The organism is Acinetobacter sp. FY731, from assembly GCF_059515905.1.
Window position 1 is genome coordinate 56,726 of sequence record NZ_JCAKNB010000001.1, and the last position, 57,671, is coordinate 114,396.

A 57,671-nucleotide genomic window follows, 5' to 3' on the forward strand; every position below is an offset into this window, starting at 1 on the left:
CAATACCGATTTAGCCCAACCACCGCCTGCACCAAGTACGTCACCGTAAGAGAAGCCACCACATGCCACTAAACCTTCGAAATCATCTAGGCTTACACGACCTGCAAGTAAATCACTCATGTGTACATCGACAGTATTGAAACCGACTTTGTCAAATGCAGCAGCCATTTCAACATGACCATTTACACCTTGTTCACGTAAAATCACCATGCTTGGACGGCGTTCCGCAATGTACGGTGCTTCAATTGGTTCATTCAAATCAAACGTAGGTTTAGCAATTAAACCTTGGTGTGCTTTGTCTGTAATTAAAGCAAATTCTTGATCTGCAGTTTCTACATTGTCACGTAAACGTTGGATTTGGTGTGACACTTCAGTCCAAGCCACTTGAAGATCGCTACGATCAAGGCTTAAACCATTTACAGTTAAAGTATCTGTATTGTTTACAGTACCAACTACTGCTATTGCATCTTTCAATGTAGATGCTGCAACTTCGGCTTCTAATGCTGCCCAATCAGACTTACTGATTTGAAGCACTGCACCAATTTCTTCTGCAAATAACGATGCAACCGATTGATCTTCTAATGCCACACCTAAGCGTGAAGCAAACATCATTTCCGCAACAGTCGCAACTAAACCACCATCACCAATGTCATGGTAAGCCTGAATTAAGCCACGGTTGTTCCAGTCTTGAACCAATGCAAAGAATGCTTTGAAGTCATCGAAGCTGTCTACATCAGGAGTTACCGAACCAATTGCTTTATAAACTTGCGCTAAGATTGAACCACCTAAACGGAATTGACCTTTAGACAAGTCAATACGAACCAGTACAGATTCTAAGTTTTTAAGTTCAGGTGTTAAGGTTTTACGAACATCTGTTACAGGTGCAAATGCAGTAATTACGCCTGACATTGGAGATGTTACAGCTTTATCTTCACCTTCATCATTCCAAGTGGTACGCATAGATAAAGAATCTTTACCTACAGGAATTGCGATACCCAATGCAGGACACATTTCCATACCAATAGCTTTTACGCCTTCGAATAATGCTTGGTCTTCACCTTGTTGACCTGCCGCAGCCATCCAGTTTGCAGACAATTTAATGTCGCTAATTTGGTCAATTTTTGCAGACATGATGTTCGAGATTGACTCGGCAACAGATAAACGTGCCGATGCGGCAGGATTTAGAAGTGCAACGGGTGGACGTTCGCCCATTGCCATTGCTTCACCTGTATAACCCACTAAGCTTGTTGTAGTTACCGCAGCGTCCGCGACAGGAACTTGCCATTTACCTACAAACTGATCACGTGCAACCATACCCGTAATAGAGCGGTCACCAATGGTGATTAAGAATGATTTAGACGCAACTGTCGGGTTTTTAAGAACACGGTAAATCGCATCTTTAAGATCAGTTACTTTTGAAGCTTCAAAGTCATCGCCTTTACGTTCAATTGTCTCAAAAGTACGGCTCATGCGCGGTGTACCACCAAGCATCACTTGCATTGGCATATCCACAGCTTTGTTTTCAAACAATGGATCTTCAACAGTTAAATGACGAGCTTCAGTTGCTTCACCCAGCACTGCAAACGGGCAACGCTCACGTTCACAAATAGATTCAAACAATTCTAAAGAGCTTGGGCGAATAGCCAATACATAACGCTCTTGCGCTTCGTTTGACCAAATCTCCATTGGAGACATGCCTTTTTCAAGCGATGGAATTTTACGTAAATCAAGTACCGCACCTAATTCGTGATCATTCACCAATTCAGGCATTGCATTTGAAACACCGCCCGCACCTACATCATGTACAGATACGATTGGGTTGTAATCTTCCATGCGCCAGCAAGTATCAATAACTTCTTGGCAACGACGTTCCATTTCTGGGTTTTCACGTTGTACAGAAGCAAAGTCTAGGTTTTCACCCAATTTACCGCTATCTACAGAAGATGCTGCACCACCGCCTAAACCAATCAGCATTGCAGGACCACCAAGAACAATTAATAAATCGCCCGGTTGAATTGCATCTTTTTCTACATGGTCAGGACGGATGTTACCGTAACCACCCGCAATCATAATTGGCTTATGGAAGCCTTTTACATCGCCATTTACATTTTGTTCGAAAGTACGGAAATAACCATTTAACGCAGGACGACCAAATTCGTTGTTAAATGCAGCGCCACCCAAAGGACCATCAATCATGATCTGAAGTGGAGAAGCCATACGAGATGGTTTGCCGTAATTTTCTTCCCAAGGTTGTTCAAAACCAGGAATATTTAAGTTAGAAACCGTAAAGCCTGTTAAACCTGCTTTTGGCTTACCACCACGACCTGTTGCACCTTCATCACGGATTTCACCGCCTGAACCTGTTGCAGCACCAGCAAATGGCGCAATCGCAGTTGGATGGTTATGTGTTTCTACCTTCATTAAGATATGAGCAGCTTGGCTCTTATACTTATAAACATGATGACCCGTTTCAGCATCTTGTTTTGGATAGAAACGCTGAGTATCGAAGCCCACAATTACAGAAGCGTTGTCTTTATATGCCGACAATACATCTGTTGGAGATTCTTTATAAGTATTTTTAATCATCTGGAACAATGACAATGGTTGAACTTCACCATCAATTGTCCACTCAGAACCAAAAATTTTGTGACGGCAGTGCTCAGAGTTCGCTTGCGCAAACATCATTAATTCGATGTCATGCGGGTTACGACCCATTTTGATAAATGCGTCTGTTAAATAATCGATTTCTTCATCTGATAATGCAAAACCAAATTCAGAGTTTGCTTTAACCAGTGCATCTTTACCTTGACCTAAAATATCAATTGAATTTAAAGGCTTTGGTTCAGTTTCTAAAAACAATGCAGCAGCATCTTCAATTTGATTGAAAACACTTTCTGTCATGCGGTCATGCAATGCCAAAATTACTTCTTGAGAAATGTCTTTTAGACCCTTCAAAGTAAACAAAACACCGCGTTCAAGGCGGTGTATAGGGGTATTACAATTGGCAAAGATATCCGTTGCTTTAGATGACCACGGAGAAATTGTACCTACACGTGGTGTGACTAATATTTGAACTTCATCACTTGTAGCTTGGCGTAGTTCAAAAGATTGACCATCGTTTAATAGCTGTAAAGCAGATTGCTGTTGTTGCTCATTCAACGCTTGGTCAAATAGATAAACCCACTGGCTTTCTATAGATTGAACAGAACTAATTGAAGATAGACGTGTTAATAGTTGCGTTTTCTTAAAAGAAGAGTGTGCTGGTGCACCGGCCACGATAAACATGCTGATTTTGGCTCCACGGGCAGGTCTTTTGAACCTTGCCACAATGTGACTTGAAGAGAGCGCATATTCTACTGTGTATTGGATAAATCGGCTAGATGGAAATACAGATTAATCGGCAAAATAACTGTAACAAACTTAAAGAAATTCTTTATTTTCAGATAAAAATTTTGAATGTATAAAAATTTTAACCACATGTTTTAACTATATTGATCATTCTAAAGGAGTTCTGCCCATTAAAAAGAGTTTGAGCAATCTTTATCTACATTTTAATTTTGGGCAGAAACCTAAATTGAATTCAACACATTGCTTATTTAGATAGACTATTCAACAAATAGACCACCGCATCACCCGCAATTTGCAATGATTCTGGATCAACCTGATCAATTGTGTCGCATTTTTTGTGATAACACGGCGCAAACTCAAGTTCATCTCCGTTCATTTGCTCATTAAACATAATGATGGAAGTCACAGGAACTTTACCTAAAAAGGGTGCTGTATCACTTGCTGTTAAAGTTGATACATCTTTTTTCAACGTAATTTTTTTATCTTTAAAAAACTCAGATAACGTATTTTCCAATGCAATATCGCCAGCATGAGTAGGAACTGCTCGCAAACTATCTAAAACTGGCTTGTAATCATTTTCATCCATTTGGCGTTCTTTAAACAATTTTTCCATGTCCGTTACCGATGATTTAGACGCATCAGCAATCATGACATCTGGATTTTTTGTTCCAACCATATCTACATTAATATAGGCCTTAATGCCTTTTAATTGTTCAGCACTTAACTTTTTTACATAGTCTTGTGAACCCGCAATGCCTGTTTCTTCAGAATCCCAAAAAGCAAGAACAATTGTATTTTGAGGTTTTTCTTTCGAAGCCTTTAATTGGTACATTAAATCTAGAAGCAATGCGACACCTGAAGCATTGTCATTAATCCCCGGTCCCATTTTTACAGAATCATAATGTGCGCCTAGCAATACGACTGATTCATTCGTTTGTCCTGGAATTTCTACAAATATATTTTGCCCCACCACTTTTTCACGATTTTCAAACGCTAACATTTGTACCTGTAAACCCGCTTTTTTTGCCTCATCTAAAATGTATTTTGCAGATGCCATTCCACCTTTTGTACCTACAGCACGATTCCCACCATTGGCTTGTGCAATTTTTTGAAAGGCAACTAAGTGAGTCATCATACGTGTACTATCAAGTTTAATACTTGGGTCAGATATAGCTGCTGAAACCTGTGATGCTCCCTCTGATCCACCTACTGTATTACATGCCGTTAAAGAAAAACCTAAAGATACTGCTACGGCTAAAGCCAAAAATTTACTATTTTTCATTTTCAAAATCCTAAAACCCTTTGTTATTTCTTTTAAAACGTAAAACACATGCAAATTTTAAACACTGCACTCATAATTAAATATATCTTTTACGTAAATTCACTGATAGAACCATTTAAATAAAAGACAAGCTACGTCGCACTCGACTAGAGCTTTGTTTCATTTTTTGGCATGATAATAAACAAAGAGATGAGCGAATAACGATAAATGATGCAAATGAGATGGTTAGAACTACTTTCAACAGTTCGTTTAGGCAGTAAAAAGCAAAGTACAGAACAAGCACGAAGCCCTTATCATAAAGACTATGACCGCATTATATTTTCGCAAAGTTTTCGACAGCTCAACCGTAAAACTCAAGTCCACCCCCTAACACAACACGATGGTATTCACACTCGCCTCACCCACTCATTAGAAGTGTCCTGTATTGGGCGTTCATTGGGTATGCTTGCTGCTGAAAAAATCCAAGATGAATTACCGCCTTGGATTACCCCTGCCGATGTAGGCGCAATTATTCAAGCAGCCTGTTTAGCACATGATATTGGCAATCCGCCCTTTGGACATGCTGGTGAATATGCCATTCGTGAATGGTTTGATGATGCCTCGCATACAGACTTCTTAAAAGATTTAAGCCCTGAACAAGAAGCCGATGTACGTCAATTTGAAGGCAATGCACAAGGTTTACGCCTTTTGACCAAAATCGACTATCACCCGAACAATGGTGGCATGCGTTTAACCTATGCCACCTTAGGTGCTTACTTAAAATATCCTTGGTTATCTAAAACCATCAGCTCACAAGGTGATATTCCTGCAAGCCAACGAGCAAAATTTGGTTGTTATCAATCTGAAAAAGAAATTTTGGCACAAATTGCAGAACAGCTCGGTTTAATTCAACTTGGTGATTACCATTACTGCCGTCATCCACTTACCTATCTATTAGAAGCTGCTGATGATATTTGTTATGCCTTAATTGACCTTGAAGATGGCATTATTTTAAATATGCTGACGTACGAAGAAGTCGAACCTATTTTCTTAGATTTGATTGGCGACTATGGAACACCTGAAGAACTGGCACTGACTACAACAACATGGCAACAAAAAATTGCAGCTTTACGTGGTCGAGTAATGAAACGTCTAGTCGATGAAGTGACCACTGCTTTTGCCCAAAAACATGGTGAAATATTAATGGGGCAACTTTCAGGAAGCTTATTACAGTACTGCTCACCTGATATTGAACTCGGTATTAATAAAGCAAAAAATCTTGCAAAAAATAAAATTTTCGAACATCCGCAAAAAGCAGGTTTAGAAATTATTGCCCATCAAAGCTTACAACATATTTTAGATGCTTTTATTCCACTCACCACACCAAATAAAACATTAAGTTTTAAAGAAAATCGATTATTCGCAATTTTAACACGTGCAGGCACACACTTTTCCGATGATCATTATGACAACATCATGCAAGTACTTGATTTAATTTCTAAGTTTTCAGATCATCAAGCTTATAATTTGGCTCAAGAGCTACAAGGAAATAAAGCAGGTTTACTCTAAATCCATAACTCAGCATTTTTTGAACGAATTGTGTGGATAATTGCATAGATTATCCACAAACATTCAATTGGATTTTTTGCCTTTAAAAGCAATCACCACTACTATTAGCGTATTAACAAAGAAGCGAAAACAAACATGATCGGATGTCTTATTGGCGAAGTATTAGCATTGGAAGCACCCACCGTTGTTTTAAATGTAAATGGTGTTGGCTATGAAATAGATACACCACTATCTACATTTTGCCAATTACAGAAAGGTCAAAAAGCAACAATTTGGACTCACTTAGCCGTTCGTGAAGATGCTCAATTATTGTATGGTTTTTTAGATTCACGTGAAAAAACCATTTTCCGTACTTTATTAAAAGTAAATGGCGTTGGGCCAAAAATGGCACTTGCGATTCTTTCGACACTCAGCGTAGAAATGCTTGTTCATACCGTTGAAAATGAAGATGTGAATACACTTGTTAAAGTTCCGGGTGTAGGCAAAAAAACTGCTGAACGCCTCATGATTGAACTACGTGATCGCTTCAAAGCCATGTCTACAAGCTCACAACTAACCAATTCAACAGTAGAACAAATTCAGTTCACAGGAAATTCTGCTGTTGCTGAAGCCGAAGCAGCTTTACAATCATTAGGTTACAAACCACTTGAAGCGCAGAAACTTGTAAATGCAGTAAAAGGTGAATTGACCGAAGCAGGTGAAATTATCCGTGCAGCATTAAAGTCGATGAATAGATAATTAGCCGATTAGAGAAGAATCAGAATATATGCAAGACCGTTTAATTAGTGGTTCTGAAAAACCTGAAGATCATTTTGATCGTGCCATTCGACCAACCTCACTCGATGACTATATTGGTCAGCCTGTGGTTCGCGAACAAATGGAAATCTTCATTGGTGCAGCACGTGGTCGTGGCGAAGCACTCGATCACACGCTTATTTTTGGACCGCCGGGTTTAGGTAAAACTACACTTGCCAACATTATTGCCCGTGAAATGGGTGGTAATTTAAAGTCGACTTCAGGACCAGTTCTTGAGCGTGCAGGTGATTTGGCAGCCATGCTGACCAACTTAGAAGAAGGTGATGTTCTCTTTATTGATGAAATTCACCGTCTTTCGCCTGTAATTGAAGAAATTCTTTACCCTGCAATGGAAGATTACCAACTCGATATTATGATTGGTGAAGGTCCTGCTGCACGTTCAATCAAGTTAGATTTACCACCTTTCACTTTAGTTGCAGCAACAACTCGAGCAGGCTTACTCACCTCTCCGCTTCGTGACCGTTTTGGTATTGTTCAGCGTTTAGAATTCTATTCTGTTGAAGACTTAACGCACATTGTTTCTCGTTCTGCAAACCTAATGGATGTGCCAATGACAGACGATGGTGCAAAAGAAATTGCACGTCGTGCGCGCGGCACACCGCGTATTGCAAACCGTTTATTACGCCGTGTTCGTGATTATGCGCAAGTGAAAGGCACAGGTGAAGTAACACAAGAAATGGCACAACTTGCCTTAGATATGCTGAAAGTAGATAAAGATGGTTTAGATACTTTAGACCGTCGTTATTTAAGTATGTTGTTAGAGCGTTTTGATGGTGGGCCTGCTGGTGTGGAAGCTTTGGCTGCGGCTATGGCGGAAGATTCGGGTACGCTTGAAGATGTAATTGAGCCTTATTTAATTCAGCAAGGTTATGTTATGCGTACCGCACGTGGTCGTATTGCCACAAATATGGCGTATTTACAGTTTGGTTTAACACCGCCAGAGCCGAAAGAGAAATAATAAAAAGCAGCTTAGGCTGCTTTCTTAATAAAAACTTTCTTTAAATCCTGATTAAGCTTGTTCATTAAGCTCATATTTAATTTAAAAAAATCACGCCCTAATGATTCACAGTCTGTCTGTTCATTAAATGCATTTATAAGAGATAAGATCTTTTCTTTTAAATCTTTAAATAACCCACTATATTCATCATCATGCATATCTAGATAAATTATTAATGACTCAATTTTAATTAAAGATTTTAAAATAATTTCAATTTGATCATTTGATTCCTTAAAGATATCTTTAGAAACAACTTCTCCATGTTTTTTAACTCTACTATTTAATAAAACTAGAGTAGCACTCCAAGTATTTATCAAATAATCTAACTCATCTTTGATTTTAATTACTTCATCAATCCATACTTTATTTTGTAAAACAAATAATTCTAATGTTCTAAGTTTTTCCTGACTCTTTATAAGCTCAATATTACTTTTAATCTGACTTTCACTAGTTTTTTTTACAACATAAATAGTTACTACAAATGCCAAGAATGAAATGAACAATGCTCCTATCGAAATCAAATCAGGATTTTGTTCGATTTTAACAATTAATTTTTGATCTGACGGCTGTTGTAAAACCAATGCTTGCGTATTTTGTTCTGCCACTTTTATCTCTAAATTATTTTCCCCATAGCAAAGCTACAAAATCAACCAAACAAAATCAACAACTTAAAATAAAAAAAGTAATCTTAAAAAAATAAAAACAGGTCTTAACCCTTTTTTCAATTAAGCATTTTAAATTGATCACACTTAAAACCATTGCATAATTTTTAATCACATATTATTATATATTTGTGACTTGCATCACATAATAATTATTCTTAATAAAAACAGATCACCAACACTAAACACAATAATAAGTACTAAAAAATCCAAATAAACACAGGATACTAACAATGAAAACTCTAATTATTATACTTTGTACAAGTATTGCCCCTACACTACTTTGGGCAAACACTTCATCATGGAATTGCCAAAATACAATCAATGAAATTAGATGTAAAAACAAAACTTGTCATTCTAGTTCTGTTTTAGATTCTTCATTCAAAGTTTCTATTCAAGGTCATTCAAAAGTAACAGTATGCACTCAAAAGAAATGCTGGAATGGTCAGGCTATTTCGCAAAGTAACGCAAATCAAGAACTCTATACAATTAAACAATTTGGCTGGACAACTCAAAACCAACCAAATGCAAATTACACTTTAGCTGTGAACAACTCAACAAACAGCCTATATCTTCAAGGCAATGAAAAAGTACATCCTCTTCAATGCCAACTTGCATAAACCTAAAACATGATTATTTAAAAATATTCAGGAGAAACAACAACATTAAAGTGCATTTATTACGCTTTTAGCTTCTATCTAAAACATAACTCAAGGTGCGCACAAACCCAAAAACCACAAAAAACCATACAAAACAAATACTTACAAAATATCCTATGAGTTATTTTTATGACTTTATACTAAGCTAAATATACTTACACTCAATGACTTAAGTTTGAAACCTTGTGCCATAGGACAACAAAGTCATTATGATAAAATTCTTGCCCTGAAAAACACGGCTTTTATCAAATATTTTCGTAAAATATTAAGTTAAAATTTGAGTCAAAAGTTTCTAAAACACTTTGAAATAAAGAAATGGGATACCAAAATGGCGAATAAATTCGAATTCAACATTCGTGTATATATTGAAGATACCGATGCTGGTGGTATTGTTTACCATGCAAATCATATTCGCTTTATGGAACGCACTCGTACAGAATGGCTTCGTGCTTCTGGTATAGATCATTATTGGCATCAAAAAGATTACAATTTTGTGGTACATAAAATTAACTTAAAATATTCACGCCCAATTCTTATGGATGATTTAATAACAGTCACTGCGAGTGTTGTTTCTTGTAAAGCTTCATCTTTTGTATTGCAACAGAATATTTATCGTGGTGAAATTATGTTGGCATCTGGTGAGGTCGAATTGGCATGTATTAATGCAGATATGCGACCATCTCGTCTCCCAGAAGAAATTCGTGAACTAATTCTAAAAGAATTGGAACAAGACTAAAAAAAATTAATTGGCTCAATGTAATTATGGCAACACAAATAGAATCTACCCTGCACGTTTCTGATCTTATTCTCCAAGCAAGTCCAGTTGTACAACTAATTATGCTTTTGCTTCTTTTAGCATCATTATTTAGCTGGTACTTAATTGCCAAATTACATATGAGCTATAAAAAAGCTCAAGCAGAAGATGACCATTTCCAAAAAATCTTTTGGTCTGGTGCAGAATTAAACACTCTATATAACAATGCTCAGCTCAACTCAAAACGAGTTGGCTTAGAAGATATTTTCTATCAAGGTTTAGGAGAATTCCTGAAACTTAAAAAGCGTAATGCATCATCAAATCAAACAATTGAAGGTACAGAACGTATTTTACGTGTTGGTTTAAGCCGTGACCAAGGTTATTTAGAACAAGGCTTAGGTGCGCTTGCAAGTATTGGCTCTGTTGCACCGTATGTAGGTTTATTTGGTACCGTTTGGGGCATTATGAATGCCTTTATTGGTCTTGCAGATGTAGACCAAGTTACCTTAGCCACTGTAGCTCCTGGTATTGCAGAAGCCCTCATTGCAACAGCTATTGGTCTTTTTGCCGCAATTCCTGCTGTATTAGCATTTAACCATTTCACAGCTAAAGGCGAATCTATTTATTCAGACCGTGCTTTATTTGCTGAAGAAATGATTGCACTATTACAACGTCAATCTTTAGATTCAAATCAGGATCAAAAATAATGGCGATTCAACGTTCAGGACGCTTCGAGCGTATCAAAAAACCACTAAAAAGTGAGATGAACGTCGTTCCCTATATTGACGTGATGCTTGTACTTTTAGTGATTTTCATGGTGACTGCGCCAATGATCACAAGCGGAATTAAAGTCGATCTACCTCAAGCAAATAGCACCCCAATGGAATCCAAAGATGCGCCCGCTATTGTCAGCTTAGATAAAGATGGACAATATTTCTTACAGTATAAAGATCAAAAAGCCGATCAACCTTTAGAACTTGCAGAACTTACGGCTATTTTAAGTCAAGCTCAACAAACCGCAAAAACTGAAAACAAAGAACTTAATGTAGTCATTGAAGGTGAAAAAACACGTTCATACGGTGAAGTTATGTCACTCATGAACAGTCTTCAAGAAGCGGGGCTTACTCAGGTAGGTTTGCTTACAGAGCCATTAAAATAATTTATGAAAGATTTCAACAAGCCTCCTTTCAAACAGAATTCAATTGCAATTGCTTTCACACTTGGTGTGCATGTTATTGCAATTGTTGGCTTGCTTTATTTGGGCATGAGTAAAGCACCTGAACCACCAAAGCAAATCAAAACTGTTTTAATAACGCCTGAAGATTTAAAACCTGTAACTCGTGAAGTGACAGAGTTTGAAGAAACAGCTCATACAAATGTAAAAGAAGAAATTACACAGACTGCTGAACCAAGTGTTGAAGCTCCTGTTATACCAACCACACCGCCTGCAAATACCCAAAAAGCAAAGCAAGAAGCACAAAAAGCAGAAGCTAAGGCTGCTGAAGATGCAAAAATGGCAAGTGAAAAAGCCAAAGCTGCTGCGGATGCAAAAGCGATAGCAGATGCACAAGCTAAAATGGCAAATGATGCTAAAGCAAAAGCTATTGCGGATGCTAAAGCTAAGGCTGCCGCTGAAGCAAAAGCTGCTGCGGATGCAAAACTGAAAGCAGCAAATGATGCTAAAGCAAAAGCTGCTGCGGACGCAAAACTGAAAGCGGCAAATGATGCTAAAGCAAAAGCTGCTGCGGACGCAAAACTGAAAGCGGCAAATGACGCTAAAGCGAAAGCTGCTGCGGATGCAAAACTGAAAGCAGCAAATGATGCTAAAGCAAAAGCTGCTGCGGACGCAAAACTGAAAGCGGCAAATGATGCTAAAGCGAAAGCTACTGCGGATGCAAAGGCAAAAGCGGCAAATGACGCTAAAGCGAAAGCTGCTGCGGATGCAAAGGCAAAAGCGGCAAATGATGCTAAGGCTGCTGCAGACGCGAAAGCAAAAGCTGATGCTGATGCAAAAGCATCTGCAGCAAAAAAAGCCGCTGAAGAAGCTGCCACTAAAAAAGCGGAAGCCAAACGAATTGCCTCTTCAGCCAAGCAGGATTTTGAAAATAAAATTAAACATGCATGGGATACACCATCAGGTTCATCGGGTAAACGTGCAACTGCACGCGTTACTCTAAGTGAAAGTGGTGCGGTGCAATCTGTTGTTGTTAATTCCAGTGACCCAGATATGAAAGCAAGTATTGAAGCTGCCGTTCGCGCTGCTGCACCATACCCTATGCCTTCAGATCCAGATGCACGACGCGAGGCAAGATCATTTACCTCAAGTTTTACATCAAAATAGTAAATGCATTAACACCAAATAAAGCCATTGACTAAAACAATGGCTTTATTTAATAATTTTTTGTTTTATTTTTAAACACTTTTATATTGTTTTAACAGTTCTTAATAATCATTTACTTTAAATATAATAAAATCGTGCCATTATGTGAAACAAACACAATAAACCATTTGATTTGAGTTAATAACGAATGATGGAAAAAACTCGTAAACATCTACTCTGCCTAGCTATTCTTACCTCTTTAGGTGCAACCATTTCAATTTCTGCACATGCACAGTTGCACCTAGAAATTGCTAAAGCACCTGAAGAAGCTCCCAAAATTGCAATTATTCCTTTTGCAAATGATTCTAGTCTTTATCCTATTATTGAAACTGACTTAAATCGTTCAGGTAAATTCGCAAGTGCATCACAAAACCTCCCTGCCACGGCAAGCATGAACAACCCAAATGCTGCTGCTTGGCAAAGTGCTGGAGTTCCTTATGTTGTAACAGGAACAACTAAACAAAATGCGGATGGTGCATACGAAATTCACTATCAATTATATGATGTTCAAAAACAACAATATTTGTTAAACGAATTACTCACTGTTCCTGCCTCTCGTTTACGTGCAGCAGGACATATGATTAGTGACACCATTTATGAAGCACTTACAGGCATTAAAGGTGACTTTAGTGGCCGTATTGCTTATGTGTTACGTAATCCAGCAACACCAAATGAACGCTATACATTACAAATTGCAGATACAGATGGTGCACAACCACGTACTGTACTAACTTCACGCGATCCTATTCTTTCCCCTGCTTGGACACCTGATGCGAAAAAAATTGCATACGTTTCATTTGAAACTAAACGTCCTGCAATTTATGTTCAAGATTTAGCAACAGGTCAGCGTGAAAAATTAGCAAGCTTCCGTGGCTTAAATGGGGCACCAAGCTTCTCGCCAGATGGCAAAAGCATGTTATTTACAGCTTCTATGCATGGCAACCCTGAAGTTTATCAAATGAACTTACAGACTCGCGAATTGCAACGTATGACAAATGATAGTGCAATTGATACAGAAGCACGCTATGCACCCGATGGAAAATCATTTATTTTCACTTCTGACCGTGGTGGTTCTGCACAAATCTATACCTATAACTTAGATACAGGCTCAACCAAACGCTTAACTTTCCGAGGTGCATTCAATGCTCGTGGAACATTAAGTGCAGATGGTAAAAAGTTAGCTCTTGTACACCGCCCTAGTGGTAGTAATTACAAAGTTGCTATTCAAGATTTAAACTCGGGTATTACCAATATTTTAACACCAACAAGTTTAGATGAATCTCCAAGCTTCTCTCCTAACGGACAAATGGTGGTATATGCAACACGTGAAGGAAATCGTGGTTTATTGTCAGTTATGTCGTTAGATGGACGTTTCCGTATGAACTTACCAAGTGAACAAGGTGAAGTTCGTGAACCTGCATGGGCACCTAAATAATTTTAAAATTTCAAACTAACTTTAGAGATCAATACTATGAAAACTGTTAAATTTTTAGTTTTACCACTTTTAGCTACCGCTTTAGTTATGACGGGTTGTGCAAGCCGTAAACCTGCAAATATAACGGATGCAACACAATTTCCAAATGGTGCAGGAAGTGTAAACACTTCAGGTTTAAGCGAAGATGCAGCATTAAATGCACAAAACTTAGCTGGTGCTTCTTCAAAAGGTGTAACTGCTGCAAATAAAGCATTTTTAGCAAAACGTGTAGTTCACTTTGACTATGACAGCAGTGAATTAACCAACCAAGACTATCAAACACTTCAAGCACATGCCCAATTCTTAATGGCAAATGCAAACTCACGTGTTGCACTTACAGGTCATACAGATGAGCGTGGCACACGTGAATACAACATGGCTCTTGGTGAGCGTCGTGCAAAAGCTGTTGAAAACTTCCTTGTAACAACAGGTGTTAACCCAGTTCAACTTGAAGCTGTAAGTTATGGTAAAGAAATGCCTGTAAACGCAGGTCATGATGAAAATGCATGGAAAGAGAATCGTCGTGTAGAAATTAACTACGAAGCTGTTCCACCACTTTTAAAATAATATTTTGAGTTCTACATAAGACATCAAAAATAAAAAAGCACTTCATTTTATGAGGTGCTTTTTTATATCGGTTTATTCGAAATTCTTTTAAGTTTGAGGATTTTCTTCCGAGCTTTGCATGGCTTCTATTAAATCGTGTTTATTTACTTTTTTATACTCAGGCTTAGCTTCATAATCTTTCCATGCTGCTTTTACGCTATCTACAGAAATATCATCAAGTTTAATTGCCTCATTAGGCGTTGGAGTCTTATCAAACTTTAATGTTGTCATTTTTCACTCTCCAATATTTTTCAATTATTTATATCAACATAGCAGTTCCTAAAATAGTTGCAAGGGTAAAATCACGTCAAATAGTGTAGTTTAATTTTTCTTTTAGCGCGTTCTGCTCTAAAATAGTCCGCAATATTGTTTTTGATAAGTCTTATCAATCCTATTTTCGGAGTTTCCCTACCATGTCATACCTCACCCTCGATCAATTCTTACAAAAACAAAGTGGTAATTTAACACCTGAACTTGCTCAAGTTATTGAAACAATTGCCAACACTTGTAAAGATATTGATCAACTTTTACAAAAGGGTGCTTTAGCAGGTGTTTTAGGTAGCGCACAACACGAAAACGTACAAGGCGAAGAACAAAAGAAATTAGATGTTATTTCTAATGACTATTTAATCGATGCTTTAAAAGTACATCCACATGTAGGTGGTTTGGCTTCTGAAGAATTAGACGAATTTACCCCAGCACAAGAAAATGGTGAATACCTTGTTTTATTTGATCCATTAGATGGTTCAAGCAACATTGATATCAACATGTGCGTAGGGACTATTTTCTCTATTTTGCCTGCAAAAAATGCAGTTACTCAAGCTGAAGATTTCATGCAAGCAGGCGTAAATCAAGCTGCTGCAGGTTACGTACTTTATGGCCCATCTACAATGATGGCATTAACAGTTGGTGCAGGTACTGTATTCTTTACTTTTGACCCTGAATCTAAAGAATTCTTACTTACTTCAGACAATATTCAAGTTGCTGCTGATACTAAAGAATATGCAATTAATGCATCAAACCAACGTCATTGGGAAGCACCCGTAAAACGCTATATCGATGAATTACTAGCAGGTAAAACTGGTCCACGCGAAAAAGACTTCAATATGCGTTGGGTTGCATGTATGGTAGGTGATATTCATCGTATTCTTTGCCGTACAGGTATTTTCATGTATCCATACGATACAAAAGATCCTAAAAAAGCAGGTCGTCTACGTTTAATGTACGAAGCAAACCCTATGAGCATGCTTATGGAGCAAGCTGGTGGTGCATCTACCACAGGTCGTGTACGTATTTTAGATATCCAACCAACTGAACTTCATCAACGTGTTCCTGTTGTTATTGGTTCTAAAAATGAAGTTGACCTTGTCACTCAATACCACAACTAATTTCAAAAAATGAAAGTAAGTCATGCAAACTGCATACTTACTTTCATGGATAAAATCTCCCATGCCAGCTTTTTTTCTAGATTCAAAAGATAATCCTAAAATTAAACACTTACGTGGTTTAATTGATCAAAATGCTTATCGTAAAAAAAACCGTCAAACTGTACTTGAAGGCACGCATTTAAGCCTTGCTTGGTTAGAACAGAAACGCCCTATCGTTTCAATTTTTACAACTGAAGTCGCTTATAGCCACCCAGATTTAGAAAAAATTGTTTCTTTATACGATGGCAATGTCTTTGTATTAAGCGAATCTTTATATAAAGATTTAAGTACTTTAGGTACATCTTTGGCTTGTCTTGCAATTGTAGACTTACCTACATCTCGTGATGCTCTTAATTTTACTGAAGACACGCTTATTTTAGACAACATTCAAGACCCAGGTAACGTAGGTACTTTATTACGTTCAGCTGCAGCAGCAGGTATTGAGCAAGTTGTATGTACAAAAGGCTCTGCTTCTATTTGGTCACCACGCGTTTTACGTGCGGGAATGGGTGCACATTTTTCATTAAATACGTATGAAAATGTGGAACTTGAAGATATTTTAAGTAAATTCACCATTCCTGTTTATGTTACTAGCTCACATCAATCTGAAAGTTTATATAGCAAAAACTTAAGAAAACAATGTGTTTGGATTTTAGGTAACGAAGGGCAAGGTGCATCTAGCTATGCTTTAAAAAATGCCGAAGCTGTTGCCATTCCACAACCCGGTGGTCAAGAATCTTTAAACGTAGCAATTGCAGGTTCTATTTGCTTCTTTGAAATGGTTCGCCAACGCCTTTAAAAACATCGTTATTTTATTTTAAATAAGCTAGCCCTTATTTAAAAATAGATTACACTAGAAAAATAATAACTTGTGATGTCAACCCAACCATTGTTTTCAACGTTATATAGAATATAAACTTGTTAATGATGGTGGGGATTCAATGACAGGATTTTCCATCTCTATGGACTCAGCACCCAAACAGTCTCGGATAGAAACACCAAGTACTCTTAAGAGTACTGCCGAACTTCGCCTAAAAAACTTCATGAATGAAGTTACAGGCCGTGCTTTAGTTATGATGGAAAGTGCAACTCAGGGACATCATGGTATTGCAATGGATTTGGTACAAGAAGCTTTTATTTCTTTACACAAATCTTATTCAGACAAAACCACAGATGAATGGTATCCCCTGTTCTACACCATTTTAAATAACAAATTACAAGATTGGCGCCGTAAAGAAGCTCGTCGCGCACAACCTTTTTCTTTTTTTAAAAAAGTGAGTTTAGACGATGACGATATTGAACAACTTGATATTGTAGATGAAAGCACACCCAATCCTTTTGATTTTTTAGATCAAGCTCTTGATGCTGAAGAAATACAAAATGCGATTGCGCAACTTCCAACACGTCAACAACAAGCTTTTATGCTTCGTGCATGGGAAGGATTTGATACTAAAACCACTGCACAAGTTATGAATTGCACCGAAGGCAGTGTAAAAACGCATTACCACCGAGCAATTCAAGCTTTGCGCTTAAGTTTGTCACACATGAATCCATATACAGGAGGATCATCCGAATGAAACAAGATGATTTCTTAAAACAAGTTTCTTCCAAGCTTGATGGACTCGCACAGCATCACCAAAATAAGCCTGCTGTGATGAACCATGTTTTGGAAAAAATCCAAGATAAAAAGCAATCTAGATACGGTTTTTTTAAAATGTCTGGATATGCTTTAGCAGCAGCAATTACAGGATTTGTAGTACTTCCAAATGCATTGGATATTACAACTCAACCTGAAAATCAGGCAGTTGTAACCCCAAAACTTTCACCTCAAATGGTTGAAGATTTGGAAATGTTAATGGTGATGGGCGAGGACCAAGTTCAACATGGTAGCTAAAAGAAGATTAGTGCTTACATTTTGCATACTTGGTTTTTTGCAAACAAGTTTCGCAGGCTTTGATCGTTTTTGGTTTTTTTCCAAAGATGCAGATACACAAGTCAGCGATACTTGGGACAGCATGAGCGAAGAAGAACAACAAGCACTGATTAAACGCTACCAATCTTTAAATAAAGAGCTCCCCGCATCTGCTCGAAACTCATTACAACAACGTATGGATTGGTTTAGCCAACTTCCTGAAGCAGAAAAACAGCAAATGCGAGAAGCTTGGCAAAAAATGAGTACGCAAGAGCGTAAAGAGTTAAGCCAACGTTTACAAAATGCTGCGCCAGAAAATCGTGCAATCATTCGTGAAGAATATATTCAAAAATATAAAACAACATATAACAATTAAAATAGTACAGCTAAAATAAAAAGGTCTCTTCTGAGACCTTTTTATTTAATATTACTATGAGTCATATTCATCAATTAAGGCATAAATTTGACGAATATTAGAACCACTTAATTTCGTTTTCTCGCCTTTTAATAACTGAATAAGCTTTTCAATGAGTTTTAACAAATCTGAAGTTTGATGAGGACCATGTGCTAACAAATAATCAACGATTTGCTGATCAATATGAACTCCTCGACGCTCTAGAACAGAATTAACCAAAGCAAGTCGATCGGCAAATAAGCTTCCACTAGGTACCTTAACGCTTACTGCTTGCGTTAAACGTGACTGTAGATCTGGTAATTCAAGTTTAAGTTCTATTGGTGCAAAACGAGATGAAAAGACCAATTGACCGCCCATTTCATCACTATAATTAATTAAGTGAAAAACAGCACGTTGCCAATGAGGAACTCCACTAATCGCTTCAATATCATCTAAAGCCACTAGGTCGTACTGATCAAGTGAAGTAATTGCTTCTGTTGGTGCATCTAACAACTCTAGTAAAGAAACATGAATTGCCGTTTTACCAATTTCTAAATAAGAATCGCAAATGGCAGACAATAAGTGGCTCTTTCCTGTTCCTGCCCCGCCATATACGTAAAATCGATTTAAGAGTCCTGCGTGCAATTGTCTTACTGCATCGACAACATGCCCCCAACCTGGACCCGAAAAATCACTAATTCGGGCATCAAGCTGTGGTTCTATGTCTAGCTGCAATTGACGCATAAATATATTATAACCCTAAGAATCTTTATTATCTGAAGCTTCAATACTACCCGATTTTTCGCTCTCTTGCAGTGCTTTTGCCTGATGCTTTTTCAGCTCAATATCCACTTCAATTTCGTCTGTTTCAATACTTATAGAGCCAGTTTGAACATCTTGTGAAACTGCAATATGTGGTTGATACATCTGACTTTGTTCATAGTAATCTCGAAGATGCTTCAACAAGACAACAATAACAGCCGCAACAGGTAATGCAAGTAGCATTCCTAAGAAACCTGCAAGTTGTGCTCCAGCTAACACTGCGAACACAACAGCAACAGGTGACAAACCAATTTTATCGCCCAATAAGAATGGCTGAAGAATATATCCCTCGATTGCTTGACCAATCATGAAAACAATACCAACTAGTAACAATTGCATCCAATCTAGACCGAACTGGAAAAATGTCGCAACTGCCGCAGCAATAATTCCAACAGCAAATCCTAGATACGGAATAATACTAGCAAGCCCTGCAATCATGCCAATAATCAAGCCAACTTCCAAACCAATAAGCTGTAAACCTACGGCATATACAACGCCCAAAAGGAACATCACAAGGAACTGTCCCTTAACAAATGCACCTAAAATGTTATGGCATTCACCCACAATTTTCAGTGTCGATTTTTCATAAGGACGAGGGATAAGTCGACGTAAACTATCAAGCATTTTTTCCCAATCTAGTAAAAAATAGAATGAGATAATTGGAATTAAAACAACCGTTCCACCCACCTGAATAAAGCTCAATCCTGACTGTGCTAATCTTGCAATAACAGTCTGAATACTATCTGCACTATAGTTAGTTTGAATATATTCCATAACTGCCGCAGAAATTTGATCTACATCTAATTCCATAGGAACAAGATCAAATGTATGCGATGACCAAGGTAAAAAAGTATAATTAACCCAATGAATTCCAGCAGGAATACTCGATTTTGCATACATTAACTGTTGCCAAACCAAAGGAGCTAAATACCACATAGCCCAAGTAATAACGAGCCCTATACCTATAAAAACAATACTAATAGCTACCCAACGAGGTAAACCGATCTTATGAAGCCTATCTACAAGCGGACTAAATAAATACGCAATTAAAAGTGCACCAAGAAATGGAATAAGCACGGGCTTTAATAGATATAAAACCCAAAGAAGCAATACAATTCCGACAAGGATAAAAATGCGACGTAAGGTGCGATCTACCATAGGAACTCGCCTTTTTTCAGTATATTCATTATAGAAAGTAAAATATTTCGATAAAGATAACATTTTAAAGCATAAATAGCATAAGAGTTTCGTATATTCAGGTTATAATCCCCGCGCGAATGCGGAGACTTCAATATGAGCAACTCAACTTCTACCCCAAACACTGGTTTAAGCTACAAAGATGCAGGTGTCGACATTGAGGCGGGCGACGCGTTAGTCGATCGTATCAAATCTGTCGCTAAGCGTACTGCACGTCCTGAAGTAATGGGCGGTCTAGGTGGCTTTGGCGCACTTTGTAAAATTCCTAAAGGTTATGAAGAACCTGTTCTTGTATCTGGCACAGATGGTGTTGGTACTAAATTACGTTTAGCATTGAATTTGAACCGTCATGACACAATTGGTCAAGACTTGGTTGCAATGTGCGTAAACGATCTTCTCGTATGTGGTGCCGAACCATTATTCTTCCTAGACTACTATGCAACTGGTCACTTAAATATTGATGTTGCTGCTAATGTAGTAACAGGTATTGGTGCTGGTTGTGAACTTGCAGGCTGCGCATTGGTTGGCGGTGAAACTGCTGAAATGCCAGGCATGTATGAAGGTGAAGATTATGACCTTGCAGGTTTCTGCGTAGGTGTAGTTGAGCAAAGTAAAATTATTGATGGCTCTAAAGTTAAAGCGGGTGACGTTTTAGTTGGTGTTGCATCATCTGGTGCTCACTCAAATGGTTACTCATTACTTCGTAAAATTTTAGACGTTAAAAATGTCGATTTAACTCAAAACGTAGATGGTCGCCCTCTTGCTGATGCAGCAATGGAACCAACTCGTATTTACGTTAAACCAATTCTTGAATTGCTTAAACATGTAGATGTTCATGCAATGGCTCATATCACTGGCGGTGGTTTACCAGGTAACCTACCACGTGTATTACCAAATGGTGCACAAGCAGTTGTGAATGAATCATCTTGGGAATGGCCAGAATTATTCAAACTTCTTCAAAAAGAAGGTGGTGTTGAACAATTCGAAATGTACCGCACATTTAACTGTGGCGTAGGTATGGTTCTTGTTGTAGATGCTAATGATGCAGATAAAACTGTTGAAATGCTAAACACTCTTGGTGAAAAAGCATGGACAATGGGTCACATCGCAGACAACGCCGAATCTGTTGCGGGTGCTGACGAAAAAATCCGTGTGATTTTCGCTTAATAGATATCTCATGATTAAAATTGCTGTTCTTGTTTCAGGCAGTGGTAGCAACCTACAAGCCTTGATTGATGCAAATCTTTCAGGGCAAATTGTAGGTGTTATTTCCAATAAACCTGATGCATACGCTTTAGAACGAGCAAAAAGTGCCGATATTCAAACTGCAGTTATTGAACATAAACAATACCCTACTCGCGAAGATTTCGATGCCGTAATGCATCAACAACTTCTAGATTGGAATGTTGATTTGGTAATTCTTGCAGGTTTTATGCGAATTTTAAGCGCTAAATTTGTGCAAAACTGGGAAGGGAAAATGGTCAACATCCACCCTTCTTTATTGCCAAATTATAAAGGCATGCATACGCATAAACGTGTATTAAATACAGGTGATGTTTTCCACGGATGTACTGTTCACTATGTAACAGCTGAATTGGATGCAGGTCAGGCATTGGCTCAAGGTGTTGTAAAAGTAGCACACAATGATACTGAAACAACGCTTGCAAATCGCGTGCATGAACTTGAGCATATTATTTATCCTCAAGTCATTGAATGGATTTGTACAGGAGCTTTAAAACATACTTCAAATGGTGTGATTTACAGAAATCACCCAATGAAAGCACCAGTTCAATTTTGCAAGTTCTAAAATTTAAATCATAAAAAAACGCATCTTAGGATGCGTTTTTTTATTTCTATAATGGCGTATTCTGCTTAATCAGATCTTTTAGCATTTCCGCAACCTCAACGGGTCGCTCTAGAGGGAACATGTGCCCCCCTTTTTCAATACTAAAAGGAATACCAAATTTCCTTTTAGTAATTTGGGGAAATTTACGTGCTAAAAACGGTCCATCTTTTGCAATAACTAAATGCACAGAAACTTTTGGCTTTGCTTGTGGCAACCACCATAAAGATGGATTAGTTCTAAAAATTTCTACCTCATCATCACGTGAAATTGTCAGTTCAACACCACCACGTGCTGTGTCCTCTTTCAAAGCATATTGAATATAAGCATCAAAACAATCTACATCAAAATGTTGGTAAAAACCTTTAGGACGTAATAACTCAGCAGCTTGCTCACGTGAATCCCAATGATCACGACGACGCTTAGACAGACCTGCTGGAGACATTTTATCTAAACTCTTAAGCTTGAGTAATTTTGCAATATGAAAAGCAAAACCATCTCTACCCACAATCAATGGTGGATCAAGCATAATCACTTGCTCAAACAGTTCAGGGCGTTGTAACGCAGCCTGAAATGTAAGAACTGAACCTAGTGAATGCCCCAAGCCTATCACCTTACGACCATTTGCTTGACGAATAACACTATCAATTACTTGTTGGGTTAAGCTTTTCCAGTGATTATCAATTGGATAACGCTTATCAGGTCCAAGTAGTGGTACATAAACGATGTCATAATCATCTTTTAGTGCATCAAATAACTTTTGATACACTTTTGATGGAACACCATTGGCATGTGCAAAATGGATTAAGGGCTTCATTGAATTTTCACATTTTGTTCAGTTTGAACTTGTTTCGAAAGTGACGTTGCAAAACCTTCACCAACTGAAGCTCCCATACGGTCTAAAATAGAATCGAATGGACTATATTCAATCGTATAGTTCACAGCTGTATCAATTTTCAAATCACGCTTTAAGGTATTTAAACTACCTGTTTTATCTGCAACACCTAATTTAACAGCCTGCTCACCTGTCCAGAATAAGCCTGAGAAAATTGCAGGATCATGTGATTTTAATTTTGCACCACGACCTTCCTTTACTGCATTAATAAAATGATCATGAACATTATCAAGTACACCTTGAACATGTGCTTTTTGTGCAGGATCAATTGGTTGTGTCATTGATAGCAATGCTTTGTTATCACCTGCTGTCATTGTACGATCTTGCACACCTAACTTCTGCATCAAACCTGTGACGCCATAATTTGGCATAATCACACCAATAGAACCAACAAGGCTAGATGGATTGACAATAATTTCATCAGCTGCTGACGCAATATAATAAGCACCTGAAGCACCTGTATCGCCAATAACTGCATATACTTTTTTATCTTTATACTGCTTTTTCAAATATTGAATTTCTTGCCAAATTTCATCTGACTGTACAGGTGAACCACCTGGAGAGTTAATATTTAAAACGACAGCTTTACTATTTACATTTTCAAAGGCTTTGCGTAATGATTTAATTGTATCGCTACTATTCACACTTTGTTTATCTGCCGCAATTGTGCCAATAATATTCACGACAGCAAGATGTGATTTCGATGTAGGAGCTGATTCATTATTACTGCAACCATTCCCCATCAAAATAAATAACAAGATAAAAATATAACCAAAAGTTAAAAATTTGAAAAAAATTCCCCAACGGCGTGCTTTACGCTGTTCATCAACAGAGACTAAAATTACTTTTTCAAGTAACTTCCACTCTTCACCCGTAGGCTGTTGTTGATATTTTTGAGTGTTTTGATTCTCATCTTGTGGTTTTGGTGGCCAATCCGACATAAAACATTCCCAAATTTATTAATATTGCTAACATTATATACAATGATAGCGCGTTCTATATTTATACATCATAATTTCCCTGATAATATTTAAATTCTTTTCACACTTTAATGCGCTCTACAAAATTGAAGACAATGACTCATAAAAATTCAAATTTCACACGTTTAATTAATTTTGTAAGTCGCCAACCTCTTAGTGTTGCTCGTTTTACTGCAAAGTTTTTAGCATTATTGGTGAATACTTTTAAATTAACTAAAACAGCTCATATTATTCGGTTAAATCTAGCAATTGCTCTCCCTCATTTAAGCCAAACAGAAAGAAATAAAATTGCTCAAAATGCTATTCAAAATGAAATGATTTCATATTTTGAATTTTTTCATATTTGGGGAGCTAAAAGTGATAAAAATATTGCACGTATCAACAAAGTTCATAATGAGCAGCTCTTTCATAATGCACTTGCTAAAAATAAGGGCTTAGTTTTAGTCATACCACATTATGGTACTTGGGAAATTATGAATGCATGGCTTGCACAATATACTCAAATGACCATTATGTATAAGCCTATCAAAAATGAATCTGCTGATGATTTTGTTCGTAGTGCACGTAGTCGAGATCAATCGATATTGGTACCCACCGATGAATCTGGCGTACGTCAAATTTTTAGAGCTTTAAAACAAGGTGGCACAACCGTTATTTTACCCGACCATTCACCTGATCATTCAGGTGAACTTATACCTTATTTTGGTATCCCCCTATATTCAAGTAACTTAAGTGCAAAACTCATTCAAAAAACTAAAGCTGCAACTTTATTTATGTACGCACTTAGAAATGAAAACAACTCATTCGATATTTTTATAGAGGAAATTGATTCTGCAATTTATACCCAAACAGCAGAACAAGGTACAGAAACTATTCACCAACAACTTGAAGCGTTAATTCGTAAAAATCCAGAAAATTATCATTGGAGCTACAAACGCTTTAATGCTAATCCTGAATTGCAAAAAATTTATAATATTCCTACGGATGACGCCTTAGCCTTGGTCGAAAAAATACGCCTCAGTAAAACTATTCACTAATTTCTCTTTTTAGCCATAATCGATGATCTCGTTCTTTTTTGATCTCGATATGGCTATATTTATCTTGTGAAAACTGAATAGTTCCACTTTGAATCGTGCTCAACATAGGGATATTTAAGTCTTTTAACCGTGATTTTACAACTTCACTTGGATGACCGTATCGATTATTAAAGCCTGCCGATACTACTGCAATCTTAGGTCTAATCCTCTTTAAAAAATCATAAGAAGAACTATGCTGACTACCATGATGCCCAAGTACCAAAACATCTACTTTTAGGTTTGGATAAGTCTGCAAAATCTCATATTCTGTTTGCCAGCCAGCATCACCCATCAATAAATAATTTTGATATTTTTGTGCATTTAAAACTTGAATATATAGCACACAAGAGTTCTCATTTTTATCATATTTAGCAAAAGCGAGTTGCTCTGTTTTAGGTGAAAGTACTTCTATTTTTACATGATTATTAAGTGTAAATATTTGCCCCTGCTTACAGTAAGAAAATTTGGAGTGTGGTAAAACATCAATCTGCTCATTTGAATAAACATGTTTAAAAGTCACATTATTCTTCAAATATGTATATGCACCACTATGATCCTGATCTAAATGTGTAAGAAATAAATAATCAATTTTTTTCATACCATTTACCGATAAAAATGGCTGAATAATTTGCTTACCTACACTAAATTTTGTTTCATCATAATAACCACCTGTATCCACCATGATGGCTGTGTCTGCACTACGAATCACAATAGATTGCCCTTGCCCAACATCTAAAACTGAAAATTCAAATGGATCATCTTTATGCTCACTCCAAAATAATGGAAATAAACAAATTCCTGCCCATGCTTTTGGCAAAAGTCCTTGCGGTGAAAATAAGATAATTAACGAGAGAATCACGCAGATCATGAGCCAAAAATTCATTGCAACTGGGATTAGTTGCGGATGAAAAATTTGATCAATACATTCAACAATAAAGAGAAGTAAACCAATACAAAGATTATTTATTTGGAAAAATAGCTGACTTAATGGTTCAAATAGCAAATAACTTAAGCCTGCTAAAACATCTATGGGGACAATAACCAAACCAATAAATGGAATGGCAAAAAGGTTACTAAAAGGGGTAATCCAAGCAATTTGTTTAAAGAAAATAATCATTAATGGAAATAAAGCAGCAAAGATTTTCCACTGAGATTCCACTAAAATCTTAAGTGCATTTATACTTTTTTGTATTAAATTTTGCTGTTCAAAATTCTGCTCTTGTATGGTTTGATAAATTCTTAACAACACAAAACATGCGCCATAAGACAGCCAAAAAGCTGCCGATAAAATACTAAAAGGATCAACAATTAATAATAATGAAGCGCTTAAAAGTAAAAAGCTTAAAGCTTTAATAGGATACTTAAATAGAATCCACACACTAGCCAGCAAAGTCATTAACAAAGTTCTTAGTGCTGGTATTTCAAACCCGACATAAGCACAATATAAAAATACACAGCTTAAAAATGGGAACAGAAGTAAAGTTTGTTTTGGAATTTTGAAATAAACTTTAGGGCAGTATTTTTTTATTACTTGATGAATCAGCCAACACATCATACAAGCAAAAATAAGAACATGTGGACCTGATATTGCAAGCAAATGACTCATTCCAAAGCGTTGAAACTGTTCTTCTATTTGCTTATTCAATAAACTTTCATCACCTGTTAAAAGTGCAAGCGTTAAACCTTTATGCTGTATTGGTTGCTTTTGAATAAAATAACGAATACCTAGCCGCTGAAGCTCTACCCATCTTTTAAATTTTGCTGTAAAGCTTTGGTTTCTCTTTACATAAGAAGCATATCCAAGTTCTTTGACTTCATCCTCAGATAAAGGCTTCACATGCTTAATCTGAAAATTACCCATCCAATTCTGCTGTATATACCATTGCTCGATATCAAAAACACCAGGTGTTGCATAACTATGAATAGGAGAAACTTTACCTTGTAACCGATAGTACTTCCCTATCTCAAGAGGTTTAAATTGTTCAGCTTTAAGTGAACTATTCCAAATAACGGGTTGCTCAAACTGATTAAGCACAATTAATTTCTGTTGAATTGTTTCAGGTTTTAATTGATTAATAGAGTTCACAGCCACAATAACGTCAACATTATCTGTATGCTGTACTCGATATTTAAGACGTTCTAATAGTTGATTGTTTGAATAATTCACACCAAGAAAACTTGCAATAATAAATGCAAATACCGCACTGATTATACGTAGAGGAATTTTATTGATTCTAAAATAAACTAAAAATAAAACAATAAGTAAAGCCGTAACACTAGAAAAACCAACAGAAGAAAGCTTTAAGTCATTTTCAATATTTTTACCTAAAAAGCTAATGCCGAATATCCATCCAGCACAAATCATTTGAATCATTATTATAAGCTTTATTTTAATTATTACGCGCAATAATAAAGCCCACCAAAGTGGGCTTCAAGGTTACTTGTCGTATTTACAAAATTATTCGTCTACCCAAATACCATCTTGCATATGCAAAATTTTATCGGCAGATTGAGCAAGCACTTCATCATGCGTCACAATCAGCATTGCCATATTAAACTCATTACGTAAATCGCTTAATAATTCGAAAATTTTAACTGCTGTTTTACGATCTAAGTTACCTGTTGGCTCATCTGCAAGCATCACCGCAGGCTTAGTAACCAAAGCTCGCGCCATTGCAACTCGCTGACGCTCACCACCAGAAAGCTCACCTGGCTTATGTGTTAAACGATGAGATAATCCCACTCGATCTAACAAATATTCCGCTTGTTCTTTAACTTTTTTATAGCTCGTACCATCACGCAGCATTAAAGGCATTGCAACATTTTCCAACGCAGTAAATTCAGGTAATAAATGATGGAATTGATACACAAAACCTAAATGTAAATTACGCTGAAAACCACGTTCAGATTCACCTAAAGTGTCAAATCGTTGTCCATTTAAAAATACCATACCTTCCGTTGGACGCTCTAAACCGCCTAACACATGTAATAAAGTACTTTTACCTGAACCACTTGAACCTACAATAGAAACAAACTGCCCTTCTTCAACTTTTAAATCTAAACCACGAATCACTTCGACTGTAGTTTTTCCATCGGTAAAATGCTTCGATACATTCTTTGCTTCAAGGACTACTTTATTCATAACGTAATGCCTCTGCAGGTTGAATTTTCGCAGCACGAAAAGCTGGGTAAATAGTTGCTAAGAAACTTAAAATTAAAGATAAACTCACAATCACTACAACATCTTGCCATCTTAAATATGATGGTAAATAGTTAATAAAGTAAGCATCAAATAAATTTAGGCCAAATGCAGTACTAATCCATCCCACAATACTACTAATACTCGTTGCAAGAATAATCCCTAAAATAGCACCAGAAACTGTTCCAATTACGCCAATAACAGTTCCTTGAACCATAAATATTTTAGTAATTGTGGCAGGTGAAGCACCTAAAGTTCTTAAAATGGCAATATCTGCTTTTTTATCGGTTACAACCATAACCAATGAAGACACAATATTAAATGCAGCAACCAATACAATAAGAAACAACAGTAAGCTCACCATTGCTTTTTCCATTTGAATTGCACTGAATAAATTACCGTGTGTAAACGTCCAATCAGAAGCATAAAAATTAGATGGTAATTCACGTACAATTTCATTTGAAACAATAGGTGCTTGGAAAATATCATCTAACTTCATACGTACACCTTGAGCGCCATCAGGAAGGCGTAAAAGTGTGGAAGCATCATTGAGTGCGATATAACCCATCATTGAGTCAACTTCGGCACCAATACTAAAAATACCAACAATTTTAAAGCGTTTAAAACGTGGTACAACACCCGCTGGAGACGGCGTAGCTTCTGGTAAAACTAAAGTAACATTGTCATTTAAACCTAAACCTAAGGCATCCGTCAGTTGTTTGCCTAAAACAATACCAAACTCACCTTTTTTTAGATTATCAATATTACCTTCAACCATATGATTTTGTATGATAGAAACCTTCTTCTCATACTTTGGTTCTATACCTGTCACCATAATGCCAGATACTTGACCTTGAGCTGTTAACATCCCCTGTAATTGCGTGAAAGGTGCTGCACCTGTCACATGTGGATGTTGCTCAATTTTTTTGGCAAGTTCAGGCCAATCTGTTAATATTTGGGTTGAAGAAACAGTAGCTTGCGGTACCATACCCAAAATACGATCTTTTAATTCACGATCAAAACCATTCATTACAGAAAGGACAGTAATGAGTACGGCAACACCTAAGGTAAGGCCAATCATTGAGACCAAAGCAATAAAAGAAATAAAATGGTTACTGCGCCTAGCGCGAGTATATCTCAACCCTATATATAGCGAGATTGGTTTAAACATACCATCTAGTCCGAGGTAAGATTATGGAAAAATTTCAGCATCAATTTGGTCAAAATGACCGTCGTGTAATGTCGCGTATCGATGCTGCCTTGAGAATCAACTATCAGGTCATTTCTGAACAAGTTGCGCTAAACGACCCTTATGATTCAAATTTTGTGTTGCCACGTTATTTTCTTCTACTTGCAGAATTAGATCAATTTGATCTTGCATTAGACCACGAAATAGAACAAATATCTGAAAAAGATCAACAGATTGCACGCATATTATCGTTATTCAATCAAAAGTTAAACCTCATCACAGGTACTTTATACGATGCAATTGTACAATCCTTGTTACCAATTCCTGAAAATGTGAATATATCTGAAAGTGGTATTAGCTTTTTTTCAGATCAGCCCCTCACAGAAAATACATATATTCATATTACCCTAAGCCATCCCGAGAATTTTTTCCATATCGCAGCTATTGCACAAGTGGTTCATTGCCGTGAAGAGGATAATGGGAAATATAGAACAGGCGCTTATTTTATTACTTTATTGCCACAAGACCGTAGTAAATTAAGTGAAGCTCTTAAACTTATACAAGCACAATAAAGCTGAATTAATCTAGAGATTCAGCTTTTTTAACGGCTCTGCTTTGTATAAGATCTTTATAGAAATATACAAACAGTCCTGTTAGTAAAACCACAGTACCAAGAAATATCATGCTGGTGAGTTTTTCATTATTCAACAATGCCCCAAACACCATTGCAAGTAATGGTGTCATAACTGTGGTTAAAGATAATGTCGTCGCTTTAATATTTTTCACCAATTTAAAATAACAAAACATTGCAAGCAACGAAGCCATAATTACAGCATAAAACAAACCAATTAAAGATTTTGTACTTGGAATATGAGTGGGTGCGTACTGCCAAATGAACGGCAACAAACACAATGCAAACATACTAGAAACAATAATTGAACCAGATGCTTGCGCCATAGGTTCTAGTGGTGCATTAATTTTTTTAACCCAGAAAATAGACATACAATATACAAAAACGCTAATGAGCATTAAAACAATACCTATTGGCTGTATATGATGTTCACTTCCTCCCACACAAATAATCATTAAACCAATAACAGCAATCAGCATCCCAACCCATTGCATACGGTGTAAATGAATATTAAATACGAATCGACCAATAAGCCCGGTCATAATGGGCGCTAAGCCAAACATCAATGCGATAATGCCCGAACTTAAATAACCCGTTGCTAAATACGTAAAAATTTGCGAGCCAATAAAACTACAAGCGCCAGCAATATAACTATGAATAGAAAGAAAATTAAGCTGTAACTTTACTTTCATTAAGAAAAGCAGCACTAAAGATAAAGGCAGTGCTATAAAAAAACGTAATACCAAAGCCCACAAACTATGAAGATCTGAAACGCTCCAGACAATAGCAAGAGGTGTTGTCGACCAAATAAATATCAGCAATACATAAGTCGATATTAAGTTTGCTTTAGATGGGATCATAAATATTTAGGCTGTTTTACGTTTGTGTTTTTGAATGGTCTGATCCAACGAACTAGAAAACTCTCGCTTATCACGCTCAGCAAGTGGCGGTGGTCCACCTGTTTGTACACCTGCACCACGTAAAGTGTCCATAAAATCACGTAAATGCAGACGAGCCTTGATATTTGCAGTTGTATATACTTCACCACGCGGATGAATAGCAACACCACCCTTTTCAATCACCTGTGCTGCAAGAGGAATATCTTGTGTAATGACAATATCATTCTCTTTCATACGATCTACAATTTCTTGATCTGCAACATCTGCACCACTCATTACCTGAATTGAGTTAATCCGTACAGATGGTGTAATACCGACACTTTGATTTGCCACAAATGTAACTTCCATTTGATAACGATCCGATGCACGAATAATCACATCTCTCAAAATACGTGGCAAAGCATCAGCATCAACCCAAAGTTTAAATGGCAGCACAGGAAAACCCTAAATAATTAAGCATGATTAGTCTATCAAATTTGTATCACTCACATGATAGATAATCTCTTTTAAAGTCCTCTATCTAGATTTGTATATACACTTGCTATCTAAGCAGATTTTGATTAGCTTTAAATGAATGTTTTGTTACATGAAAAAGATAATTTTCAGTTTCTTTTAAGCTTATGACTTGAAAATTTCAAATAACCCTCGATCTAATAGATAAATACAACCCAAAATCAATTGTGCATATGAAAAATCAAAATAGTCCTGAACGGATCACCATTGAAGATCAACACTTCGGTAGTCATGCAGAGCACTGGAATTTGCTCACAGACCAACCAGCCATAGATGTGCCAAAATGGTTAGGTATGGCACTTGATGCTCCAATTATGCCAATGGGTTTGTGTCGAGCAGAAGCTGAAATGGATGAACAATCTTGGCTAATTCAAGGTCCAAGTACGGCAGCCATTTTACTCAACCAAGTCATTGATGTTGAAAATAATAAACCTAAAGCGGTTAAAACTGCTTTTCCAACCTTTGATAGCCCATATAAAGTAGATGCAAAGATTGAACGCATTATTTGTGGGAAATCAAATGCTCAAGCGGTACTTCAGCTTAATGTAGGCTCTGGTGTTGCCTATGCATTTGACAACTTATATAGCGTAAACCGCCAACAATATAACAAAGATCAAACGTATAGCGTTCAACTCAATGGCTGGGCATACGAACTAGAAGCTGTGTCAGATCACGAACAAATCATTGTAGATGATCCTGCTTCTATTAAGCACCACCGCGCATTGAATGATATTTTGGCAGAACATGGTGGCGTTGCACCAGAAAACTTACAAGAACTACTCGATGCTTGGGAACCTAAAAATGACGATGACAAAGAACCAGTTACCGTCAATTTTTCAAAAATGATTGCTTATCTTTATGGTGAAACCATAGGACAAGAAGATGAAGCATGGTTCCAAGGTAAAATTGTGGGTAAAACTTCTATGAGTTTTATGGATAATGAATACACACTTTATGATATCACTCTGTTTTTAGAGGAAAATCAACCTGCGATTCTTGCACGTATTGCAACAAAAGATCATGCCTATAGTCACTTTGAAATTGGTCAATACATTCGTGGAAATATCTGGCTTCAAGTCAGTATTTTCAATAAAAAACAATAATTTATTTAAATTAAAATCTCGGTTTCATGATCAATTTAATTGAATGAATACCGAGATTTTTTTATAGCTCATTGTTGTTACCTCAATTAAATACAGAATATTTGATTATTTTTTCCATAAATAAAGACTGTTTTTTAATCAAATTAAATTCAAAAAATAATAGTTATCCACAGATTTAAATTCAATTCTGTATTTTTAAATTCAAAATATTGTGAATACTTTTATTCTAATTAATTTACTTAGATATAATCTGAAAGCCTGAATTTACTTGGATTAATATAATAATTTGACAATAACTCTATTAAATAAAAAATATATTAAGTTAATTTTAAATAGTACTTTATTTAATCAATTTTTTATGTTAAAAATATGACAAACTAATGGAATCAACGATAAATAGATCATCGGAAATAATATCTATGAGAATCGTGCAAGAAGAAAATTTACAACAAGTGGAACATCGAATTGGAAATCGCTACCAATTAGATCTTATATCATGCCTATTTTTTGCATTGGGGATGTTTATTTCTGCTTATTTATTACATACATTTGTTTTCTAATACGTAAATTCAGTTTTAGATTCATCCAAATATCAAAAAGCCCATCTATTGATGGGCTTTTGCATGTCTTTTAATTTTACTTAAGCATTGCGTTTCGCAAAATCGTCCATGAAGTTTACAAGTGCTTGTACACCTTCTAGTGGAACCGCATTGTAAATACTTGCACGCATACCACCCACTGAACGGTGACCTGCCAAGTTTAATAAATGCTGTTCCTCAGCTTCTTTCAAAAATTGTTTTTCAAGTTCCGGTTTTGCTAAAGTGAAAGGCACATTCATAATTGAACGGTTTGCTTTTGCAATTGGATTTGCATAAAAATCGCTTGCATCGATATAACCATAAAGAAGTTCTGCTTTTTTCACATTTTCTTTATGAATTGCATCTACACCACCTTGCTCAATTAACCATTCAAATACCAAGCCAGATAAGTACCAAGCGTATGTTGATGGTGTATTTACCATAGAACCATTTTTTGCTTGATCACCATATTTTAAAATGCTTGGAATTTCAGATTTCGCTTGATCTAATAAATCATCACGAATAATCACAAGTGTTAAACCAGCAGGACCAATATTTTTTTGTGCACCAGCGTAAATTAAACCAAACTTAGTGACATCAATTGGTGCAGATAAAATACTTGAAGATAAATCGGCAACTAAAGGCTTATCTGTTTTTGGAATCGCTGCAAACTGGATACCGCCAATTGTTTCATTTTCAGCATAATGAACATAAGCAGCATCAGCAGATAAGTTCCATGTGCTTTGATCTGTTATGGCTAACTTACCATCAGCATCGGTTACGCCAGCTTCAATAACATTAATATCGCCATAGCGTTTTGCTTCTTTCAGTGCTTTTTCAGACCAAATACCTGTATGAATATAATCAGCTTTGCTGTTTTTACCCAAAAGGTTTAACGGAATAGCTGAAAATTGCAGCGATGCACCACCCTGTAAAAATAGAACTTTATAATTTTCAGGAATGTTCATGAGTTTACGTAAATCTGCTTCTGCCTTTTCAGCAACAGCAACATAGTCTTTACTACGATGGCTCATTTCCATAATGGAAAGCCCCTTCCCTTGCCAGTCGAGCATTTCAGCTTGAGCTTTTTCTAAAACGGCAGTAGGTAATGCAGCTGGACCAGCACAGAAATTGTACGCGCGCATGATTTTTCCTTTCAAAGTGAAGCACAATAAAATAAGGGCATTTAACCACATCTTTAATGCTCTTGCACAAATTTATTCCAATCTAGAACTATTATTAAAGCTAAAAAATCAATATAGATTAAAAAGATATATTTATTGTATTTTTCACTTTTAATTTGGAGCTAATCCTATTATTCTCCTTGGTATTAAGCTTAAATTCACGCACCCACCCTCTGTATTTGTCAAATGCTAACGTACTATAAAATATGAAAATTAAATACTCTCATGCTGCCTTAAAATATACGTTACTCACTGCAATGATTTTTTGCAGCAACACAAGTTATGCCCAAACTATTAGCTTCCAAGATGCTGAAAAACAACTAATCCAAAACTCTTATAATACGCAAGCTTTCCAAAACCTAACCGAAGCATCTAAACTTTCTGCTGAAGCCGTAAAAAATCTAGGCTTGCCTCAAATTGATTTAAATGTTCGCGCAATTTCTTACCATACTCGGGTTGATGTCCCACTCGAAACACTTAAAAACAACCTAAATCAGGGCTTAACAGATAATATTAATAATAAAATTGATCAGCTTCCCAATCTAGATCCAACAATTGCAAATGATCTAAAAGGCTTATCTCAGCAAGGGATTAGTGAGGGTGTTGGCTTAATTCCAAATAGTTATGACATGACATTAAAAGATCACATGGTGAGACCAACGATCTCTATGATCATGCCTATTTATACAGGTGGTTTAATAACAAGTACGAAACAAGTCGCTGAAATTATGAAACAGCAAGGACAACTCAACGAGCAACAACAACAAGATTTACAACTTTTTGATTTGATACAAGTTTATTTCAATGTTCAGCTGCAAAAGCAATTATTTAGCTCTAGCCAATACAATAAAAAAGCAATGCAAATGCATTATGACAATGCATTAAAATTGGAAAAACAAGGTTTTATTAGTAAGGGGCAACGCTTACAATTTGAAGTTGCTTTAAACACAGCAAAACGTATTGAACAATCGACACATGCAGCATTGCAGTCTAGTCTATTTCATTTAAATAATATGCTACACGACAGTCAAATTACTCAGTTAAGCACTCCATTATTTGTCAATACAAACACACAACTTTCACTTAATTCATTACTAAAATCTTTCAACAATCAATCTACTTTAATTAAGAAGCTAGAAGCCGATTCAAAGCTAGCAGCTGAGAATGTCAAAGTTAAAAATGCAGCTCAAAAGCCCAAATTATTCGCTTTTGGTGAATATGCACTAGATGAAAAAGACAATTGGATTGTCGGAGTTGCAGCACAGTACAATTTATTTTCAGGCGTGAGCAAAGGTAAAAGCATTCGTGCTGCTGAGTTAGAACATTCAGCAACTAAACTTTTGACAGCACAAGCAAAAAAAGAAATTGAAAATATTATTTATAAATCTTTTAGCGAATTAACAACAGCACAGCAAAGTAATACCCTCATTCAAAGTAACTTTTCGGCAGCTGAAGAAAACTTAAGAATTCAAACTTTATCTTTTAAAGAAGATATGGGAACAGCAACGCAAGTCATTGATGCTCAAAACCTTATTTATGCGTTAAAAACTGAAAGTGCCGTAAATGCTTATAAGTATGTTCTGTCTTTAGCAAGCTTATTACAAAGTAATGGATCTCTCCAGAGTTTCCAGAGCTTTTTAAATCAACCAAACACCCACTATATTAAATAATAAGTGAGTCATATATGACTGATGAACAACACATTGAACAAGCTGAAAATGTTCATTCACCAAAGAAAAGCTCTCGTTCGGCTCTTCTTAAAGTCGCTATTATCTTAGTCGTACTCATTATTGGATTGTTAATTGCTTTTGGTCTATGGAAAAGCTATCAACCTTCCGAATTAGATTTACAAGGTCGAGTTGAAGCTGAAACTTTATATGTCAGTACAAAAGTACCTAGCCGTATTGAAGAACTTTTTGTTCAAGGTGGTGAAACCGTACGCAAAGGCGATCCTCTAGTACGTTTAAGCAGTCCTGAGGTAGACAACCAAAAGAAGCAAGCTCTAGGTGCATTACAAACAGCTTTAGCTTTACAAGCAACTGTTGATAGAGGTGCTCAAGCTGAAAATATTGAAACGCTATATGCAAATTGGCAAGCGTTAAAAGCACAAGCAAGTTTAGCAAATACAACCTATCAACGTGGCAGCAAGCTTTATAAAGAAGGTGTAATTTCACGCCAACGTCATGATGAAATGAAAGCAGCTGCCCAATCTACTGCAAATTTAGCTGAAGGTGGTTATCAGCAATATCTTCGTGCAAAACGTGGTAGCACCTCTGAACAAAAGCAATCTGCAGATGCTCAAGTTCAAATTGCAACTGCTGCAGTTGATGAAGCAAATGCTTTACTCGATGAAACACTCTTAAACGCTCCTATTGATGGCATTATTTCCAAAACTTACGGCAATGTTTCCGAATTAGTAGGAATTGGTGTACCTATTATCAGCATTATCGACCAAAAGAATCTTTCGGTAAGCTTGAATGTTCGTGAAGACCACTATCAATATCTTTATAAAAAGAAAGAATTGAAAGGTTTTATTCCTGCATTAAATCAGACTGCAACATTTAAGCTTAAAGAAATTAGTCCTCAAGGGGATTTTGCAACCATTAAAACCACACGCCAAACGGGTGGTTATGACATCCGCAGCTTCAAATTTAAACTAGTACCAACCAAGCCTATGCCTAACCTTAAAGTGGGTATGAGTGTTTTATTTGATGTCAAACAGGTGAAAAATTAATGTGGTTTGGCATTCAGCGGGAACTTAAATATTTACTAAAAAATAAATGGGACTTGGCACTTGTTACCCTTGTGCCACTGTTTCTTATTGTCATGTTTAGTGCAATGTTTACCCAAGGTTTGCCAAGACACCTACCCATTGGAATTATTGACCAAGATCAAAGTAATTTAAGCCATAAAATAGAAAATTACTTGTCTTTGAATGACACTATTCGCATTGTTACGATTTCTCCAAGCCAAGAAGAAATTGAACACCTGCTCAATAAAAATAAAATTTGGGGCTATGTCCATATTCCTGCTGGTGCAGAACAAAGACTAACTCGTGGTCAAGATGCTGAAATTAACATGGCATACAACCAAAGCTATTACAGCATTGGAGATATGCTTTCATCAGCTATGCTCACAAGTACTCTGCAAGCAACAGCAAACTATTTAGGTACGGAATTTTTTGTAAATGATATTCCACATTTTAATATTCCAACACCCAATATCAAAATGTCTTTATTGTTTAATCCAAATTTCAATTATGAGTTTTATCTTGAACCTTATGTAATTCCCGCAATTTTTCATTTATTACTCGCATGTTGTGTAGCTTTTTCCGTTGGACAAGAATTTAAACAACGTAAAGCACAAGAATGGATTAGCCAACAAAGTCTTTGCTCTGCCATTCTTTCTAAAAATATCGTTTATGTTGTTATTTTTAGCATCTGGACATGGATATGGATGTTCTGGCTTGTTGATATTCGTGGTTGGTTTGTCGCTGGACACTTATGGGTTATTTTACTCGCACAAGTTTTATTCTATTTGGCGTATGCCTTAATTAGCACATTCTTAGTTTTAATTACTAAAAAATCCTTAGAGGTTTTTGGTGTATTAGCGGTTTATGGTGGTTCATCATTAAGCTTTGCAGGTGTCACTTTACCTGTCACAGAAAATGCATCTTGGTTTACCAAGTTATGGTCAAATATTATTCCTTACACACACTATGCACGTTTACAAACTCAACAATGGGTTATTGGTAGCCCTGTAAAAACCTCTGTTGAGCCTTTATTTGCACTAGTTATATTTTGTATTGTTAGTTTTATTATTGCGTTCATTTTATTAAAAAGATTCTCACAAGGGCAAAAATCATGAAGGAATTTCTATTTTATTATCGGAAAACCTTCAAAAACATTGTCACAAGTGAACCTCTTGTTGCAACGCTTATCCTATCGATCTTCTTTTATGGGATTTTTTACCCAACAGCTTATGATGCCCAACAACCTGAAGGCTTACCCATTGTTATTGTAGATGAAGAGCGCAGTATAACAACTGATCGAATTATCGATAACATTTATAGTAGCCCTGATGTTCACATTGTGACTATTTCAGGTAACTTTTATGAAGCTAAAAAGATGGTACAAGAAGAAAAAGTGCAAGGCATTTTACTCTTACCTGATGGCTTATCAAATAGTTTACGTCGTGGTGAACCTGGTGGAATTGGCTTCTATCTCAGTGCTTCGAATCTTTTAACCACTAAAAAAATTGGGGAAGGCTTAGCCTTATCTGTTGAAAACACATTAGCGCAGCAATATTCAAAACTAGGAAACATCACACAATTTAAGCCTACGGTTCCGATTCATCAAATTCCGCTATATAACACCCTTTCAGGCTATGGTAGTTATGTATTTCCTGCAATTTCATCTTTAATTGTACATCAAACAATCTTACTCGGTTTAGGTATGCTTGTGGCGGGGTACAGAGAACTTAAATGGAAAGCAACACCTATAGAGTTTGGAGCAATTTTTGCAGCTCTACTCACCATTGGCTGTTGTGGTTGTCTATACTTTTTTGGCTTTGTTTTTTGGCTATTTGATTATCCTCATGGGGGTAATTTTTGGGGCATGCTTATTGCCGTACCAATTTTTGTTAGTTCAGTCATTGCCCTCTCTTTGCTCATTGCTTCTTTCATGGATTGTGCAGAACGTATTGGACATATTATTGTTGCGAGCTCCGTTCCGCTCTTTCTTTTAAGTGGCATTGCATGGCCATATGAAGCAATGCCAACTTGGATTCATTGGATTGGTCAAATACTCCCTTCATCTGTTGGTCCACAAATGTTTATCCAACTCAATCAAATGGGAGTACCAACATCTCTTGTCATTCCTAAAATGGTTTATTTAGTTTTCTTTACTATTTTCTGTTTAACAATCGCATTTCATCGATTGAAAAAATGATAATCATTAATAATTAGAATATGTATCATAATGTTTTATTAAATTACACTTAAACATTTAATAGATTTATTAAATTAAACTGTAAAAATAACAACCAGTCACCACGATTTTTACGAAAAATAATAACTGCGTGTCAATTTTGAATGCACAATAAACATCTCCCTGACTTTTAAATATTATTCACACATTATTGTTTCTACTTTAGAAGCACATTGTCTGACGTTTAATGGTTTTAGCTAATTTATATTTTCAGAGCTGAGTATGAAAAGAATTAAGATTAGCCTTGCTTGGCAGATCGTAATTGCCCTTATTATTGGTGTATTGGTAGGCTCTTTCCTACACTATTCTCCTGAATATCGCGATGATTTAGTCATGAATTTCTTGAATCCTTTGGGTTCAATTTTCATTACGCTCATTAAAATGATCGTGGTTCCACTTGTTGTATCTATGTTAATTCTAGGTATTGCAAATAGTCACGGTCAGAGTCTTGGCAAGCTAGGTTTCAAAACAATTTTATATTTTGAAATTGTTACTACAATTGCAATCGTTGTTGGTCTTGTTGCAGCAAACGTATTCCAGCCTGGTGCTGGTATTGATATGTCCTCATTAACGCAAGTCGACATTTCTAAATATGCAGAAACAACACATCAAGTAAGCGAAGCACATCATGGTTTAATACAAACCATTCTTTCGGTTATTCCATCAAACTTCTTTGCTGCTTTAACAAGTGGTCAAATGCTTCCGATTATTTTCTTCTCGGTAATGTTTGGTATTGGTTTAGGTGCACTTGATCGAGAAGTTAAACAACCTTTACTTAATGTATTAAACGCTGTTTCTGAAACAATGTTTAAAGTTGTTCACATGATCATGAAGTTTGCACCTATTGGTGTATTTGGTCTCATTGCTGCAACTGTTGCTAACTTCGGTTTCTCATCGTTACTACCCTTGTTAAAACTTGCACTTCTTGTATATGGCGCGATCCTCTTCTTTATTTTTGCTGTTTTAGGTGTTGTGGCTAAAATTTGTGGCTTCAGCATTTGGACAATTATCAAAATTCTTAAAGATGAATTAATTCTTGCCTATTCAACTGCAAGCTCTGAAACCGTTTTACCTCGTATTATGGAAAAAATGGAAGCTTATGGTGCGCCAAAACCAGTTACAAGCTTCGTCATTCCACTGGGCTATTCATTTAACCTAGATGGTTCGACCTTATATCAAAGTATTGCAGCAATCTTCATTGCTCAGCTCTATGGTATTGATTTAACGCTAACACAAGAAATCACGCTTGTTTTAACCTTAATGATTACATCTAAAGGTATTGCAGGTGTTCCTGGCGTTTCTTTTGTTGTGTTATTGGCAACTTTAGGTAGCGTAGGTATTCCTCTTGAAGGTCTTGCATTCATTGCAGGTATTGACCGTATTTTAGATATGGCACGTACGGCATTGAACGTTATTGGTAATGCTTTGGCAGTACTTGTAATTAGTAAATGGGAAGGCGTATTTGACCAAGATAAACGTAAAGAATATGAGCTTGAATTAAACAGCAAATAATTCTTTGTGTATTAAAAAAAAGGACGCTTAGGCGTCCTTTTTTATTATTTTTTTAAATTTAGTGTCACAACTTCTTCTATAAAAATTTTGTATATTGGTACAATGAAATTAAGTTCGAGTATTACGATAAAATATTTCGCATAAGAGATTTTATGTTAAATAAAACATTATAGAAAAAAATTTTAACTACAAATAAGGTTATATATGAACTCTAATGAAGACAGCGAGATCGTTAATCAAGTACTTTTGTTATTGATTGAAATTGATAAACAGCTAAGTAATATCAAAGTACAAACTCCTTCTGAGCTTAAAAAAGTTAAGGGAACATTATTGAATAAAGATATAGATGGGTTTAAGAAAATTAGAAGAAATTTATACAATGGTTTTAGACGACTAGATGAAATTGGCATAAATAATTCTAGAATTGATGAGCTATCATCCAAGATATATTTATTAGTGAAACAACACACTATCTTTCATACTATGCAATAATTCATCTATTTGATAATAAATAAAATATTAAATTTCGTATAATTGCCATTATGTTAAATGGATAGTTTTAGTAGCTATAAAAGGTGTACAGATTATGGTGATGGTAGTGTAAAGCCCACTGTTTTGTTGTATCAATTACAGTAAAATAATTGCTATAAATATCTTGAATACTACGTACTTGTTTTACGACTTCCTTCCATGTTGTTTTTATAGTTAATTCTGTATCTGATGTAATAAATACAACATTACTAAAAGCAATTCCTCTTTTAAAGATCCATTGAGTCAGATCCTCATCTTTTTCGTTCAAGTTGTTATATGATTCCTCTAACTTAAAAGAATCTAAAAAACTTATTGGATAAGAATTAGAAGTTGTTAATAAATCTCGACTACATTCTAATGCTTCTATTCCTGTTAAAAATAAAAAATGATTTAAATTAATGAGGTCTGATGTTAAATCTTGATAGTAATTAGATAACTCTTGCCTAGTCTGCCACGAATATTCTTTTTTCATTTAGACCTTTAATTAAGTTTCCCTAAAATTAACATAATACATGTTATACGAAATTCTTTTAATTTTCCTTTCAAATTAGAATGTTGTCTTATACAAAAAATCTAGATACGTTATTTCTAGATTTTTTAATGATTATTCACATTACATGGTTATTAAGCAATCAATATTTCTCAAAATTATTTAGAAATCCTAAAAAAACTATCAGAGCATCACGCTAAGTATGAATAACAAAAAAGGACGCTTCAGCGTCCTTTTTTACAACCCACATTTCATTATTAGTTGGTAGATTCACCAAATACCGAAACATTAAGGTCACGTATTTTAGTACTACCATTTGGCTTATCAAAACTTACATCATACTGAACCAAGTTTTTATCATAACTATATTCATACGTTACCGTATACAAACTTGGTTGATCTGTCGATTTTTCAATTTTCTTAGACACAATTTTTTTATGTTTTAACTCCGACTTTGGCAAAGCATAAGAAAATTTACGCAAAGTTTTCGTTTCTTTATTAAATTTAGCCTGTAATTCTGGTTCTAAATACGTCAGAAATTGATCGAATTTTTTATCACGTAAATCATTATAAGCATCTGCTGCAACCTGTTCCTGTGCAGGACTCGGGTTAGGAATAGCATCCATTGCCTTTTGACCAAGCTTGTCACAACCCGCTAAAGCAAACAAACTACTTAAAAGCAATATTTTTACTTTCATCATTTACACATACATTCAAACTCTAAAAGCTAAGTATATAAAAAAAGGACGCCTAAGCGTCCTTTTTTACACAATAAAACTTAATCTTCTGATGGATTTACATCAGTTTCAATATCTGCTTCATTTGTACTTGTTGTTTCAACTTCAGAAGTTTCACCTTCAACATCTTCAATAAAGTCATCTTCTTCTACAGCTTCAACAGAAACCACACCAACAAGAATCTCTTCATTACCTAGACGAATTAGACGAACACCTTGAGCATTACGACCTGTAGTTGCAACTTCAGATGCACGCGTACGTACTAAAGTACCACCATCCGAAATAAGCATTAGCTCTTTTGTTTCATCAATTGAAACAGCACCAACCAATTCACCGTTACGCTCAGATGTTTTAATTGCAATCACACCTTTACCGCCACGTTTCTTCGTTGGGAAGTCACCTACTGGTGTACGCTTACCATAACCATTTGCACATGCACACAGTACTTCACCTTCTTCAGGCACAACCACTAAAGATACAATACGGCTAATAAATGTTGAATCTGTATCTTCTTCATCAGAATCTACATCTGTTTCAACATCATCTTCTACAACAGAAGCTGCAAATGTTACGCGCATACCACGCACACCTTTTGCAGAACGTCCCATTGAACGTACATCTGTTTCAGCGAAGCGAATTGCTTTACCTTCGTTAGAGAACAACATGATTTGCTGTTCGCCATCGGTAATAGCAACACCAATTAAAGTATCTTCTTCTTTTAGCTCAATTGCACGTAAACCATTTGAACGAACATTGCTAAATTGTTCTAATTCAACACGTTTAATTGTGCCCGATGCTGTTGCCATAAATACATAGAAGTTTTTACGAACAGCTTCTGCTTGTTGAGCAAAGTCATTAATGATTTCATCATCTAGATCGGTTGTAGAAAGCTCTAAACCAAGCTGTTTCAACTGAATACGTAATGCATCAGAAATATCATCAGCACCATCTTCAGACTCAGTTAAAGCTGCTTCAAGCTCTGTATAATGACTATTGATCACTTCGTTTGTTTGTAGCGTTGCAGCATTAGCTTTCACAAATGCTTTAAAATCTGCCAAACGTTCTTTGAATTTCTTCGGTGCATCAACTACAGGTAAAATTGCTGTAATTGTCTCGTTTTCATCCAATGGTAATAAGTTCACCATTGGGCGCCCTTTCGAGCCACGAGATGCTTGAGGCACTTCATAAACCTTCAGACGGTACACTTTACCTACGTTAGTAAAACAAAGAACCGTTGCATGGTTAGATGTCACAATCAAATGTTGAATGTAATCATCTTCTTTCATAGACGTTGCAGATTTACCACGACCGCCACGACGCTGTGCCGCGTAGTCAGATAATGGTTGAGTTTTCGCATAACCTGTTTTAGAAACGGTAAGCACCATTTGCTCTTCAGGAATCAAATCTTCACGAGAGAAGTCGATACGAGATTCAACAATATCTGTTTTACGCGCATCGCCATATTGCTGAAGAATAAGTGCTAATTCTTCACGAATGACATTCATCAACAAATTAAAGTCATTTAAAATTGCTGTTAATTCAGCAATTTGTGCAAGAATTTCAGTATATTCCGCTTGTAACTTGTCTTGTTCTAGACCTGTTAAACGATGTAAACGTAATTCTAAAATTGCACCCACTTGTGTTGGAGACAAACGGTAAACAGCACCATCAATACCAAATGGACGACTTGGATCTTCGCCTTCAATTTCATCAGGACGTACAGAAACTGCGCCTGCTTTTTCAAGCAATGCAGCAACACCGCCTGCTGCCCACTCACCTGCTTGTAAACGCTCACGCGCTTCGGCTGGGTTTGCAGACGTTTTAATGGTTTCAATAATTGCATCAATATTCGCAAGTGCAACCGTCAGACCTTCTAAGATATGACCACGCTCACGTGCTTTACGCAATTCAAACATCGTACGACGTGTTACCACTTCTTGACGATGACGAATAAATGCAGCAATGATATCTTTTAAATTCATCAACTTAGGTTGACCATTATCTAGGCAAACCATGTTAATGCTGAATGAATTTTCTAACTGAGTATTTTGGAACAAGTTGTTCACAATCACTTCAGCATTTTCACCACGCTTTAAGTCAATGGCTATTCGCATACCATCTTTATCTGACTCATCGCGAAGCTCTGAAATACCTTCAAGTTTTTTCTCTTTCACTAACTCAGCAATACGTTCAATCGTTTTTGCTTTGTTGACTTGATAAGGAATTTCAGTAAATACAATCGTTGTACGACCTGTTTTTTGGTCTTCTTCAAAATGGTATTTACCACGAATATGTAAACGACCTTTACCTGTGCGGTAAGCATCTACAATACCCGATTTACCATAAATAATACCGCCTGTAGGGAAATCTGGACCAGAAATGTGTTCCATTAACCCTTCAATACTAATTTGCGGATCATTTGCATAAGCTAAACACGCATTCACAACTTCTGTCATGTTATGCGGAGCCATATTAGTTGCCATACCAACAGCAATACCTGTTACCCCATTAATGAGTAAGTTCGGCACACGTGTTGGCATAACTTGAGGAATACGTTCAGAGCCATCGTAGTTGTCTTCCCACTCAACAGTATCTTTTTCAAGATCTGCTAAAAGCTCATGGGTAAGTTTACGCATACGTACTTCGGTATAACGCATTGCTGCTGCGCTATCACCATCGACAGAACCGAAGTTCCCCTGACCATCAACCAATTGATAACGCAAACTAAAATCTTGCGCCATACGAACAATTGTTTCATAAACTGCAGAATCACCATGAGGGTGATATTTACCGATTACGTCACCAACCACACGGGCAGATTTTTTATACGCTTTGTTATAGTCATTGCCCAATTCGTGCATTGCGAAAAGCACACGACGATGAACTGGTTTTAAACCATCTCGCACATCTGGCAAAGCACGTGACACAATCACGCTCATTGCATAATCGAGATATGAGCTTTTAAGTTCATCCTCAATGGCAATCGGTCTAATTTCCGATACGCTCATGCATACTCCTTGTTATACAAGCAGAATTCTGCCCGCATTTTATATCGTAAAATCAGTGAAAAGCTCGTCTTAAAAGACGTAACTAAAATTAAAAATATAGCCAATTATTATAGCATAGATAGCAATGTTTTTGTGCCAAACAATATCAACTATAACCATGATTTTTTGCATTTATTTTAATCAATTTAGCTAATTTTATGACAAAAAAACCTCCAATAATGGAGGCTTTTATTTTTAACTTTAATCGTATTCAGACCAAGCTGATATTTAGCAAAATATATAAATTTTACCGAACAATAACTTACCCTTTTTCCTTATCTTGTTTCATCAATGAAAATGCGATCAGGAACAATCCAATAATGAATGGGAATTCATATAATTCTTCAATTAAGTCCCCATATTGAACATCATGCAAAAATATTGGAGCAATTAAACGCCCGTGTTCTACAGAATCTGCAATAACTAATCCAAGTACAGAAATACCAATGGCCCAAGCAGGAAATACAGCCTTTTTAAACTTATTTGCAATTTCACTTCTCAAATGGGATGAAAAAAGCATAAATACAACTGGAGCAATGACAAAAACAGAAATTACACGAAAATATTCTCTCGGCACATCTGGAAAGTAATCACGCCCCCAACTTGTACTACGACCAAATAGTAGAATCCACCAAAAAATAGCCCATAACCAAAATTGCTTTTGACCATTTTCCAACTGAAATGGCTTCATGTAAAAATAGGTGAATATTGCACACAGTAACAATAAAGTAGCTTGTAGCGCTTCTATTACAGTTACAAGAAAACCATCAAATAATGGAACATGAAAATCAGCAAAAAATGGAAAAATAACAATTAAAACTGCGCATATCACAACAGGCACAGTTATACGATATTCAATTAACAAGGGAGACTCTCCAAATCTTGCCGAAACAACAAGAAATGATTAAAAAATGATTACAATAGTAACACAAATAAACAATGTAAAATTGGGCAAACAAATACACACTTTTAATCAAATACTTTATTATCAATTAGTTATGAGTTATTTAAAAAATTAAAGCCAATAAAAAAGAATAATGAATTATAAATTCTAGCTAAAAAAATTAATTAAAATAATAAGATATCAATTGTATTATTTTTAGATCTTACTGTTCTATAAATAAGCTTGTACGTTAATCAAAATTATGGGCAATAAAAAGCACTCAAAATGAGTGCTTTCTATTCTGTATTCTAGAAATTAGATTTTTGAAACCAATTCAGGAACTACAGTATTCAAGTCACCTACCAACCAGTAATCAGCTACTGCATTAATTGGAGCTTCTTCGTCTTTGTTAATCGCAACGATTACTTTAGACTCTTTCATACCAGCCAAGTGCTGAATCGCACCTGAGATACCTACAGCGATGTATAAGTCAGGTGCAACAATTTTACCTGTTTGACCTACTTGCATATCATTTGGTACAAAACCAGCATCAACCGCAGCACGTGAAGCACCTTGTGCAGCGCCTAACTTATCTGCCAATGGGTCAAGTACAGCGTGATAGTTTTCACCTGAACCTACACCACGACCACCAGAAACAACAATACGAGCTGCAGTTAATTCTGGACGTTCTGATTTTACGATTTCTTCAGAAACGAACTTAGAAATACCAGCATCACCTTGAGATGCTACTGCTTCAACAGTTGCTGAACCACCTTCAGCAGCAACCGCATCAAAAGCAGTACCACGAACAGTAGCTACAACAACTGCTTCGCCAGATTCTACAGTTGCAATTGCATTACCTGCATAAATAGGGCGTTTGAAAGTTTTAGCACCATCAACAGCAATTACATCGGTAATCATACTTACATCAAGAAGTGCAGCTGCACGTGGAAGTACGTTTTTACCTGTGGTTGTAGAAGCAGCAAGGATATGTGTATAACCTTTACCTACTTCAGCAACTAATTTAGCTACGTTTTCAGCCAATTGATTTGCATAAGCAGCATCATCAGCAAGTAAAACTTTGCTTACACCAGCAACTTTAGCTGCTTGATCAGCAACTGCTTGAGCGCCAGAACCTGCAACTAATACAGTGATATCACCACCAATTTTTTGCGCAGCAGCAACAACGTTTAGAGTTGCACCATTAAGTGCTTTGTTGTCGTGCTCAGCGATAACTAAAATACTCATGATTTTTATCCTTCTGTATTAGATCACTTTCGCTTCGTTTTTCAATTTTTCAACAAGTTCATCTACAGATTTAACTTGTACACCAGCTTTACGTTCTGCAGGAGCTTCAACTTTAACTGTTTTAAGCTTAGTTGTAGCTGTAACACCAAAGTCTGCAGGAGTTTTAGTATCAAGTGGCTTTTTACGTGCTTTCATGATGTTTGGAAGAGCAGCATAACGTGGCTCATTCAAACGCAAGTCAGTTGTGATGATTGCAGGAAGTGCAAGCTCAACAGTTTGTAAACCACCGTCAATTTCACGAGTAACTTGTACTTTATCGCCTTCAACTTTAACTTCTGATGCGAAAGTACCTTGACCTGCACCAAGAATCGCACCAAGCATTTGACCAACTTGGTTAGAGTCATCATCAATTGCTTGCTTACCAAGAAGAATCAACTGAGGTTGTTCAGCGTCTACAACACCTTTAAGAATTTTAGCAATTTCAAGAGCACCTAGTTGGCTGTCATCAGCTTCAACTAAGATACCGCGGTCAGCACCAAGTGCCATCGCTGAACGGATTTGTTCTTGAGCTTCTTTAGGACCAATAGAAACAACAATGATTTCTGAAACAGTTCCCTTTTCTTTTAAACGAACCGCTTCTTCCACTGCGATTTCACAGAATGGGTTAATTGACATTTTAACGTTAGTAAGGTCAACCCCACTATTGTCCGGTTTAACGCGAACTTTAACGTTGGCATCAACCACACGTTTTACAGCAACAAGAGCCTTCATGTAATCCTCGGCTGTTTTAGCAAATGTAAATGTTGAGAAGAATATTGTAATTCTTCACTTAAATTTTTTAGGTGTCCTATCTTGCAATGTGTATGGCATTTCGGTCAAGTCACAATTCAATAAACACCTGTAAAAATGCGTAAATTTCCTTGAACGATGCGTTCACATTTTTATTTTGATGCTATTTTAAAACTTTAAATGAGAAATTTAGTTATTTTTTAACCATTGATTTATATTATATTTTTATTTGATTTATCTCATCAAAACTACTGATTTTGGCAAATAAGAAAAGATGCTCTATTTAAGTCCCTTTTATACTAATGTCTTGGCAGAAAATACAAAGCGATCAACCAATCTCAAATTATTTATTTGTCTAGAAAACTTTGTGCCCATCTAACTCATTAAACAATTTAGATTTTTAGTCCATAGCTATTTACTTATATAAATAAAAAAGCACATCAATAAGATGTGCTTCCCGCTTATTCATTTAAACACTATTAATTAATAATTAACCATGTCGCAGCAGCTGCCAACAGTCCACCTGATGTTCCATCAATGATTTTCTGCTTACGTTCATCTATATGTGTTTTTTGCGTAATTTTGGCAAATACAATACTTAACGTACAATACACAACAAAAATTAAGCCAATAAAAATAAACGATAAAATTAAACCCTGACTTACTGTATCACCTGTTTTATTGATAAATTGCGGCAAAATCGCAAAATAAATCAGCATACCTTTTGGGTTCAATAATGCAGTAAAAAAACCTTTTTTAATTGGATTAGATGCACTCTTTTTCTCAATTTTTAGTTTTTTACTGCTAAATACAGACTTCAATAAACTTGCAGCTAAATATAAAAGGTAAGCAATTCCTAGCCAGCGAATCGTTTCAAATAAAATTGGAAATGAAACAATAATTGCTGCAATTCCTAAAGCAACTAAAACGGAGTGAACCAAATAACCCGAACATACACCTACAGTTGCCATCATACCTGCTTTTGCATCCTTACCCATCACTTGTGACAGGATAAAAAGCATATCTGGTCCTGGTGTGAAAATAAGTGGAATTACCGTTAAGGCAAACAATGCAAATACAGACATATCCTTTTCCTTTCTCATTTGTCTGAAAGTTGAAGTAGTATCTGCGAAAAGCTTTAAAATAGGATTTCAAATATTCTATAATTAATATTATTTTTCAAATTATATTCTAATTTATGAGAATTATTTCTAAGTCTATTTCAGTAAAACTAGATCGAATCGATAAATGTATCATTTATGAGCTACAAAAAAATGGACGTATTCAAAATAACGATTTAGCTAAAGAAATTGGCTTATCACCTTCGTCATGTCTACGTCGAGTTAAGCTACTCGAAGAAGCTGGTGTCATTGAGCGTTACACCACCATTGTTGATCAGCACAAAATTGGTTTTAAGTTAATTTTATTTTCTCGAATCTGGCTCGTTGGTCAAGATGCTGAAACTATTGATACTTTTATTGAAGCAATGAAAGAGCTTCCTCAAGTTATGGAGTGCTATATTATTTTAGGTGAATGTGATGCGATGCTAAAAGTTATTGTCCCCGATTTAGAAAGTTATCGTAAATTTCAGTCTACTCATTTAACCAAAAAAAATGGCATTACGAGTGTAAAAACAGATTTGCCTAGTCAGATTATTAAGCAAAGTACTCAACTACCACTCAATGACCTCTAGTGAACTTTTAATTTAACCAATATAAAAAAGCATAGTTAAAACTATGCTTTTTTACTTCAAACTTAAAGGCTAAGCTGAAACAGAATCTAAAAAATCACGATGTACATGACTTAAATCTATTAATTCATACTGCTCTAAACCAAAAATTTTCCATACAGCAATTGCATCTTCTTTTAAGTCGATATTTACAGTTGCAATCGGGCGCTCTTGCCACTGTAAATCTGAAATCCACAAATATGTTTGTTGTGTTGTAGGATTAATGGCCTGCACTTTTCCCTCTGCATTAATTCCCTGAACATGTGCACCCTCAGGCAATACAGCTTCAATTTTAGGTAAACTAATTTCCACAAAATGCTTCACTTGACGTAAGCCATAGCCAGCAAAAATCTCTTTTTGTACTAAAGATAATTGATCATATTTTTCTTGAACGTCTAAAATCATTTTTATACCTTGTTTAAAAACAATTGCTTATTAATACATCCAATGGAACGAAAAAACCTTTTCATGTTTTATACAGCCACCTTCACTTATACACTAATCTTATACATCAAAAATTGACTTCTTTTTATTCTACGTTAGTTCAAAAAGTCATCTTTTATCTTGATAAACAATAGCATTAATTTTATTGCAACAGCATTATTCAACGTTTTTGAATTGTTACTATTTTTTTACTTGTGCCCGAGGATGTGCTTGGTCGTAAACTTGTGCCAAATGATCAAAATCGACATGAGTATATATTTGTGTTGTCGTTAAATTACTATGCCCCAACATTTCTTGTACAGCACGTAAATCTCCACTGTTTGACAACATATGACTAGCAAAACAATGTCTTAACAAATGCGGATGCAAATCTACATTAACACCTGCTCGTTGCGCTTGAAACTTTACTCGATTTTCAATTTGCCTTACCCCTAAAGGATTTCCTTTTTGAGTAATAAAAATATTCGCCTCAGGTACAAAATCACCATGCCACGATGGATACAGCTGCAACCATTGCATAACAGCTGTTTTTGCTTTCTCTCCAAATGGAACAACGCGGGTCTTATTGCCCTTACCTGTAATTCTGAGTAATTGACGATTAAAATCGACATCTCGGATAGTTAGTCCTTGAACCTCTGCCAAACGTAAACCACTTGAATATAACAACTCTAAAATTGCTTTATCTCGAATCCACAACTGCTTTTGCACTTCAGATTCAGGCTCTGGTTGATCTAAAATTTGATTAATTGTTTCAATGTCAATCATGCCAGGTAGTGGTCTTGGCTGGCGTTTCAACTGAAAATCATCTGTTGCGTTAAAAGCCAAATACTGTCCTTGCTCTGCCCATTTCATAAATTGGCGAATAGATGAAAGCATACGTTGCAAACTACTTGAGCTTAGTTGGTGTTGTTCTACTTTATTTGCTAAGTAACTACGCAAATCGGTTGTTTCTATATTATTTAATTCTAATTTTTGATGTTCACAATAATTTAAAAAGTCAGAAACATCTCGAAAATATGCCTGTAAAGTATGTTTAGACTGATTTTGAATTTCACGTTCTTTTAGCCACATAGACAGTAGTTGCATGGGTTGCTGTTGCACCTGAACACCCTCCATTGTACTGTCCTATTTCGTATAAAAAATTTAGTGTAGCAAATTTATATCAATTCAACTTTTATTTCATTCACAAAAAAGCCCTAATACATTAGGGCTTTTTTGTCGCTTATTCTTAAGACTGGAAATAGCGTAAATCTAAACGCCCTTCAAAAACTGTTGCTGTTGGACCTGTCATCCAAACAACATCGCCTTCTTTCCATTCAATTAAAAGCTTACCACCAGCCAATTCAATTTCCACAGAACTTGCTAACAAACCACGGCGCATGCCTGAAATAGCAGCTGCACACGCACCTGTACCACAAGCAAGTGTTTCACCTACACCACGCTCAAACACACGTAAACGTGCATGCTTTTCATCAATAATTTGCATAAAACCTGCGTTTACACGCTGTGGAAAACGCTCATGAGATTCTACTTGCGGTCCAATTTTAGCAACATCGGCTGTAAGTACATTTGGCACAACTGTTACTGCGTGTGGGTTACCCATATTCACAACATCTATTGTTAGCTTTTCATCATTTGCTAAATCAATGTCATAAAGATTTTCTGGTTCTTCCGCAATAAATGGAATTTCTTGTGGCAAAAATTTAGGATAGCCCATGTTTACACGTACCCAGCCATTTTGACCAAGTTCAGGCTCCACAATACCAGCTTTCGTTTGCACTTTAATTTTGGTTTTTGTCGTAAGTTTACGCTCATGAACAAAACGTGCAAAACAGCGTACACCATTACCACATTGCTCAACTTCAGAACCATCTGCATTAAAAATACGATATTTAAAATCTGCATTTGGTACATCTGGTGGTTCAACAATAAGTAACTGGTCAAAACCAATACCAAAGTTACGATCTGCCAAACGTTGAATTGTGAGTGTATCTAAAAACGCTTTTTGACTAATGAGATCAACCACCATGAAATCATTGCCTAAACCATGCATTTTGGTAAATTCTAATAACATCTAAAATTACTCCTTAAGGCAATAAGCGCTCGTTTTCCCACAATGATTCAATCGTTTCGCGTTCACGAATCAAATGTGCATTTTCACCATCAACCATTACTTCAGCAGCACGACCACGGCTATTGTAATTTGAACTCATTACAAAACCGTATGCACCTGCGCCAAGCACAGCCAATACATCATTTTCTTTTAGTGCTAACTGGCGTTCTTTACCCAAGAAATCGCCTGTTTCACAAATTGCACCAACCACATCCCACTCTTTTACCTCAACATCTGTACGTGGCGTTACTTCTTGAATGTCCATCCATGCTTCATATAGCGCAGGACGTATTAAGTCATTCATTGCAGCATCAATAATGGCAAAGTTGCGATGATTTGTTGGTTTTAATAAATCAACTTTAGTAACTAATGCACCTGCATTTGCAGAAATGCTACGCCCAGGCTCCATATACACTTTTAAGCCTAACTTTTCTAAAGCTGGTTTAAGTGCATTAGCATATTCTTCAACTGTAGGCGGCACTTCATCTTTATAAGTCACACCTAAACCACCACCAATATCGATATGTTTAAGTGTAATACCCATTTCTTTTAGCTTATCGATCATAACAATGACACGATCTAAAGCATCAACAAAAGGCTGAGTTTCTATAAGCTGTGAACCAATATGACAATCGATTCCCACAACATCTAAATTTGGTAAAGATGTTGCATACTGGTAAGTTTCAAATACTGTATCTGAAGGAATACCAAACTTATTTTCTTTTAAACCTGTAGAAATATAAGGATGTGTTTTTGCATCCACATCAGGGTTTACACGCAAAGAAATAGGTGCTTTTTTACCTAGTTCGGCAGCAACCTTTTGAATACGATCAAGCTCTGCATAAGACTCAACATTGAAACATGCAATACCAACTTCCAATGCTTTTTTGATATCTGCTTCAGTTTTACCTAAACCAGAAAACACAATTTTAGATGCATCGCCACCAGCTTTTAATACACGTGCAAGCTCGCCACCTGTCACAATATCAAAACCTGCTCCAAGCTTGGCTAATACATTCAATACCGCAATATTAGAGTTTGACTTTACCGCGAAACATATTTGATGATCGATAAAGCTAAAAGCACGATCCATATCTAAAAAATGCTTTTCAAAGGTTGCTTTTGAATAAACATAAAGTGGCGTGCCGAATTGCTGTGCAAGCGTTTGTAATGAACATTGCTCTGCATGCAATACCCCATTAATGCGGGTGAAACTCATGAATGTATCCTTGCGTTGATCGAGTTAAGGTGTCTGTGTCTCAGAACTTGATGGTGCAGCAAATTGTTGCTGTACAGGTGCTGTAGCTTGTTCTTTTTGCTTTTCTACAGATTTAGAATCTGAATAAAGTAAATACTGTGCACGCTTATCATAATTCTCATCTTTGGCTAACTGTAATACGCCAGATTGACCACAGCCTACGAGTGCGTAACTTGTAACTAAAATACCGATGCCGCAAATGACTAAACGCATCTGACCACCTATCCATTAATTTTAACAAAGTATACCGTGATCACTTTCATGACCAAAGCACTAAACGCAAAAGATTAGCCTCTGAAATAAAAAAACGCCAGTAAATAACTGACGTTTTTGCTAAAAATTTAAACTTTATTTATGTTTTGGCTTATAGAAACCAAAATATCCAATAACCAAAATAATGAACCAAATAGGACTCACCATTAACGCTTGGCGTGTATCTGCCTCAAGTGCAAGAATACCAATAGTACAAATAAAGAAAATTGCAACAACCGCACACGTAAATAAACCACCAGGTAATTTAAATGTTGATTTTGCATGAAGCTCAGGACGAGTTTTGTAATAAACCACATAACTCCAAATAATCATAAGCCATACACAAATGAATAAGATGGTCGATAATGTTGTTGCAAGTGTAAATGCCAACACTGTGTTTGGAACAAAATACTGTAATGCAGCACCAGCAAATAAACACACAGTTGAAAAATACAATGCATTTGCAGGAACAGCGCGCTTATTCAACTTGCCCAATGACTTTGGAGCTTGCTCTTCACGAGATAAACCAAAGAGCATACGGCTTGTAGAAAATACACCGCTATTCATTGATGACATTACCGATGACAGAACAACAAAGTTCATAATAATAGCTGCAGCAGCAATACCTGCTTGGCTAAATAAGTTTACAAATGGGCTGATTGACGGATCAATCTTATTCCATGGTGTAACAGCCATTACCACAACCAATGCCAATACATAGAAAATAATGATACGAATTGGAATTGAATTCACTGCTTTTGGTAAGTTCTTTTCAGGATCTTTCGTTTCTGCTGCGGTTGTACCCACTAACTCAACACCCACAAATGCAAAAATTGCAATTTGGAAGCCTGCTAAAAAGCCTGTTAAACCTGTTGGGAACATCCCACCATGACTCCATAAATGAGTTAATGATGCGACTTGACCTGAAGTAGATGTAAAACCTGTAAAGATCATCCATCCACCAACGGCAATAAGTACCAAAATTGCAATGATTTTCACCATTGCAAACCAGAACTCCATTTCACCAAATAATTTTACCGTTGCTAAGTTCAAACACATAATGAACGAAATTGAGGCAACACTAATCAATACGCCTTCTAATGGTGAGAATGACACTCCACCATTAAAGAATTGTAAATAATAAATAATGGCTGATAAATCTGCGATACCAATTGTGATCCAGCACAACCAATACGTCCAACCTACAAAGTAACCAGCCCATGGACCAATTAAATCGGTTGAGAAATCAATAAATGATTTATATTGAAGATTAGATAATAGCAATTCTCCCAATGCACGCATCACAAGAAAAACCATGAAACCGATAATCATATAAATAAATAAAATGGACGGTCCAGCAAGACTAATTGTTTTCCCTGAGCCCATGAAAAGCCCTGTCCCTATGGCTCCGCCAATCGCAATCAACTGCAAATGTCGATTCGACAAGCTTCTTTTTAAATCACCATCTTCCGTTGGCGAATTTATTTTTTGCTCTGACATTTTTTAATTCACCTTTAATATAACCAACTAAAATTAACTTAAATTTTAAATAATGCAAAAGAAAACGTCCTACGATCAGTATTTCCTTAATAATCGTAAATATTGATTTATTTTACTTATTTGCTTTTTTTAGTGATTAATACAACGTGTATATTTATTTTTTGTTGATTTACTTATTGTAACAAACCCATTTTTGTGTACAAAATAAACAGGTATGTTGTGGTTCATTACCATCTCATACGACATAAATAAATTTCAAAAAAATGGCATAGCAATTGCTTAATTCAAATAACGAATAATCAGGATGAAAAGAAAATATTTATGCAAAATTTACAATCAATTATGGAAACATTAAGTGGATGGGTTTGGGGTCCTTACATGCTCGTACTCATTGTTGGTACAGGTGTGTTTTTAACCTTCCGTCTACTCTTTTGGCAATTTAGAATGCTTCCTTTAGCATTCAAACAAGTATTTGGAAAGCATCCAAATAAAAATGAACCTGGGGATATTTCGCAGTTTGCATCACTAATGACAGCGCTTTCAGCAACCATTGGTACGGGTAATATTGCAGGTGTTGCTACAGCTTGCGTACTAGGTGGACCTGGTGCTGTTTTCTGGATGTGGATGACTGCATTATTTGGTATGGCAACGAAATACGGCGAAGGTGTTTTAGCTGTTAAATATCGTGTCAAAAATGAAAGTGGCCAAATGAATGGTGGTCCAATGTACTATATCGAGCGTGGTCTCGGTACAAAGTGGAAATGGATGGCTGTATTATTCGCTTTATTTGGTACGCTTGCATCATTTGGTATTGGGAGCTCCGTTCAATCTAATACAGTAGCGCTTGCTGTTGAAAATAGTATGGGCGTTGAAACGTGGATTACAGGAATTGTGATTACTGCTTTTTCAGCATTAGTGATTTTAGGTGGGATCAAAAGCATTTCTAAAGCATCTTCTGTTATTGTCCCTGTGATGGCAATTGGTTATGTTGCTGGTGGTTTAATTATCATTTTAAACAACCTAGAATTGGTTATGCCTGCACTAGAAATGATTTTCACATACGCGTTTACGGGTGAAGCTGCTGTTGGTGGTGCAATTGGAGCTGCTATTCGTTACGGTGTTGCACGTGGTGTATTCTCTAATGAAGCAGGTATGGGTTCTGCACCTATTGCTGCTGCCGCTGCAAAAACTGACCATCCTGCGCGTCAAGGCTTAGTATCTATGACAGGTACATTCATTGATACGATTATCGTATGTTCTATTACAGGTATTGTACTTGTCATGGGCTACATCATGGCTGGAAATTCATTTGATGGTCAAACAGGTGCCGTACTTACCATTTCAGCATTTGATAAACTATTACCTGGTGTTGGTGGTTGGATCGTTACTTTAGGTATTATTTTCTTCGCTTATTCAACTATTCTCGGTTGGAGTTATTATGGAGAAAAATGCTGTAGTTACCTTCTCGGTGAAAAATTTGTATTGCTATATCGTATTATCTACATCATTTCTGTATTTATTGGCTGTGTCGCGACACTAGACCTTGTTTGGTTATTCGCAGATACATTTAACGGTTTAATGGCTGTACCTAACTTAATCGCATTATTATTACTTTCAGGTATTATTGCTAAAGAATCTAAAGATTTTATTGCAAAACGCAAATCAGGCGAGTTGTACTAACTTTAAAAATAAATTTACGTATAAAAAAGCCACCTAAAGGTGGCTTTTTTATACTCGCTTTTCATTTTATGACGGTGTGCCATTCCAAGTATCATCTTCAAA

The 57,671-nt window shown here is 36.3% G+C and carries 56 protein-coding genes (2 of these 56 running past the window's edge); 28 read left to right on the forward strand and 28 right to left on the reverse strand.

Annotated elements, in window-relative coordinates; genetic code table 11:
• On the reverse strand, positions 1 to 3,285 hold the 5' portion of the coding sequence (gene purL, locus AC5YC8_RS00315) for a phosphoribosylformylglycinamidine synthase (RefSeq protein WP_496163190.1). It extends 552 nt beyond the left edge of the window; only the first 3,285 of its 3,837 coding nucleotides appear in the window; it begins with the start codon at positions 3,283 to 3,285; its stop codon lies beyond the left edge, outside the window.
• Between the two features lie 307 nt (positions 3,286 to 3,592).
• On the reverse strand, positions 3,593 to 4,630 hold the full coding sequence (locus AC5YC8_RS00320; protein ID WP_496163191.1) for a M20/M25/M40 family metallo-hydrolase: 1,038 nt from the start codon (positions 4,628 to 4,630) through the stop codon (positions 3,593 to 3,595).
• 207 nt (positions 4,631 to 4,837) lie between these two features.
• On the opposite strand from AC5YC8_RS00320, the gene AC5YC8_RS00325 reads away from it, so the two are divergent.
• The 3 genes from AC5YC8_RS00325 to ruvB all read left to right on the forward strand — a co-directional run bounded on the left by AC5YC8_RS00325 (position 4,838) and on the right by ruvB (position 7,952).
• On the forward strand, positions 4,838 to 6,178 hold the full coding sequence (locus AC5YC8_RS00325) for a deoxyguanosinetriphosphate triphosphohydrolase (protein WP_496163192.1): 1,341 nt from the start codon (positions 4,838 to 4,840) through the stop codon (positions 6,176 to 6,178).
• Positions 6,179 to 6,313: 135 nt separating this feature from the next.
• A complete protein-coding gene (ruvA, locus tag AC5YC8_RS00330) occupies positions 6,314 to 6,916 on the forward strand; it encodes a Holliday junction branch migration protein RuvA (protein ID WP_496163193.1) in 603 nt (200 codons plus the stop codon).
• 28 nt (positions 6,917 to 6,944) lie between these two features.
• Entirely contained in the window at positions 6,945 to 7,952 is a 1,008-nt protein-coding gene (ruvB, locus tag AC5YC8_RS00335; protein WP_496163194.1) for a Holliday junction branch migration DNA helicase RuvB, read from the forward strand.
• Between the two features lie 11 nt (positions 7,953 to 7,963).
• Here ruvB and AC5YC8_RS00340 read toward each other — a convergent pair whose 3' ends face one another.
• Entirely contained in the window at positions 7,964 to 8,596 is a 633-nt protein-coding gene (locus AC5YC8_RS00340; RefSeq protein WP_496163195.1) for a hypothetical protein, read from the reverse strand.
• 290 nt (positions 8,597 to 8,886) lie between these two features.
• Here AC5YC8_RS00340 and AC5YC8_RS00345 point away from each other — a divergent pair, with 290 nt between their 5' ends.
• The 7 genes from AC5YC8_RS00345 to pal all read left to right on the forward strand — a co-directional run bounded on the left by AC5YC8_RS00345 (position 8,887) and on the right by pal (position 14,487).
• Positions 8,887 to 9,273, forward strand: a complete 387-nt coding sequence (locus AC5YC8_RS00345) for a hypothetical protein (protein ID WP_496163196.1) — start codon at positions 8,887 to 8,889, stop codon at positions 9,271 to 9,273.
• Between the two features lie 367 nt (positions 9,274 to 9,640).
• Positions 9,641 to 10,048: a tol-pal system-associated acyl-CoA thioesterase gene (ybgC, locus tag AC5YC8_RS00350; RefSeq protein ID WP_496116681.1), complete on the forward strand. Its 408-nt coding sequence runs from the start codon at positions 9,641 to 9,643 to the stop codon at positions 10,046 to 10,048.
• 26 nt (positions 10,049 to 10,074) lie between these two features.
• The gene (gene tolQ, locus AC5YC8_RS00355) at positions 10,075 to 10,773 is read left to right on the forward strand and encodes a protein TolQ (RefSeq protein WP_496116680.1); all 699 of its coding nucleotides are present in this window, start codon (positions 10,075 to 10,077) and stop codon (positions 10,771 to 10,773) included.
• The gene (gene tolR, locus AC5YC8_RS00360; RefSeq protein ID WP_496116679.1) at positions 10,773 to 11,225 is read left to right on the forward strand and encodes a protein TolR; all 453 of its coding nucleotides are present in this window, start codon (positions 10,773 to 10,775) and stop codon (positions 11,223 to 11,225) included. The genes tolQ and tolR overlap by 1 nt, the downstream gene beginning before the upstream one ends.
• A 3-nt stretch (positions 11,226 to 11,228) precedes the next feature.
• Positions 11,229 to 12,407 carry a cell envelope integrity protein TolA gene (tolA, locus tag AC5YC8_RS00365; RefSeq protein ID WP_496163197.1) on the forward strand — a complete coding sequence of 393 codons (1,179 nt, stop codon included), beginning with the start codon at positions 11,229 to 11,231 and terminating at the stop codon, positions 12,405 to 12,407.
• A gap of 190 nt (positions 12,408 to 12,597) precedes the next feature.
• Complete coding sequence (gene tolB, locus AC5YC8_RS00370; protein ID WP_496116792.1) at positions 12,598 to 13,881, forward strand: Tol-Pal system beta propeller repeat protein TolB; 1,284 nt, start codon at positions 12,598 to 12,600, stop codon at positions 13,879 to 13,881.
• Between the two features lie 36 nt (positions 13,882 to 13,917).
• Positions 13,918 to 14,487 (forward strand): peptidoglycan-associated lipoprotein Pal, encoded by a 570-nt coding sequence (pal, locus tag AC5YC8_RS00375; protein WP_496116677.1) that lies wholly within the window; start codon positions 13,918 to 13,920, stop codon positions 14,485 to 14,487.
• An 87-nt stretch (positions 14,488 to 14,574) separates the two neighbouring features.
• Here pal and AC5YC8_RS00380 read toward each other — a convergent pair whose 3' ends face one another.
• The gene (locus AC5YC8_RS00380; protein ID WP_496116676.1) at positions 14,575 to 14,757 is read right to left on the reverse strand and encodes an NF038105 family protein; all 183 of its coding nucleotides are present in this window, start codon (positions 14,755 to 14,757) and stop codon (positions 14,575 to 14,577) included.
• Positions 14,758 to 14,939: 182 nt separating this feature from the next.
• On the opposite strand from AC5YC8_RS00380, the gene AC5YC8_RS00385 reads away from it, so the two are divergent.
• From AC5YC8_RS00385 to AC5YC8_RS00405, 5 genes are all read left to right on the forward strand, one after another.
• Positions 14,940 to 15,914 carry a class 1 fructose-bisphosphatase gene (locus AC5YC8_RS00385; RefSeq protein WP_496116675.1) on the forward strand — a complete coding sequence of 325 codons (975 nt, stop codon included), beginning with the start codon at positions 14,940 to 14,942 and terminating at the stop codon, positions 15,912 to 15,914.
• Between the two features lie 61 nt (positions 15,915 to 15,975).
• Complete coding sequence (locus tag AC5YC8_RS00390; RefSeq protein WP_496116674.1) at positions 15,976 to 16,752, forward strand: TrmH family RNA methyltransferase; 777 nt, start codon at positions 15,976 to 15,978, stop codon at positions 16,750 to 16,752.
• A gap of 163 nt (positions 16,753 to 16,915) precedes the next feature.
• Positions 16,916 to 17,530, forward strand: coding sequence for an RNA polymerase sigma factor (locus AC5YC8_RS00395; RefSeq protein WP_496163375.1), 615 nt, complete (start codon positions 16,916 to 16,918; stop codon positions 17,528 to 17,530).
• Positions 17,527 to 17,847, forward strand: coding sequence for a hypothetical protein (locus AC5YC8_RS00400; protein ID WP_496116673.1), 321 nt, complete (start codon positions 17,527 to 17,529; stop codon positions 17,845 to 17,847). The genes AC5YC8_RS00395 and AC5YC8_RS00400 overlap by 4 nt, the downstream gene beginning before the upstream one ends.
• A complete protein-coding gene (locus tag AC5YC8_RS00405; RefSeq protein ID WP_496116672.1) occupies positions 17,837 to 18,241 on the forward strand; it encodes a DUF3106 domain-containing protein in 405 nt (134 codons plus the stop codon). The genes AC5YC8_RS00400 and AC5YC8_RS00405 overlap by 11 nt, the downstream gene beginning before the upstream one ends.
• 54 nt (positions 18,242 to 18,295) lie before the next feature.
• Here AC5YC8_RS00405 and hda read toward each other — a convergent pair whose 3' ends face one another.
• Together hda and cxpE are read right to left on the reverse strand one after the other, a co-directional pair.
• Positions 18,296 to 19,003, reverse strand: a complete 708-nt coding sequence (gene hda / locus AC5YC8_RS00410; protein ID WP_496116671.1) for a DnaA regulatory inactivator Hda — start codon at positions 19,001 to 19,003, stop codon at positions 18,296 to 18,298.
• A gap of 15 nt (positions 19,004 to 19,018) precedes the next feature.
• Positions 19,019 to 20,239 carry a chloramphenicol efflux transporter CxpE gene (gene cxpE / locus AC5YC8_RS00415; RefSeq protein ID WP_496116670.1) on the reverse strand — a complete coding sequence of 407 codons (1,221 nt, stop codon included), beginning with the start codon at positions 20,237 to 20,239 and terminating at the stop codon, positions 19,019 to 19,021.
• 135 nt (positions 20,240 to 20,374) lie between these two features.
• Between cxpE and purM the strand changes: the two genes are divergently transcribed.
• A complete protein-coding gene (gene purM / locus AC5YC8_RS00420) occupies positions 20,375 to 21,445 on the forward strand; it encodes a phosphoribosylformylglycinamidine cyclo-ligase (protein WP_496163198.1) in 1,071 nt (356 codons plus the stop codon).
• 10 nt (positions 21,446 to 21,455) lie between these two features.
• The gene (gene purN, locus AC5YC8_RS00425) at positions 21,456 to 22,085 is read left to right on the forward strand and encodes a phosphoribosylglycinamide formyltransferase (RefSeq protein WP_496116668.1); all 630 of its coding nucleotides are present in this window, start codon (positions 21,456 to 21,458) and stop codon (positions 22,083 to 22,085) included.
• Positions 22,086 to 22,131: 46 nt separating this feature from the next.
• Here purN and AC5YC8_RS00430 read toward each other — a convergent pair whose 3' ends face one another.
• Together AC5YC8_RS00430 and sppA are read right to left on the reverse strand one after the other, a co-directional pair.
• Positions 22,132 to 22,938, reverse strand: a complete 807-nt coding sequence (locus AC5YC8_RS00430) for an alpha/beta fold hydrolase (RefSeq protein WP_496163199.1) — start codon at positions 22,936 to 22,938, stop codon at positions 22,132 to 22,134.
• Positions 22,935 to 23,957, reverse strand: coding sequence for a signal peptide peptidase SppA (gene sppA / locus AC5YC8_RS00435; RefSeq protein WP_496116666.1), 1,023 nt, complete (start codon positions 23,955 to 23,957; stop codon positions 22,935 to 22,937). Before sppA ends, AC5YC8_RS00430 begins: the two co-directional genes overlap by 4 nt.
• 134 nt (positions 23,958 to 24,091) lie before the next feature.
• On the opposite strand from sppA, the gene AC5YC8_RS00440 reads away from it, so the two are divergent.
• A complete protein-coding gene (locus AC5YC8_RS00440; protein ID WP_496163200.1) occupies positions 24,092 to 25,033 on the forward strand; it encodes a lysophospholipid acyltransferase family protein in 942 nt (313 codons plus the stop codon).
• Here the strand turns inward: AC5YC8_RS00440 and AC5YC8_RS00445 are convergent.
• The 3 genes from AC5YC8_RS00445 to AC5YC8_RS00455 form a co-directional block, all read right to left on the reverse strand.
• On the reverse strand, positions 25,023 to 27,446 hold the full coding sequence (locus AC5YC8_RS00445; RefSeq protein ID WP_496163201.1) for a DNA internalization-related competence protein ComEC/Rec2: 2,424 nt from the start codon (positions 27,444 to 27,446) through the stop codon (positions 25,023 to 25,025). The genes AC5YC8_RS00440 and AC5YC8_RS00445 overlap by 11 nt on opposite strands.
• An 84-nt stretch (positions 27,447 to 27,530) precedes the next feature.
• Positions 27,531 to 28,214, reverse strand: a complete 684-nt coding sequence (locus AC5YC8_RS00450; protein ID WP_496116663.1) for an ABC transporter ATP-binding protein — start codon at positions 28,212 to 28,214, stop codon at positions 27,531 to 27,533.
• On the reverse strand, positions 28,207 to 29,442 hold the full coding sequence (locus AC5YC8_RS00455; protein WP_496116662.1) for a lipoprotein-releasing ABC transporter permease subunit: 1,236 nt from the start codon (positions 29,440 to 29,442) through the stop codon (positions 28,207 to 28,209). Before AC5YC8_RS00455 ends, AC5YC8_RS00450 begins: the two co-directional genes overlap by 8 nt.
• Before the next feature lie 23 nt (positions 29,443 to 29,465).
• Here AC5YC8_RS00455 and AC5YC8_RS00460 point away from each other — a divergent pair, with 23 nt between their 5' ends.
• Positions 29,466 to 30,032 (forward strand): PilZ domain-containing protein, encoded by a 567-nt coding sequence (locus AC5YC8_RS00460; RefSeq protein ID WP_496116661.1) that lies wholly within the window; start codon positions 29,466 to 29,468, stop codon positions 30,030 to 30,032.
• A 7-nt stretch (positions 30,033 to 30,039) separates the two neighbouring features.
• Here the strand turns inward: AC5YC8_RS00460 and AC5YC8_RS00465 are convergent, their stop codons facing one another.
• Both AC5YC8_RS00465 and AC5YC8_RS00470 read right to left on the reverse strand, forming a co-directional pair.
• Positions 30,040 to 30,948, reverse strand: coding sequence for a DMT family transporter (locus tag AC5YC8_RS00465; RefSeq protein WP_496163376.1), 909 nt, complete (start codon positions 30,946 to 30,948; stop codon positions 30,040 to 30,042).
• 9 nt (positions 30,949 to 30,957) lie between these two features.
• Entirely contained in the window at positions 30,958 to 31,425 is a 468-nt protein-coding gene (locus AC5YC8_RS00470) for a YaiI/YqxD family protein (RefSeq protein ID WP_496163202.1), read from the reverse strand.
• Between the two features lie 251 nt (positions 31,426 to 31,676).
• On the opposite strand from AC5YC8_RS00470, the gene AC5YC8_RS00475 reads away from it, so the two are divergent.
• Positions 31,677 to 32,606 carry a hypothetical protein gene (locus AC5YC8_RS00475; RefSeq protein ID WP_496163203.1) on the forward strand — a complete coding sequence of 310 codons (930 nt, stop codon included), beginning with the start codon at positions 31,677 to 31,679 and terminating at the stop codon, positions 32,604 to 32,606.
• A 640-nt stretch (positions 32,607 to 33,246) separates the two neighbouring features.
• Here the strand turns inward: AC5YC8_RS00475 and serC are convergent.
• Complete coding sequence (gene serC / locus AC5YC8_RS00480) at positions 33,247 to 34,329, reverse strand: 3-phosphoserine/phosphohydroxythreonine transaminase (RefSeq protein ID WP_496163204.1); 1,083 nt, start codon at positions 34,327 to 34,329, stop codon at positions 33,247 to 33,249.
• A 245-nt stretch (positions 34,330 to 34,574) separates the two neighbouring features.
• Between serC and AC5YC8_RS00485 the strand changes: the two genes are divergently transcribed.
• The 6 genes from AC5YC8_RS00485 (at position 34,575) to AC5YC8_RS00510 (ending at position 41,360) form a co-directional block, all read left to right on the forward strand.
• Positions 34,575 to 36,038 carry a TolC family protein gene (locus AC5YC8_RS00485; protein WP_496163205.1) on the forward strand — a complete coding sequence of 488 codons (1,464 nt, stop codon included), beginning with the start codon at positions 34,575 to 34,577 and terminating at the stop codon, positions 36,036 to 36,038.
• A gap of 14 nt (positions 36,039 to 36,052) precedes the next feature.
• Positions 36,053 to 37,102 carry an HlyD family secretion protein gene (locus AC5YC8_RS00490; RefSeq protein WP_496163206.1) on the forward strand — a complete coding sequence of 350 codons (1,050 nt, stop codon included), beginning with the start codon at positions 36,053 to 36,055 and terminating at the stop codon, positions 37,100 to 37,102.
• A complete protein-coding gene (locus AC5YC8_RS00495) occupies positions 37,102 to 38,235 on the forward strand; it encodes an ABC transporter permease (RefSeq protein ID WP_496163207.1) in 1,134 nt (377 codons plus the stop codon). The genes AC5YC8_RS00490 and AC5YC8_RS00495 overlap by 1 nt, the downstream gene beginning before the upstream one ends.
• Positions 38,232 to 39,317 (forward strand): ABC transporter permease, encoded by a 1,086-nt coding sequence (locus tag AC5YC8_RS00500; protein ID WP_496163208.1) that lies wholly within the window; start codon positions 38,232 to 38,234, stop codon positions 39,315 to 39,317. The genes AC5YC8_RS00495 and AC5YC8_RS00500 overlap by 4 nt, the downstream gene beginning before the upstream one ends.
• Before the next feature lie 261 nt (positions 39,318 to 39,578).
• Positions 39,579 to 40,868, forward strand: a complete 1,290-nt coding sequence (gene gltP / locus AC5YC8_RS00505; protein ID WP_496163209.1) for a glutamate/aspartate:proton symporter GltP — start codon at positions 39,579 to 39,581, stop codon at positions 40,866 to 40,868.
• Between the two features lie 204 nt (positions 40,869 to 41,072).
• Positions 41,073 to 41,360 carry a hypothetical protein gene (locus AC5YC8_RS00510; protein ID WP_496163210.1) on the forward strand — a complete coding sequence of 96 codons (288 nt, stop codon included), beginning with the start codon at positions 41,073 to 41,075 and terminating at the stop codon, positions 41,358 to 41,360.
• A gap of 67 nt (positions 41,361 to 41,427) precedes the next feature.
• Here the strand turns inward: AC5YC8_RS00510 and AC5YC8_RS00515 are convergent, their stop codons facing one another.
• The 7 genes from AC5YC8_RS00515 to AC5YC8_RS00545 form a co-directional block, all read right to left on the reverse strand.
• Complete coding sequence (locus AC5YC8_RS00515; protein WP_496163211.1) at positions 41,428 to 41,871, reverse strand: hypothetical protein; 444 nt, start codon at positions 41,869 to 41,871, stop codon at positions 41,428 to 41,430.
• A gap of 275 nt (positions 41,872 to 42,146) precedes the next feature.
• The gene (locus AC5YC8_RS00520; protein WP_496163377.1) at positions 42,147 to 42,587 is read right to left on the reverse strand and encodes a DUF3887 domain-containing protein; all 441 of its coding nucleotides are present in this window, start codon (positions 42,585 to 42,587) and stop codon (positions 42,147 to 42,149) included.
• Positions 42,588 to 42,667: 80 nt separating this feature from the next.
• Positions 42,668 to 45,634: a DNA gyrase subunit A gene (gene gyrA, locus AC5YC8_RS00525; RefSeq protein WP_496163212.1), complete on the reverse strand. Its 2,967-nt coding sequence runs from the start codon at positions 45,632 to 45,634 to the stop codon at positions 42,668 to 42,670.
• A 301-nt stretch (positions 45,635 to 45,935) separates the two neighbouring features.
• Positions 45,936 to 46,538, reverse strand: coding sequence for a hypothetical protein (locus AC5YC8_RS00530; protein ID WP_496163213.1), 603 nt, complete (start codon positions 46,536 to 46,538; stop codon positions 45,936 to 45,938).
• 333 nt (positions 46,539 to 46,871) lie between these two features.
• A complete protein-coding gene (locus AC5YC8_RS00535; RefSeq protein ID WP_496163214.1) occupies positions 46,872 to 47,804 on the reverse strand; it encodes an FAD-binding protein in 933 nt (310 codons plus the stop codon).
• A gap of 18 nt (positions 47,805 to 47,822) precedes the next feature.
• Entirely contained in the window at positions 47,823 to 48,575 is a 753-nt protein-coding gene (locus AC5YC8_RS00540) for an electron transfer flavoprotein subunit beta/FixA family protein (protein ID WP_496116645.1), read from the reverse strand.
• Positions 48,576 to 49,072: 497 nt separating this feature from the next.
• Positions 49,073 to 49,678 carry a LysE family translocator gene (locus AC5YC8_RS00545; RefSeq protein ID WP_496116644.1) on the reverse strand — a complete coding sequence of 202 codons (606 nt, stop codon included), beginning with the start codon at positions 49,676 to 49,678 and terminating at the stop codon, positions 49,073 to 49,075.
• Positions 49,679 to 49,791: 113 nt separating this feature from the next.
• Between AC5YC8_RS00545 and AC5YC8_RS00550 the strand changes: the two genes are divergently transcribed.
• On the forward strand, positions 49,792 to 50,286 hold the full coding sequence (locus tag AC5YC8_RS00550) for an Lrp/AsnC family transcriptional regulator (RefSeq protein ID WP_496163215.1): 495 nt from the start codon (positions 49,792 to 49,794) through the stop codon (positions 50,284 to 50,286).
• A gap of 69 nt (positions 50,287 to 50,355) precedes the next feature.
• Here the strand turns inward: AC5YC8_RS00550 and AC5YC8_RS00555 are convergent, their stop codons facing one another.
• From AC5YC8_RS00555 to AC5YC8_RS00580, 6 genes are all read right to left on the reverse strand, one after another.
• On the reverse strand, positions 50,356 to 50,727 hold the full coding sequence (locus AC5YC8_RS00555; protein ID WP_496163216.1) for a hypothetical protein: 372 nt from the start codon (positions 50,725 to 50,727) through the stop codon (positions 50,356 to 50,358).
• A 219-nt stretch (positions 50,728 to 50,946) separates the two neighbouring features.
• Positions 50,947 to 51,837 carry a site-specific tyrosine recombinase/integron integrase gene (xerA, locus tag AC5YC8_RS00560; protein WP_496116788.1) on the reverse strand — a complete coding sequence of 297 codons (891 nt, stop codon included), beginning with the start codon at positions 51,835 to 51,837 and terminating at the stop codon, positions 50,947 to 50,949.
• Positions 51,838 to 51,994: 157 nt separating this feature from the next.
• Complete coding sequence (gene dapF / locus AC5YC8_RS00565; RefSeq protein ID WP_496116641.1) at positions 51,995 to 52,840, reverse strand: diaminopimelate epimerase; 846 nt, start codon at positions 52,838 to 52,840, stop codon at positions 51,995 to 51,997.
• 13 nt (positions 52,841 to 52,853) lie between these two features.
• Positions 52,854 to 54,098 carry a diaminopimelate decarboxylase gene (gene lysA / locus AC5YC8_RS00570; protein WP_496163217.1) on the reverse strand — a complete coding sequence of 415 codons (1,245 nt, stop codon included), beginning with the start codon at positions 54,096 to 54,098 and terminating at the stop codon, positions 52,854 to 52,856.
• 24 nt (positions 54,099 to 54,122) lie between these two features.
• Positions 54,123 to 54,350 carry a hypothetical protein gene (locus AC5YC8_RS00575; protein WP_496163218.1) on the reverse strand — a complete coding sequence of 76 codons (228 nt, stop codon included), beginning with the start codon at positions 54,348 to 54,350 and terminating at the stop codon, positions 54,123 to 54,125.
• 135 nt (positions 54,351 to 54,485) lie between these two features.
• On the reverse strand, positions 54,486 to 55,889 hold the full coding sequence (locus AC5YC8_RS00580) for an amino acid permease (protein WP_496116637.1): 1,404 nt from the start codon (positions 55,887 to 55,889) through the stop codon (positions 54,486 to 54,488).
• A gap of 321 nt (positions 55,890 to 56,210) precedes the next feature.
• Between AC5YC8_RS00580 and AC5YC8_RS00585 the strand changes: the two genes are divergently transcribed.
• Entirely contained in the window at positions 56,211 to 57,569 is a 1,359-nt protein-coding gene (locus tag AC5YC8_RS00585; RefSeq protein WP_496116636.1) for an alanine/glycine:cation symporter family protein, read from the forward strand.
• 66 nt (positions 57,570 to 57,635) lie between these two features.
• Here AC5YC8_RS00585 and AC5YC8_RS00590 read toward each other — a convergent pair whose 3' ends face one another.
• Positions 57,636 to 57,671 carry the 3' end of a hypothetical protein gene (locus AC5YC8_RS00590; RefSeq protein WP_496163219.1) on the reverse strand. Its footprint extends 384 nt past the window's final position, so only the last 36 of its 420 coding nucleotides appear in the window; its start codon lies beyond the right edge, outside the window; its stop codon occupies positions 57,636 to 57,638.

What these genes read in the sequence shown, in the direction of transcription:
- pal (WP_496116677.1), top strand. Translation starts at nt 13,918, where the DNA reads ATGAAAACTGTTAAATTTTTAGTTTTACCACTTTTAGCTACCGCTTTA.
- sppA (WP_496116666.1), bottom strand. Translation starts at nt 23,957, where the DNA reads ATGTCGGATTGGCCACCAAAACCACAAGATGAGAATCAAAACACTCAA.
- AC5YC8_RS00485 (WP_496163205.1), top strand. Translation starts at nt 34,575, where the DNA reads ATGAAAATTAAATACTCTCATGCTGCCTTAAAATATACGTTACTCACT.
- AC5YC8_RS00380 (WP_496116676.1), bottom strand. Translation starts at nt 14,757, where the DNA reads ATGACAACATTAAAGTTTGATAAGACTCCAACGCCTAATGAGGCAATT.
- AC5YC8_RS00460 (WP_496116661.1), top strand. Translation starts at nt 29,466, where the DNA reads ATGGAAAAATTTCAGCATCAATTTGGTCAAAATGACCGTCGTGTAATG.
- purM (WP_496163198.1), top strand. Translation starts at nt 20,375, where the DNA reads ATGAGCAACTCAACTTCTACCCCAAACACTGGTTTAAGCTACAAAGAT.
- gltP (WP_496163209.1), top strand. Translation starts at nt 39,579, where the DNA reads ATGAAAAGAATTAAGATTAGCCTTGCTTGGCAGATCGTAATTGCCCTT.
- AC5YC8_RS00540 (WP_496116645.1), bottom strand. Translation starts at nt 48,575, where the DNA reads ATGAAGGCTCTTGTTGCTGTAAAACGTGTGGTTGATGCCAACGTTAAA.
- AC5YC8_RS00545 (WP_496116644.1), bottom strand. Translation starts at nt 49,678, where the DNA reads ATGTCTGTATTTGCATTGTTTGCCTTAACGGTAATTCCACTTATTTTC.
- AC5YC8_RS00450 (WP_496116663.1), bottom strand. Translation starts at nt 28,214, where the DNA reads ATGAATAAAGTAGTCCTTGAAGCAAAGAATGTATCGAAGCATTTTACC.
- AC5YC8_RS00490 (WP_496163206.1), top strand. Translation starts at nt 36,053, where the DNA reads ATGACTGATGAACAACACATTGAACAAGCTGAAAATGTTCATTCACCA.
- AC5YC8_RS00515 (WP_496163211.1), bottom strand. Translation starts at nt 41,871, where the DNA reads ATGAAAAAAGAATATTCGTGGCAGACTAGGCAAGAGTTATCTAATTAC.
- AC5YC8_RS00555 (WP_496163216.1), bottom strand. Translation starts at nt 50,727, where the DNA reads ATGATTTTAGACGTTCAAGAAAAATATGATCAATTATCTTTAGTACAA.
- AC5YC8_RS00520 (WP_496163377.1), bottom strand. Translation starts at nt 42,587, where the DNA reads ATGAAAGTAAAAATATTGCTTTTAAGTAGTTTGTTTGCTTTAGCGGGT.
- hda (WP_496116671.1), bottom strand. Translation starts at nt 19,003, where the DNA reads ATGCGTCAATTGCAGCTAGACATAGAACCACAGCTTGATGCCCGAATT.
- tolA (WP_496163197.1), top strand. Translation starts at nt 11,229, where the DNA reads ATGAAAGATTTCAACAAGCCTCCTTTCAAACAGAATTCAATTGCAATT.
- AC5YC8_RS00535 (WP_496163214.1), bottom strand. Translation starts at nt 47,804, where the DNA reads ATGAGTATTTTAGTTATCGCTGAGCACGACAACAAAGCACTTAATGGT.
- purN (WP_496116668.1), top strand. Translation starts at nt 21,456, where the DNA reads ATGATTAAAATTGCTGTTCTTGTTTCAGGCAGTGGTAGCAACCTACAA.
- AC5YC8_RS00495 (WP_496163207.1), top strand. Translation starts at nt 37,102, where the DNA reads ATGTGGTTTGGCATTCAGCGGGAACTTAAATATTTACTAAAAAATAAA.
- AC5YC8_RS00575 (WP_496163218.1), bottom strand. Translation starts at nt 54,350, where the DNA reads ATGCGTTTAGTCATTTGCGGCATCGGTATTTTAGTTACAAGTTACGCA.
- dapF (WP_496116641.1), bottom strand. Translation starts at nt 52,840, where the DNA reads ATGTTATTAGAATTTACCAAAATGCATGGTTTAGGCAATGATTTCATG.
- ybgC (WP_496116681.1), top strand. Translation starts at nt 9,641, where the DNA reads ATGGCGAATAAATTCGAATTCAACATTCGTGTATATATTGAAGATACC.
- AC5YC8_RS00585 (WP_496116636.1), top strand. Translation starts at nt 56,211, where the DNA reads ATGCAAAATTTACAATCAATTATGGAAACATTAAGTGGATGGGTTTGG.
- tolB (WP_496116792.1), top strand. Translation starts at nt 12,598, where the DNA reads ATGGAAAAAACTCGTAAACATCTACTCTGCCTAGCTATTCTTACCTCT.
- ruvA (WP_496163193.1), top strand. Translation starts at nt 6,314, where the DNA reads ATGATCGGATGTCTTATTGGCGAAGTATTAGCATTGGAAGCACCCACC.
- AC5YC8_RS00445 (WP_496163201.1), bottom strand. Translation starts at nt 27,446, where the DNA reads ATGATTCAAATGATTTGTGCTGGATGGATATTCGGCATTAGCTTTTTA.
- tolR (WP_496116679.1), top strand. Translation starts at nt 10,773, where the DNA reads ATGGCGATTCAACGTTCAGGACGCTTCGAGCGTATCAAAAAACCACTA.
- AC5YC8_RS00345 (WP_496163196.1), top strand. Translation starts at nt 8,887, where the DNA reads ATGAAAACTCTAATTATTATACTTTGTACAAGTATTGCCCCTACACTA.
- AC5YC8_RS00440 (WP_496163200.1), top strand. Translation starts at nt 24,092, where the DNA reads ATGACTCATAAAAATTCAAATTTCACACGTTTAATTAATTTTGTAAGT.
- serC (WP_496163204.1), bottom strand. Translation starts at nt 34,329, where the DNA reads ATGCGCGCGTACAATTTCTGTGCTGGTCCAGCTGCATTACCTACTGCC.
- gyrA (WP_496163212.1), bottom strand. Translation starts at nt 45,634, where the DNA reads ATGAGCGTATCGGAAATTAGACCGATTGCCATTGAGGATGAACTTAAA.
- xerA (WP_496116788.1), bottom strand. Translation starts at nt 51,837, where the DNA reads ATGTGGCTAAAAGAACGTGAAATTCAAAATCAGTCTAAACATACTTTA.
- tolQ (WP_496116680.1), top strand. Translation starts at nt 10,075, where the DNA reads ATGGCAACACAAATAGAATCTACCCTGCACGTTTCTGATCTTATTCTC.
- cxpE (WP_496116670.1), bottom strand. Translation starts at nt 20,239, where the DNA reads ATGGTAGATCGCACCTTACGTCGCATTTTTATCCTTGTCGGAATTGTA.
- AC5YC8_RS00475 (WP_496163203.1), top strand. Translation starts at nt 31,677, where the DNA reads ATGAAAAATCAAAATAGTCCTGAACGGATCACCATTGAAGATCAACAC.
- AC5YC8_RS00395 (WP_496163375.1), top strand. Translation starts at nt 16,916, where the DNA reads ATGGACTCAGCACCCAAACAGTCTCGGATAGAAACACCAAGTACTCTT.
- AC5YC8_RS00325 (WP_496163192.1), top strand. Translation starts at nt 4,838, where the DNA reads ATGATGCAAATGAGATGGTTAGAACTACTTTCAACAGTTCGTTTAGGC.
- AC5YC8_RS00385 (WP_496116675.1), top strand. Translation starts at nt 14,940, where the DNA reads ATGTCATACCTCACCCTCGATCAATTCTTACAAAAACAAAGTGGTAAT.
- ruvB (WP_496163194.1), top strand. Translation starts at nt 6,945, where the DNA reads ATGCAAGACCGTTTAATTAGTGGTTCTGAAAAACCTGAAGATCATTTT.
- AC5YC8_RS00405 (WP_496116672.1), top strand. Translation starts at nt 17,837, where the DNA reads ATGGTAGCTAAAAGAAGATTAGTGCTTACATTTTGCATACTTGGTTTT.
- AC5YC8_RS00510 (WP_496163210.1), top strand. Translation starts at nt 41,073, where the DNA reads ATGAACTCTAATGAAGACAGCGAGATCGTTAATCAAGTACTTTTGTTA.
- lysA (WP_496163217.1), bottom strand. Translation starts at nt 54,098, where the DNA reads ATGAGTTTCACCCGCATTAATGGGGTATTGCATGCAGAGCAATGTTCA.
- AC5YC8_RS00500 (WP_496163208.1), top strand. Translation starts at nt 38,232, where the DNA reads ATGAAGGAATTTCTATTTTATTATCGGAAAACCTTCAAAAACATTGTC.
- AC5YC8_RS00400 (WP_496116673.1), top strand. Translation starts at nt 17,527, where the DNA reads ATGAAACAAGATGATTTCTTAAAACAAGTTTCTTCCAAGCTTGATGGA.
- AC5YC8_RS00430 (WP_496163199.1), bottom strand. Translation starts at nt 22,938, where the DNA reads ATGAAGCCCTTAATCCATTTTGCACATGCCAATGGTGTTCCATCAAAA.
- AC5YC8_RS00320 (WP_496163191.1), bottom strand. Translation starts at nt 4,630, where the DNA reads ATGAAAAATAGTAAATTTTTGGCTTTAGCCGTAGCAGTATCTTTAGGT.
- AC5YC8_RS00390 (WP_496116674.1), top strand. Translation starts at nt 15,976, where the DNA reads ATGCCAGCTTTTTTTCTAGATTCAAAAGATAATCCTAAAATTAAACAC.
- AC5YC8_RS00455 (WP_496116662.1), bottom strand. Translation starts at nt 29,442, where the DNA reads ATGTTTAAACCAATCTCGCTATATATAGGGTTGAGATATACTCGCGCT.
- AC5YC8_RS00580 (WP_496116637.1), bottom strand. Translation starts at nt 55,889, where the DNA reads ATGTCAGAGCAAAAAATAAATTCGCCAACGGAAGATGGTGATTTAAAA.
- AC5YC8_RS00550 (WP_496163215.1), top strand. Translation starts at nt 49,792, where the DNA reads ATGAGAATTATTTCTAAGTCTATTTCAGTAAAACTAGATCGAATCGAT.